Annotated in this window: 56 protein-coding genes, 1 tRNA gene and 1 riboswitch (2 of these 58 only partly in view); of the genes, 27 read left to right on the plus strand and 30 right to left on the minus strand. The window is 71.7% G+C overall.

Annotation, left to right across the window (positions count from 1 at the left end; genetic code table 11):
• From ACIBZJ_RS15290 to ACIBZJ_RS15300, 3 genes are all read left to right on the plus strand, one after another.
• Positions 1–351: the 3' portion of a sigma-70 family RNA polymerase sigma factor gene (locus ACIBZJ_RS15290; protein ID WP_395929739.1), read on the plus strand. 195 nt of this gene lie to the left of the window's left edge; 351 of the gene's 546 nt are visible here — the last part of the coding sequence; its start codon lies off the left edge, out of view; the stop codon is at positions 349–351.
• Positions 352–943: 592 nt separating this feature from the next.
• Positions 944–1,426 (plus strand): MauE/DoxX family redox-associated membrane protein, encoded by a 483-nt coding sequence (locus ACIBZJ_RS15295; protein ID WP_395929741.1) that lies wholly within the window; start codon positions 944–946, stop codon positions 1,424–1,426.
• Complete coding sequence (locus ACIBZJ_RS15300; protein WP_395929744.1) at positions 1,423–2,154, plus strand: DsbA family protein; 732 nt, start codon at positions 1,423–1,425, stop codon at positions 2,152–2,154. The genes ACIBZJ_RS15295 and ACIBZJ_RS15300 overlap by 4 nt, the downstream gene beginning before the upstream one ends.
• Here the strand turns inward: ACIBZJ_RS15300 and ACIBZJ_RS15305 are convergent.
• From ACIBZJ_RS15305 to ACIBZJ_RS15320, 4 genes are read right to left on the minus strand one after another with little or no spacing between them, the layout of a single operon-like run.
• Positions 2,151–2,909 carry an energy-coupling factor ABC transporter ATP-binding protein gene (locus ACIBZJ_RS15305; RefSeq protein ID WP_395929746.1) on the minus strand — a complete coding sequence of 253 codons (759 nt, stop codon included), beginning with the start codon at positions 2,907–2,909 and terminating at the stop codon, positions 2,151–2,153. The two genes, ACIBZJ_RS15300 and ACIBZJ_RS15305, sit on opposite strands and share 4 nt — an antisense overlap.
• On the minus strand, positions 2,894–3,649 hold the full coding sequence (gene cbiQ / locus ACIBZJ_RS15310) for a cobalt ECF transporter T component CbiQ (protein ID WP_395929748.1): 756 nt from the start codon (positions 3,647–3,649) through the stop codon (positions 2,894–2,896). The genes ACIBZJ_RS15305 and cbiQ overlap by 16 nt, the downstream gene beginning before the upstream one ends.
• On the minus strand, positions 3,649–4,014 hold the full coding sequence (locus tag ACIBZJ_RS15315; RefSeq protein ID WP_395929750.1) for a PDGLE domain-containing protein: 366 nt from the start codon (positions 4,012–4,014) through the stop codon (positions 3,649–3,651). The genes cbiQ and ACIBZJ_RS15315 overlap by 1 nt, the downstream gene beginning before the upstream one ends.
• Positions 4,011–4,703 (minus strand): energy-coupling factor ABC transporter permease, encoded by a 693-nt coding sequence (locus ACIBZJ_RS15320; protein WP_395930242.1) that lies wholly within the window; start codon positions 4,701–4,703, stop codon positions 4,011–4,013. Before ACIBZJ_RS15320 ends, ACIBZJ_RS15315 begins: the two co-directional genes overlap by 4 nt.
• 121 nt (positions 4,704–4,824) lie before the next feature.
• Between ACIBZJ_RS15320 and bcp the strand changes: the two genes are divergently transcribed.
• A complete protein-coding gene (gene bcp, locus ACIBZJ_RS15325) occupies positions 4,825–5,301 on the plus strand; it encodes a thioredoxin-dependent thiol peroxidase (protein ID WP_395929753.1) in 477 nt (158 codons plus the stop codon).
• Positions 5,302–5,330: 29 nt separating this feature from the next.
• Positions 5,331–5,414 (plus strand) — tRNA-Leu (locus ACIBZJ_RS15330).
• Positions 5,415–5,417: 3 nt separating this feature from the next.
• Here the strand turns inward: ACIBZJ_RS15330 and ACIBZJ_RS15335 are convergent.
• Complete coding sequence (locus tag ACIBZJ_RS15335; RefSeq protein WP_395929755.1) at positions 5,418–5,615, minus strand: hypothetical protein; 198 nt, start codon at positions 5,613–5,615, stop codon at positions 5,418–5,420.
• Between the two features lie 364 nt (positions 5,616–5,979).
• Positions 5,980–7,614 carry a substrate-binding and VWA domain-containing protein gene (locus ACIBZJ_RS15340; RefSeq protein ID WP_395929757.1) on the minus strand — a complete coding sequence of 545 codons (1,635 nt, stop codon included), beginning with the start codon at positions 7,612–7,614 and terminating at the stop codon, positions 5,980–5,982.
• A gap of 474 nt (positions 7,615–8,088) precedes the next feature.
• Between ACIBZJ_RS15340 and egtA the strand changes: the two genes are divergently transcribed.
• From egtA to ACIBZJ_RS15370, 6 genes are all read left to right on the plus strand, one after another.
• A complete protein-coding gene (gene egtA, locus ACIBZJ_RS15345; protein ID WP_395929759.1) occupies positions 8,089–9,411 on the plus strand; it encodes an ergothioneine biosynthesis glutamate--cysteine ligase EgtA in 1,323 nt (440 codons plus the stop codon).
• Positions 9,408–10,721, plus strand: coding sequence for an ergothioneine biosynthesis protein EgtB (gene egtB / locus ACIBZJ_RS15350; protein ID WP_395929761.1), 1,314 nt, complete (start codon positions 9,408–9,410; stop codon positions 10,719–10,721). The genes egtA and egtB overlap by 4 nt, the downstream gene beginning before the upstream one ends.
• Positions 10,714–11,475, plus strand: a complete 762-nt coding sequence (gene egtC / locus ACIBZJ_RS15355) for an ergothioneine biosynthesis protein EgtC (protein WP_395929763.1) — start codon at positions 10,714–10,716, stop codon at positions 11,473–11,475. The genes egtB and egtC overlap by 8 nt, the downstream gene beginning before the upstream one ends.
• Complete coding sequence (gene egtD, locus ACIBZJ_RS15360; RefSeq protein ID WP_395929765.1) at positions 11,475–12,479, plus strand: L-histidine N(alpha)-methyltransferase; 1,005 nt, start codon at positions 11,475–11,477, stop codon at positions 12,477–12,479. The genes egtC and egtD overlap by 1 nt, the downstream gene beginning before the upstream one ends.
• 106 nt (positions 12,480–12,585) lie before the next feature.
• Complete coding sequence (gene murI, locus ACIBZJ_RS15365; RefSeq protein ID WP_395929767.1) at positions 12,586–13,410, plus strand: glutamate racemase; 825 nt, start codon at positions 12,586–12,588, stop codon at positions 13,408–13,410.
• Complete coding sequence (locus tag ACIBZJ_RS15370) at positions 13,411–14,166, plus strand: MBL fold metallo-hydrolase (protein ID WP_395929769.1); 756 nt, start codon at positions 13,411–13,413, stop codon at positions 14,164–14,166.
• A 20-nt stretch (positions 14,167–14,186) separates the two neighbouring features.
• On the opposite strand, the gene ACIBZJ_RS15375 is transcribed toward ACIBZJ_RS15370, so the two are convergent.
• Positions 14,187–14,894: an MBL fold metallo-hydrolase gene (locus ACIBZJ_RS15375; protein WP_395929771.1), complete on the minus strand. Its 708-nt coding sequence runs from the start codon at positions 14,892–14,894 to the stop codon at positions 14,187–14,189.
• 307 nt (positions 14,895–15,201) lie between these two features.
• Between ACIBZJ_RS15375 and ACIBZJ_RS15380 the strand changes: the two genes are divergently transcribed.
• The 7 genes from ACIBZJ_RS15380 to ACIBZJ_RS15410 all read left to right on the plus strand — a co-directional run bounded on the left by ACIBZJ_RS15380 (position 15,202) and on the right by ACIBZJ_RS15410 (position 21,537).
• A complete protein-coding gene (locus tag ACIBZJ_RS15380; protein WP_395929773.1) occupies positions 15,202–16,341 on the plus strand; it encodes a glycosyltransferase family 4 protein in 1,140 nt (379 codons plus the stop codon).
• Entirely contained in the window at positions 16,338–17,579 is a 1,242-nt protein-coding gene (locus tag ACIBZJ_RS15385; protein WP_395929775.1) for a glycosyltransferase, read from the plus strand. Before ACIBZJ_RS15380 ends, ACIBZJ_RS15385 begins: the two co-directional genes overlap by 4 nt.
• Positions 17,525–18,382: an SGNH/GDSL hydrolase family protein gene (locus ACIBZJ_RS15390; protein ID WP_395929777.1), complete on the plus strand. Its 858-nt coding sequence runs from the start codon at positions 17,525–17,527 to the stop codon at positions 18,380–18,382. Before ACIBZJ_RS15385 ends, ACIBZJ_RS15390 begins: the two co-directional genes overlap by 55 nt.
• Before the next feature lie 10 nt (positions 18,383–18,392).
• On the plus strand, positions 18,393–19,151 hold the full coding sequence (rph, locus tag ACIBZJ_RS15395) for a ribonuclease PH (RefSeq protein ID WP_395929779.1): 759 nt from the start codon (positions 18,393–18,395) through the stop codon (positions 19,149–19,151).
• Complete coding sequence (gene rdgB, locus ACIBZJ_RS15400; RefSeq protein ID WP_395929781.1) at positions 19,148–19,762, plus strand: RdgB/HAM1 family non-canonical purine NTP pyrophosphatase; 615 nt, start codon at positions 19,148–19,150, stop codon at positions 19,760–19,762. Before rph ends, rdgB begins: the two co-directional genes overlap by 4 nt.
• A 56-nt stretch (positions 19,763–19,818) precedes the next feature.
• Entirely contained in the window at positions 19,819–21,087 is a 1,269-nt protein-coding gene (locus tag ACIBZJ_RS15405) for a mechanosensitive ion channel family protein (protein WP_395929783.1), read from the plus strand.
• Positions 21,088–21,321: 234 nt separating this feature from the next.
• Complete coding sequence (locus ACIBZJ_RS15410; RefSeq protein ID WP_395929785.1) at positions 21,322–21,537, plus strand: hypothetical protein; 216 nt, start codon at positions 21,322–21,324, stop codon at positions 21,535–21,537.
• On the opposite strand, the gene ACIBZJ_RS15415 is transcribed toward ACIBZJ_RS15410, so the two are convergent.
• The 3 genes from ACIBZJ_RS15415 to ACIBZJ_RS15425 all read right to left on the minus strand — a co-directional run bounded on the left by ACIBZJ_RS15415 (position 21,522) and on the right by ACIBZJ_RS15425 (position 24,542).
• Positions 21,522–22,790 (minus strand): DNA polymerase III subunit beta, encoded by a 1,269-nt coding sequence (locus ACIBZJ_RS15415; protein WP_395929787.1) that lies wholly within the window; start codon positions 22,788–22,790, stop codon positions 21,522–21,524. The two genes, ACIBZJ_RS15410 and ACIBZJ_RS15415, sit on opposite strands and share 16 nt — an antisense overlap.
• 61 nt (positions 22,791–22,851) lie before the next feature.
• Positions 22,852–23,637 (minus strand): ABC transporter permease, encoded by a 786-nt coding sequence (locus ACIBZJ_RS15420; RefSeq protein WP_395929789.1) that lies wholly within the window; start codon positions 23,635–23,637, stop codon positions 22,852–22,854.
• Positions 23,634–24,542 carry an ABC transporter ATP-binding protein gene (locus ACIBZJ_RS15425; RefSeq protein WP_395929791.1) on the minus strand — a complete coding sequence of 303 codons (909 nt, stop codon included), beginning with the start codon at positions 24,540–24,542 and terminating at the stop codon, positions 23,634–23,636. Before ACIBZJ_RS15425 ends, ACIBZJ_RS15420 begins: the two co-directional genes overlap by 4 nt.
• A gap of 129 nt (positions 24,543–24,671) precedes the next feature.
• Here ACIBZJ_RS15425 and ACIBZJ_RS15430 point away from each other — a divergent pair, with 129 nt between their 5' ends.
• Both ACIBZJ_RS15430 and ACIBZJ_RS15435 read left to right on the plus strand, forming a co-directional pair.
• Positions 24,672–25,913: a sensor histidine kinase gene (locus ACIBZJ_RS15430; protein WP_395929793.1), complete on the plus strand. Its 1,242-nt coding sequence runs from the start codon at positions 24,672–24,674 to the stop codon at positions 25,911–25,913.
• Complete coding sequence (locus ACIBZJ_RS15435; RefSeq protein WP_395929795.1) at positions 25,910–26,557, plus strand: response regulator; 648 nt, start codon at positions 25,910–25,912, stop codon at positions 26,555–26,557. Before ACIBZJ_RS15430 ends, ACIBZJ_RS15435 begins: the two co-directional genes overlap by 4 nt.
• Before the next feature lie 6 nt (positions 26,558–26,563).
• On the opposite strand, the gene thiE is transcribed toward ACIBZJ_RS15435, so the two are convergent.
• The 7 genes from thiE to ACIBZJ_RS15470 all read right to left on the minus strand — a co-directional run bounded on the left by thiE (position 26,564) and on the right by ACIBZJ_RS15470 (position 33,446).
• Positions 26,564–27,196, minus strand: a complete 633-nt coding sequence (thiE, locus tag ACIBZJ_RS15440; RefSeq protein WP_395930244.1) for a thiamine phosphate synthase — start codon at positions 27,194–27,196, stop codon at positions 26,564–26,566.
• On the minus strand, positions 27,196–27,969 hold the full coding sequence (locus ACIBZJ_RS15445) for a thiazole synthase (protein WP_395929797.1): 774 nt from the start codon (positions 27,967–27,969) through the stop codon (positions 27,196–27,198). Before ACIBZJ_RS15445 ends, thiE begins: the two co-directional genes overlap by 1 nt.
• Positions 27,970–27,990: 21 nt before the next feature.
• Entirely contained in the window at positions 27,991–28,203 is a 213-nt protein-coding gene (thiS, locus tag ACIBZJ_RS15450; RefSeq protein ID WP_395929799.1) for a sulfur carrier protein ThiS, read from the minus strand.
• Between the two features lie 29 nt (positions 28,204–28,232).
• Complete coding sequence (gene thiO / locus ACIBZJ_RS15455) at positions 28,233–29,393, minus strand: glycine oxidase ThiO (RefSeq protein WP_395929801.1); 1,161 nt, start codon at positions 29,391–29,393, stop codon at positions 28,233–28,235.
• Positions 29,390–30,343, minus strand: a complete 954-nt coding sequence (thiD, locus tag ACIBZJ_RS15460) for a bifunctional hydroxymethylpyrimidine kinase/phosphomethylpyrimidine kinase (protein ID WP_395929803.1) — start codon at positions 30,341–30,343, stop codon at positions 29,390–29,392. The genes thiO and thiD overlap by 4 nt, the downstream gene beginning before the upstream one ends.
• A complete protein-coding gene (gene thiC / locus ACIBZJ_RS15465; RefSeq protein ID WP_395929806.1) occupies positions 30,340–32,094 on the minus strand; it encodes a phosphomethylpyrimidine synthase ThiC in 1,755 nt (584 codons plus the stop codon). Before thiC ends, thiD begins: the two co-directional genes overlap by 4 nt.
• A riboswitch (TPP riboswitch) is annotated at positions 32,086–32,210 on the minus strand. It overlaps the preceding gene by 9 nt.
• 78 nt (positions 32,211–32,288) lie before the next feature.
• Positions 32,289–33,446, minus strand: a complete 1,158-nt coding sequence (locus ACIBZJ_RS15470) for an MFS transporter (RefSeq protein ID WP_395929809.1) — start codon at positions 33,444–33,446, stop codon at positions 32,289–32,291.
• 56 nt (positions 33,447–33,502) lie between these two features.
• Between ACIBZJ_RS15470 and ACIBZJ_RS15475 the strand changes: the two genes are divergently transcribed.
• On the plus strand, positions 33,503–34,219 hold the full coding sequence (locus ACIBZJ_RS15475; protein WP_395929811.1) for a YqjF family protein: 717 nt from the start codon (positions 33,503–33,505) through the stop codon (positions 34,217–34,219).
• A 350-nt stretch (positions 34,220–34,569) separates the two neighbouring features.
• Here ACIBZJ_RS15475 and ACIBZJ_RS15480 read toward each other — a convergent pair whose 3' ends face one another.
• From ACIBZJ_RS15480 to clpS, 5 genes are all read right to left on the minus strand, one after another.
• Positions 34,570–35,520, minus strand: a complete 951-nt coding sequence (locus ACIBZJ_RS15480) for a PLP-dependent cysteine synthase family protein (RefSeq protein ID WP_395929813.1) — start codon at positions 35,518–35,520, stop codon at positions 34,570–34,572.
• A gap of 49 nt (positions 35,521–35,569) precedes the next feature.
• The gene (locus ACIBZJ_RS15485) at positions 35,570–35,845 is read right to left on the minus strand and encodes a MoaD family protein (protein ID WP_395929815.1); all 276 of its coding nucleotides are present in this window, start codon (positions 35,843–35,845) and stop codon (positions 35,570–35,572) included.
• Between the two features lie 197 nt (positions 35,846–36,042).
• Positions 36,043–36,447 carry a Mov34/MPN/PAD-1 family protein gene (locus ACIBZJ_RS15490; protein ID WP_395929818.1) on the minus strand — a complete coding sequence of 135 codons (405 nt, stop codon included), beginning with the start codon at positions 36,445–36,447 and terminating at the stop codon, positions 36,043–36,045.
• 45 nt (positions 36,448–36,492) lie between these two features.
• Entirely contained in the window at positions 36,493–37,155 is a 663-nt protein-coding gene (locus ACIBZJ_RS15495) for a DUF2017 family protein (protein WP_395929820.1), read from the minus strand.
• Between the two features lies 1 nt (position 37,156).
• Positions 37,157–37,447 (minus strand): ATP-dependent Clp protease adapter ClpS, encoded by a 291-nt coding sequence (clpS, locus tag ACIBZJ_RS15500; protein ID WP_395929822.1) that lies wholly within the window; start codon positions 37,445–37,447, stop codon positions 37,157–37,159.
• A 118-nt stretch (positions 37,448–37,565) separates the two neighbouring features.
• On the opposite strand from clpS, the gene ACIBZJ_RS15505 reads away from it, so the two are divergent.
• Both ACIBZJ_RS15505 and ACIBZJ_RS15510 read left to right on the plus strand, forming a co-directional pair.
• Positions 37,566–38,837 (plus strand): nicotinate phosphoribosyltransferase, encoded by a 1,272-nt coding sequence (locus ACIBZJ_RS15505; protein WP_395929824.1) that lies wholly within the window; start codon positions 37,566–37,568, stop codon positions 38,835–38,837.
• Positions 38,838–38,848: 11 nt separating this feature from the next.
• Positions 38,849–39,427, plus strand: coding sequence for an isochorismatase family protein (locus ACIBZJ_RS15510; RefSeq protein WP_395929826.1), 579 nt, complete (start codon positions 38,849–38,851; stop codon positions 39,425–39,427).
• On the opposite strand, the gene ACIBZJ_RS15515 is transcribed toward ACIBZJ_RS15510, so the two are convergent.
• The 4 genes from ACIBZJ_RS15515 to ACIBZJ_RS15530 all read right to left on the minus strand — a co-directional run bounded on the left by ACIBZJ_RS15515 (position 39,424) and on the right by ACIBZJ_RS15530 (position 44,996).
• The gene (locus ACIBZJ_RS15515) at positions 39,424–39,921 is read right to left on the minus strand and encodes a hypothetical protein (RefSeq protein WP_395929828.1); all 498 of its coding nucleotides are present in this window, start codon (positions 39,919–39,921) and stop codon (positions 39,424–39,426) included. The genes ACIBZJ_RS15510 and ACIBZJ_RS15515 overlap by 4 nt on opposite strands.
• A gap of 121 nt (positions 39,922–40,042) precedes the next feature.
• Positions 40,043–41,236: a phosphoserine phosphatase SerB gene (gene serB / locus ACIBZJ_RS15520; protein ID WP_395929830.1), complete on the minus strand. Its 1,194-nt coding sequence runs from the start codon at positions 41,234–41,236 to the stop codon at positions 40,043–40,045.
• A 259-nt stretch (positions 41,237–41,495) separates the two neighbouring features.
• Positions 41,496–43,202: a cytochrome c oxidase subunit I gene (ctaD, locus tag ACIBZJ_RS15525; protein ID WP_395929832.1), complete on the minus strand. Its 1,707-nt coding sequence runs from the start codon at positions 43,200–43,202 to the stop codon at positions 41,496–41,498.
• 126 nt (positions 43,203–43,328) lie between these two features.
• Positions 43,329–44,996: a bis-aminopropyl spermidine synthase family protein gene (locus ACIBZJ_RS15530; protein WP_395929834.1), complete on the minus strand. Its 1,668-nt coding sequence runs from the start codon at positions 44,994–44,996 to the stop codon at positions 43,329–43,331.
• Between the two features lie 78 nt (positions 44,997–45,074).
• Here ACIBZJ_RS15530 and ACIBZJ_RS15535 point away from each other — a divergent pair, with 78 nt between their 5' ends.
• Complete coding sequence (locus ACIBZJ_RS15535; protein ID WP_395929836.1) at positions 45,075–47,423, plus strand: PAS domain S-box protein; 2,349 nt, start codon at positions 45,075–45,077, stop codon at positions 47,421–47,423.
• On the opposite strand, the gene ACIBZJ_RS15540 is transcribed toward ACIBZJ_RS15535, so the two are convergent.
• From ACIBZJ_RS15540 to ACIBZJ_RS15555, 4 genes are all read right to left on the minus strand, one after another.
• Entirely contained in the window at positions 47,420–48,640 is a 1,221-nt protein-coding gene (locus ACIBZJ_RS15540) for a helix-turn-helix domain-containing protein (RefSeq protein WP_395929838.1), read from the minus strand. The two genes, ACIBZJ_RS15535 and ACIBZJ_RS15540, sit on opposite strands and share 4 nt — an antisense overlap.
• 551 nt (positions 48,641–49,191) lie before the next feature.
• On the minus strand, positions 49,192–51,471 hold the full coding sequence (gene fxsT, locus ACIBZJ_RS15545) for an FxSxx-COOH system tetratricopeptide repeat protein (protein WP_395929840.1): 2,280 nt from the start codon (positions 51,469–51,471) through the stop codon (positions 49,192–49,194).
• Between the two features lie 163 nt (positions 51,472–51,634).
• Complete coding sequence (gene fgd / locus ACIBZJ_RS15550; protein WP_395929842.1) at positions 51,635–52,633, minus strand: glucose-6-phosphate dehydrogenase (coenzyme-F420); 999 nt, start codon at positions 52,631–52,633, stop codon at positions 51,635–51,637.
• Positions 52,634–52,666: 33 nt separating this feature from the next.
• Positions 52,667–53,161: a MarR family winged helix-turn-helix transcriptional regulator gene (locus tag ACIBZJ_RS15555; protein WP_395929844.1), complete on the minus strand. Its 495-nt coding sequence runs from the start codon at positions 53,159–53,161 to the stop codon at positions 52,667–52,669.
• A gap of 93 nt (positions 53,162–53,254) precedes the next feature.
• Between ACIBZJ_RS15555 and ACIBZJ_RS15560 the strand changes: the two genes are divergently transcribed.
• The 3 genes in view from ACIBZJ_RS15560 to ACIBZJ_RS15570 are tightly spaced (at most 42 nt apart) and all read left to right on the plus strand, a layout consistent with a single transcriptional unit that may run on beyond the window.
• Positions 53,255–53,815 (plus strand): YceI family protein, encoded by a 561-nt coding sequence (locus ACIBZJ_RS15560; protein ID WP_395929846.1) that lies wholly within the window; start codon positions 53,255–53,257, stop codon positions 53,813–53,815.
• 42 nt (positions 53,816–53,857) lie between these two features.
• A complete protein-coding gene (locus ACIBZJ_RS15565) occupies positions 53,858–54,580 on the plus strand; it encodes a pirin family protein (RefSeq protein ID WP_395929848.1) in 723 nt (240 codons plus the stop codon).
• 10 nt (positions 54,581–54,590) lie between these two features.
• Positions 54,591–54,970 carry the 5' portion of a VOC family protein gene (locus ACIBZJ_RS15570; protein WP_395929850.1) on the plus strand. The gene runs 115 nt beyond the window's last position, so the window shows 380 of its 495 coding nt (coding positions 1–380); it begins with the start codon at positions 54,591–54,593; its stop codon lies off the right edge, out of view.

Consider the following 54,970-nt stretch of genomic DNA (forward strand, 5'->3'; position numbering starts at 1 on the left):
CTGCCCGGATTCGCCGCGCGGGCCAGCGTCCGGACCTGGTTGTTGGGGATCGCGCGGCGCACCTGCGCCGACCACCTCCGCACGGTGGTGCGGCGCCGGCGCTTGGACGAGGTGCTGCGCGCACGCCTGCCCGGCGGCGGAGCCGCCCCCGACCCGTCCGGCGCGTCGGCCGCCACCGACCTCCTGGACCGTCTACCCGCAGAACGCCGGGCCGCCTTCGTACTGACCCAACTGGCCGGACTCTCCTACCAGGAAGCCGCCACGGTCGAAAACGTCCCGATCGGCACCATCCGCAGCCGAGTAGCCCGAGCAAGAGAAGACCTAATAACGGCCCTCAGCCAAGCCCGCTAACCCGGGCCCGCCACGAAGCCGCACCCAACCTCCGAGGGCCCCTAGGCGCGAGCGCTGACCAGGAGCCCGCCCAGGGCGCGCTGACAGTCGAGCCCACCAACGCCGCAGCCCACCCGGTTCCCCCACAAAAGAAGCCGCACCCAACCTTCAAGCGTCGCCACCCGCGACCCGTTCCGACCCGGAGCCCGCCCACAAAGATGAAAGGCAAGCCTGGAGGAGGGGCGTCCTCCAGGCTTGCCCTGGACCGGCGGCCACGCGCGAACGCCGGTCGCTTCGGAGGCGCGGTGCCCCTCGAGCCGACGCAGGGCGACTCGAGGTGGTGCCGCGACCCGGGTCCCTGTTCTCTCCCACCCGGGCCACGACCACCCACCGCTCCGCCCGCCTGCCCTGGCCGCCCACCTCCGACGACCGGGACCGCGCTGCGGTGAACCCAGTTCACCCCAGCCGCGACCGATCGGCCACTGATCCAGGCACCATTACGCACCACTTAATGGCGGCTTGAGAGATCTCACCAAACGTGTCCCACCAGCCACTTCGACGTGGCGTACCGCACACTGGGAACCGATCAGCCCGCGCGAACGACCAATGAACGATGCCGACGACACGAACCGACCTACTCCGATGGCTGCCGCTCGCGGCCCGCCTCGTGCTCGGCGTCGTCTGGCTCTGGGCCGGTGGCGCCAAGGCCACCGACCTGGCCGCTTCGGTGCGGGCCGTACGGGCCTACCAGCTGCTGCCCGACGGCGTCGCGACCGTCGTGGGCGCGGGTCTTCCCTGGCTCGAGATCGTGCTCGGCCTCCTGCTGATCGCGGGCGCCGCCGTCCGATTCGGAGCGCTGTTCTCCGCGGTGCTGCTGATGGTCTTCCTGATCGGCATCATCTCCGCGGCGGCCCGCGGGCTCCGGATCGACTGCGGCTGCTTCGGCAGCGGCGGCCAACTCGACCCCGATCAGAGCACCGCCTACACCCTCGAAATCCTCCGCGACAGCGCGCTGCTCCTCGTGGCCCTGGCGCTCGCGAGGTGGCCGCGCGGCCGGCTGGCCGTCGACAACTGGATCTCCGGAGACCTGACATGAGTGGGAAAGCATCGAACCGGGCCCGCCGGATCGCCGCCGAGCGGCTCGCCGCCCAGCGCGCTGCCGAGAAACGGCGCCGGGCGATCCTCGTCTCGGTCATCGCGCTGGCCGTGCTCGTGGTCGCCGCCGGGATCGGCGTCGTCGTCTACCGCAGCGGCCAGCCCGAGAACGTCGTGCTGCCGAAGAGCGCCACCCGAACCGGCGTCACCGTCGGCAAGGCGTCCGCGCCGGTCACCGTCGACGTCTACCTCGACTTCCAGTGCCCGATCTGCAAGCAGTTCGAGGCCCAGAGCGGCCCGACGCTGCAGAAGTACGTCGACGAGGGCACGGTCAAGATCGACTACCACCCGGTCGCCTACCTGGACCGGTTCTCGTCCGGTACCAAGTACTCCAGCCGGTCGTCGGCGGCTTCCGGCTGCGCGTCGGACGCCGGGCAGTTCCCCGCGTTCCTCACCGCGCTCTACGACAACCAGCCGGAGGAGAACGGCACCGGCCTCACGAACAGCAAGATGATCTCGCTGGCACAGAGCGCGGGCCTCACCGGCGACTCGTTCGCGAAGTGCGTCAACGACCAGGACTACGCCAACTGGACGAAATCGGTCACCGACGAAGCGTCCAAAGCCGGGGTGAACGGAACGCCGACGGTCAAGGTCAACGGGACCGCCCTGCAGAACCCCACCACTGCCGCTCTGACCTCGGCGATCGATTCGGCGAAGCTGAAGAGCTAGCGGAGAGCGACCGACGGGTCGAAGCCGTACGGGAGCTCGAGGCGGTGCTCGCGCATCAGGTCGGCGTCCATCAGGAGCTGGGGCGTCGGAGCGTCGGCCACCACCACCCCACCGTCGAGCAGCACCGCCCGCGGGCACAGCTCCAGTGCGTAGGGCAGGTCGTGGGTGACCATCAGCAGCGTCACGTCCAGTCCGAGCAGGATGTCGGCCAGCTCCCGGCGGCTGGCCGGGTCGAGGTTGCTCGACGGCTCGTCGAGCACCAGGATCTCCGGCCGCATGGCCAGTACGGTGGCGACGGCGACCCGGCGGCGCTGGCCGAAACTCAGGTGGTGCGGGGCCCGGTCGGCGAAGTCCTGCATGCCGACGGCTTCCAGCGCCTCGGTGACCCGGTCGCGCAACTCCTGCCCACGCAGGCCGAGATTCGCCGGCCCGAACGCCACGTCCTCGGCGACCGTCGGCATGAACAGCTGGTCGTCGGGGTCTTGGAAGACGATCCCGACCCGCCGTCGGATCTCTTGCACGTTGTTCTTGGCGACGGCCAGACCCGCGATCCGGACGCTGCCCGCACCTGCGGTGTGGATCCCGTTGAGATGCAGCACCAGCGTGGTCTTCCCGGCGCCGTTCGGGCCGAGCAGGGCGACCCGCTCCCCTCTCTGCACGGTCAGGTTGACGCCGAACAGCGCCTGCCGCCCGTCGGGGTACGCGAAGGCGAGGCCCTCGACGTCGAGTGAAGGGTCGGTTATGCGGTCAGCCACGCCGCAACGCTAACCGCAGCGGCGGCGGCCGGGATGCTCAAGGCGGTGGCCCACTGCCTCGGGGCCGGTCGTTCGGCGACTCCGCCCGGCAGCGACCCGTTGTAGCCGCGGGAGAGCATCGCCACGTAGACCCGCTCCCCACGCTCGTACGAACGCAGGAAAAGGCTGCCGATCGACGTCGCGAAAGCCCGGACCTGCCAGAGGAACCGCGGGTCGTGGCAGCGCGAGAGGCGCGCGACGCGCATCGCGCGCGCGTTGCCGGTGATCACGTCGAGGTAGCGGAGCATGAACGTCGCGATCTGGACGATCGGCGCGGGCGTCCGCAGACGTTGCAGACCGAGCAGCAGGTCGCGGCCGGACGTGGTCGCGGCCAGCAGCAGGCTGGCGAAGACGCCGAGCGTTCCCTTGGCGACGATGTTCCAGCCGGCCCAGAGGCCGGTTTCGCTGAGTCCCAAGAAGGTCGTCGGACCGCCCTCGATGAACGGGAGAAGCACGGCGAGCACCACGAACGGCGCCTCGATCAGGCCGCGGGAGGCCAGCCAGCCGGCCGGGATGCGCGCGGTGGCGGCGACCGCCGACAGGAGGAGCGCGTAGAGGCCGAACGCCCAGATCGCCTCCCGGGGCGTCGCGACGACGCTGAGGACGAAGGCGAGCGCCGCGACGATCTTGATCTGGGCCGGGAGGCGGTGCACCGCGCTGGCGCCGGGCCGGTGGAGAGGATGCGCGTGGCCGGCGCCCATCAGATGTCGCTCGGGGTGGGCTCGCGGTCGCTCGGCGTTCGGCGGCGGATCACCCAGAACAGGCCGCCGCCGATCGCGCCGACCACCAGAACGCCGACGACGCCGGACAAGCCGGTGGAGAGCGCGCTGTTGTGGATGCCGCGAATGCCGTAGTTGGCCAGCGGCGAGTCCTTCGCGTCGTGCTCCTTGGCCGACTTGGCCAGACAGTTGCCGCCGGTGATGTGGTCGTTGGCGTCGAACGTGCAGCCTTCGCGCGCGGTGGCGTCGAGCCCGTCCGGCTTCGAACTGGCCGCGGTGCTCACGAGGCCGGCCAGGATCAGCGCGACCAGCAGCCCGAGTCCGAGGAAAATTCCGGTCCGCTTCACGCGTTGCTCCCCACCGGGCTCGTGATCAGGAGCGGCTTCTCGCGGTAGCGGCGCAGCGCGTAGACGAGGTCGGGACGCACGGCGGCGACCGTGGCCACCGTGGTCGCGGTGATCAGCCCCTCGCCGAGGCCGATCAGCAGGTGAACGCCGGCCATCGTCGCGGAGATCGGGCCGAGGGCCTTGTCGACCTCACCGCCGAGCGCGTACTCCAGGACGAAGCCCTGGGACGCCACCACGACCGAGATCGTCGCGGCCAGGAACGAGGCGACGACGATGCCGAGGCGGCTCTTCGGGAGCACTCTCAGCAGCAGGCTCACCACGCCGAACGCCACGAGCGTCGTGATGATCGCCATGTTCGTGATGTTCAGCCCCAGTGCCGAGAGACCGCCGTCAGCGAACAGCAGGCCCTGGACGAGCAGCACGGTCGCGACGCAGAGCGCGCCCACCCACGGACCGACCAGGATCACCGCGAGCGCCCCACCCAGCAGGTGCCCGCTGACGCCCGGCAGCACCGGGAAGTTGAGCATCTGCACGGCGAAGATGAACGCCGCTACCAGCCCGGCCATCGGCGCGAGCCGGTCGTCCAGATCGTGTCGGGCCTTGACCAGGCACAACGCGATCCAGGCGACGGCGAGGGCGCCGAAGACCGCCGAGACCGGCAGATTGACGATGCCGTCGGAGATGTGCATCGCCACGGGTGTCGGTTCCACCGCGCCTCCTTTGTGATGGCCTCACGCATCATCCCTGCTATTGCAAGCAACCTGCAATAGGGGAGATCTGGCGGCACCGCTCCCGCGCTAGGCTCCCGGCATGACTGCCGCACCTCGTCTCACTCCCGGTGACCCCGCTCCCGACTTCGAGCTGTCGGACGACGCAGGCAACACCGTGCACCTGGCCGACCTGCGCGGCCAGCGCGTCATCCTGTACGCGTACCCGTCGGCGATGACCCCGGGCTGCACGAAGCAGGCCTGCGACTTCCGCGACTCGCTGGACGCGCTGCACGCGGCGGGCCTGACCGTCATCGGCATCTCGCCGGACAAGCCGGAGAAGCTCGCGAAGTTCCGCGACAAGGAGTCGCTGACGTTCCCGCTCGTCTCCGACCCGGATCGCAGCGTGCTGTCGGCCTACGGCGCCTTCGGCGAGAAGACGATGTACGGAAAGACCGTCACCGGCGTGATCCGGTCGACGTTCGTGATCGGGGCGGACGGCAACGTCGAGAAGGCCCAGTACAACGTGAAGGCCACCGGGCACGTCGCGAAACTGCGTCGTGACCTCGGCATCGACTGATCGTTCCGGGTGCGTACGATGTCAGCCGAGCGGGAGTGGCGGAAAGGCTAGACGCGCCGGGTTTAGGTCCCGGTGTCCGAAAGGACATGTGGGTTCGACTCCCACCTCCCGCACCGCTACGGCGCGGCGCCGACGAGTTCGTCCTCGACGAACGCGGGCCTGGCCAACGTGGTCGCCGGGATCGCCGCCGCCAGGGCGACAGCGAGCAGAAACAGCAGCGGCAGGGTCCACCCGCCGCTCACGTCGTGCAACAGCCCGACCAGCAGCGGGCCGAGCGCGCAGGCCGAGGTAGCCGACCACGAAGCTCGCGACACCGGCCGCGATCAGCCAGCCGACGTTGCGCACCCGTGCGACGAGCAGGGCCGCGCGTGACCGCCACAGGCGCGTGACGAGGGCGGGGGGTGGGGACTCGACCGGCACGGCGTCCGAGGGCCGCCGGCGGCGCTCCCGCGCGAGGAGGACGAGCCACGGGACGAGCGCGACCACCGAGCTCACCGACCAGATGCCGAGCGAGAACCGCCAGCCGACCCGCTCGGAGACCGGAGCGGCGAGCGCGGCGGGCGCGGCCGTGCTCACACCCACGACGCAGACGTAGACGGCGGTCATCCGCAGCAGCGCGGCCACGCGTCCCGCCCACAGCGGGAGGCGGCGGAGCTCGGACATCCCCCCGCGAGCGATCTAGCCTTCGCCTCCGATGAGGGTGGCCAGGAACACCTTCTCGATGTCGGCACCCGTCTTCGCCGGGTACGCGTTCCCGCCAACCGCCTGCGTGATCGTCTTCAGCTCGTTCAGGTCCGTATCCGGCCCGTACCCGATGATGACCACCTGCACCGGCTTGTCCGGGTCGGCCGTCGCCTTCAGCTGCTGGATCAGCTGCTGCTGCGTGATGCCGTCCGAGTCCTCGTTCTTCCCGTCGGTCATCATCACGACCATGTTGAGCCGGTTGTCACCCAGCCAGTGCGCCTGCATGAACTTGTACGCGGCCAGCATGGTGTCGTAGAGCCCGGTCGAGCCCTCCGGCACCAGGTTGTTGTAGATCGTCGCGTCCAAGGCCTGCTTGCGCGTGGTGCCGTCCGGGAGCTTCGCCGCCACCGGACCGATCGGCACCATCTCCTCGTAGTCCTTGTCGCCGTCCAGCTTGGTGGAGAAGCGCCAGCTCCCGACGTGCGTGTCCGGGTTGAACAGGGCGTCGGCCCGCAGACAGGCCTGCTGGACGACCTGCATGCGCGTGCCGGTGCCGTCCGGCGCCGGCTCGCCCATCGAGCCCGAGCTGTCGATGACCGCGAGGATGTTCGCCTTGCGCTGCAGCGCGGTCCAGAATCCGACCGTCTGGTCGACCGACTTGATGTCGGGCAACTGCCGGGCTTCGGACGTCGACTGGCTGCCCGTGCCCAGGTCGGTGTCGAGCCCGACCGCGTACTGCGTGGACATCTGCGGGTCACGGAAACCGGCCTGGCCGTACGCCTTCTGCGCGTCCTCGCCCTGCAGGTACTTCAGGAACTCGCCGGCGACCTGCTTGCGCACCGAGTCGACCCAGTCGGCCTTCAGCACGAGGTACTGGTAGTCGGCGTAGACGGTGCCCTCGTCCGGGTTGATCGCGACCAGCGGCACCTTGGGCTTCGAGTTGTCGTACGCCGCCACCTGCGCCTCGGTCGCCGGGAACGGCCCGGCGTTGGCGAGACCGGCCTCGGCGTTCGTGACCTTCTTCATGTTCGCGAAGAAGGTGTCGCTGGTGACCGCGTCGACCGTCGACGCACGCGCGAGCAGCAGCGCGTTGCCGAGCTCGGTCTCGGTCACCGAGTTGTCGCCGTCGGCGTCGGCGACCGAGAGCAGCGTGCCCAGCGCCGGGAAGGACGCCCTCGGGTCACCGATGCCCATCTTGATCGGGCCCCAGACCGAGTGCTGGTACTTCGTCCAGGTGGTGCCGGCCACCCGGGCCTGCGCCAGTTCGGCCCAGGAGAGCGCCTTGTCGGGCCAGCCGAGCGCCTCGGCCATCGGCCGCGGCAGCGTCATGACGACCGGAGAGGTCGCGACGCGCGTCGGCTCGCCGGAGACCATCTGGGCGACGTCCGGCCGGGCGCCGGTGCGCTCGATCCAGACCGGCGAGTCGGGCATCCAGACGTCGACCCGCGGGTCGCCCGAGGTTTCCTTCCAGTTCGGCGTGAGCGAACTGGCGACCTCGGCCGACTGGACCGCCCGCACGGAGATCTCGGCGCAGCGGCCGTCGATCTCCGGGGCGTCCTTCTGCCATTTCGCCGCGAGGGACTGCACTACCGGAGCCTGGTCGGGCGAGGCCGCGATCGACAGTTGCACCGGGGTTCCGCCACAACTGGCCGTCACCCATAAGTAACCAAAAGTAGTGCCGCTGACCACGGTCGCCAGTACGATCGCTACGACCACCCAGGGGGCGATCGCCCGCTTCCGCCGGGCTACCGCGCCGGAGGCGCCGACCCGGTCGGCTGCGGATCGTCGGCTAACTTGCAAACTGCGGTGTCGACCGCGAGCCATCATTGCTCCGCGTTAGGCGTTGACACCCGTCAGCGTCAACAACGTCCATCACTTCGGTCACGTACGGCGGAGCATACGCAGCGCGGGGGGCGCACCGCGGGCCGCCGGCAGAACCAGTGGGATTCCACCTTTTTGTCGAATCCTCTGGGGGCCGAACGGCCCGCCTCACTCATCTTTTTGTCACGAACTGTGTGCCTGCACGACACCACGTCCGCGTGCGGGTCGGAAAAAACCGAGGCAGCATGGCCCGAGGCAGCACGGTGACTCGGAGGTGGACACGTGTCCGAAACCACGGTGACGCCGACCCGGACGATCTCGGCCCGACCGGCGGAAGACCCGCTCGTCGAGCCGATTCGTACCCGGGCCGACGCTGAGGCATTCATCGCGAAGATCTGTTTCAAGATCGGACCACCGCGGCTCGCGGGAATCGAGCTGGAACGGCTGATCTACGACTCGACCGACCCTTTGGCAGTACTGACCCCGGAACGGCTCGCGTCCGCGTTGGGACGCTGGAGCCCACCGATTCTCACCACCCCTTCCGCCGATCCCACGGCGCTCGGCCGGCCTCTGCCGGCCGGTTCGACGGTCACCGTCGAGCCCGGCGGCCAGGTCGAACTCTCGACCCAGGCCTGGGGAACGTTCGCCGATTGCCTGGCGGCGGCCGACACCGACGCGGACGCGGTGCGCGCCGCGCTCGCCCGCTCCGGCCTCGCCGTCGGCCACTCCGGCATCGACGCCCACCGCCCGGCCGGCCGCATCGTCGAGAAGGCGCGGTACGCGGCGATGGAACGGTACTTCGACCGCGACGGGAACGACGCCGGCCGGCTCATGATGGGCTCGACGGCGTCCGTGCAGCTCTCGGTCGACGCCGGCACCGAGACCGGTGAGCACGCGTTCGCCGAACGGTGGCGGACCCTGCACGCGGCCGGGCCGGCTCTGGTCGCCGCGTTCGCGAACTCGCCGATCTACGCGGGCGCGCCGACCGGGTGGTACTCCACCCGTCAGCGCGTCTGGCTCCGGCTCGACCCGGGCCGCACGAGCGCGGCCGACACCTCCGGCGACCCCCGTGCGGCCTACGCGCGGGCCGCGCTCGACGCGCGGCTCCTCTGCCTGCCGAACGACTCCGACCGCTGGGACGCCCCGGCCGGCGTCACGTTCGGCGACTGGCTGGACGGTGCGCTGGACCGGCCGGCCACCTACGCCGACCTCGAATACCACCTGAGCACGCTGTTCCCGCCGGTCCGGGCGAAGGGCTTCCTGGAAATCCGGTACCTCGACGCTCAGATCGGCGACGACTGGCGGGTGCCGCCGGCCGTGCTCTGGACGCTCCTGACCTCACGGCAGACCCGCGACGCCGCCCTGGCCGCCGTCGAGCCGCTCGGCCCCCCGGACTGGCCCGGCGCCTGGGCCCGTGCGGCCCGCCTGGGCCTCACCGACCCGGACCTCGCCCGGGCCGCGTCCGCGCTGCTGGCGATCGCGATCGAGGGCGCGGACGCGGCCGGTCTCCCCCGTGCCGTCGCCCGCCAGATCACCGGGTTCGCCGAGCGCTACACGTTCCGCGGCCGTACCCCCGCCGACGACCAGCTGGAGGAGAACCGATGACGATCGACGCGCTCCGGCACTCCCCCGAGCAGCTGCGCACCCGGATCGCGGACGAACTGAGGCGCGCCCGCGACCGCAGTACCGTCCTCACCGACGCCGTCGACCAGGACGACCTGGTCCGCCAGCACTCCCCCCTGATGTCGCCGCTGGTCTGGGACTACGCACACATCGGCAGCCAGGAGGAGCTCTGGCTGGTCCGGGACGTCGGCGGCCGCGACCCGCTACGCCCGGACATCGACCGGATCTACGACGCGTTCCAGACCAAACGCGCCGACCGCCCGTCGCTGCCGATGCTCAGCCCGGACGAAGCCCGCGCCTACGTGGCCGAGGTGCGCAACAAGGCCCTCGACGTCCTCGAGCACACCCCGTTCGACGGTCGCCGCCTGGTCGAGGCCGGTTTCGCGTTCGGGATGATCGTCCAGCACGAGCAGCAGCACATCGAGACGATGCTGGCCACGCACCAGCTCCGGGAAGGCGCCCCGGTGCTCGACGCGCCCGCCCCGCCGGCCGGTTGCGCCCCGGCGCGCGACGAGATCTACGTCCCCGGCGGCATGTTCCTCATGGGCACCGACCTCGAACCGTGGGCACTGGACAACGAACGCCCGGCCCACGCGGTGGGCGTCGAGCCGTTCTGGATCGACACCGACCCGGTCACCAACGCCCGGTACACGGCCTTCATCGACGCCGGGGGGTACGAGGACGAGCGGTGGTGGACGCCGGAAGGCTGGGCCCACCGCCACGCCGCGGGCCTCCGGGCACCGCAGTTCTGGCACCGGAACGGCGACACCTGGTGGCGCACCCGCTTCGGCCACGTCGAGCCCGTCCCGGCGGACGAGCCCGTGCAGCACGTCTGCTGGTACGAGGCCGACGCCTACGCCCGCTGGGCCGGCAAGCGCCTGCCCACCGAGGCCGAGTGGGAGAAGGCCGCCCGCTACGACCCGGAGTCCGGCCGCAGCCTGCGTTATCCCTGGGGCGACGAGGACCCCGCGCCGGAGAACGCGAACCTGGGCGGGACGTATCTCCGGCCCGCCCCGGTCGGTGCCTATCCGGCGGGCACGTCCCCGCTCGGGGTCAGAGGACTCGTCGGAGACGTCTGGGAGTGGACGTCGTCCGATTTCCGCCCCTACCCGGGCTTCGCGATGTTCCCGTACCCGGAGTACTCCGAGGTGTTCTTCGGGCCGGAGTACAAGATCCTGCGCGGCGGCTCCTGGGCCGCCGACCAGAGCGCGGTCCGGGCCACGTTCCGCAACTGGGACTACCCGATCCGCCGCCAGATCTTCAGCGGCTTCCGGTGCGCACGGGATGTGTAGGCACCTCGCGTACCTGGGCCCCGCCGTCACCCTGCACGAACTGCTGGTCGAACCCGAGCACGGCCTATACCGGCAGTCCTGGGAGCCCCGGCGCCAGCGGCACGGCACGGTCAACGCCGACGGCTTCGGCGTCGGCTGGTACGCACCCGGCGACCTGGTGCCGGCCCGCTACCGGCGGGACCGGCCGATCTGGGGCGATCCCAACCTGCTCGACCTGGCCCGGGTGATCCGGTCCGGCGCCGTGCTCGCCGCCGTCCGCTCCGGCACCGAGGGGATGGGTTTCGCGGAGGCGGCGGCCGCTCCCTTCGCGTCCGGACGGTGGCTTTTCAGCCACAACGGCGCCGTACCCGGCTGGCCGGGGTCGCTGCACGGCCTGGCGGCGGCCCTGCCGCCGGAGACCCTCACCCGCCTGGAGGCGCCGACCGACTCGGCGCTGCTCTGGGCTCACGCCCGGCATCGGCTGGCCGCAGGCGTCCCGCTGCCGGTCGCGTTGTCCGAGACCGTCGCCAAAGCTCTGGCGGACGCCCCGGGAGCACGGCTGAACCTGCTCGCGACCGACGGCACCACGATCGTGGCCACGGTCCGGGGCGACACGCTCAGCTGGCGCCGGGCCACGCCGGCCGGTGTCGTCGTCGCCTCCGAGCCCACCGACGACGGTCCGGGCTGGCACGACGTCCCCGACGACTCACTACTCGTAGCCACCGCCGACGGAGTCACCGTCACCTCGCTCGCCCTCACTGCGGAGGTCTCTTGATGCCCGCCACGATCGCCAGCACCCTTGTCGTCGAGAACCACCTGCCTGCCGACTTCATCGCCCGCGCGCTGCGCCAGGACGTGATCACCGGGCTCACCGCACCGGACAAGTGGCTGCCGCCGCGCTGGTTCTACGACGACCGGGGCAGCGAGCTGTTCGATGAGATCACCCGGCTGCCCGAGTACTACCCGACCCGCGCCGAGCGCTCGATCCTGCGGGCCAGGGCGGCCGAGATCGCCGAGGTCTCGGCCGCGACCAGCCTGGTCGAGCTCGGCGCGGGCTCGGCCGAGAAGACCCACCTGCTCGTCGACGCGCTGCGCGCCACCGGCAGCCTGCGCACGTACGTCCCGGTCGACGTGTCGGACGCCGCGCTGCGCGGCGCCGCGGCCGGGCTGCTTTGGGAAGCCGCACTGCACGAGGAGTACGGCGGCCTGGCCGTGCACGCGGTCGTGGCCGACTTCGAGCGTCACCTGGATCGGCTGCCGGTGGACGGGCACCGGATGGTCGCGCTCCTCGGCGGGACGATCGGCAACCTGGCGCCGCCCGACCGGGCCCGGTTCCTGCACGACGTGCGGGCCGCTCTGCGACCCGGCGAGACGCTGCTGCTCGGCACCGACCTGGTGAAGTCCCCGGACGTCCTGGTCCCCGCCTACGACGACGCGGCCGGCGTCACCGCGCAATTCAACCGGAACGTACTGAACGTTCTGAATCGCGAGCTCGGCGCGGACTTCGAGCTCGACGCGTTCGATCACGTCGCCGTCTGGGACGCCCGGCAGGAGTGGATCGAGATGCGGCTGCGCGCCCGGCACGCGATGCAGGTGCGGATCCCGGCCGTCGAGCTCACCGTCGACCTCGAGCGCGGCGAGGAGATCCGCACCGAGATCTCGGCCAAGTTCCGCCGCGAGGGCGTGGCCGCCGAACTGTCGGCGGCCGGATTCGGGCTGACCCGCTGGTGGACGGATGACGAAGGGCGCTTCGGAGTGAGTCTGGCCACCGCCGGGTGACGGCGTCGTGACCCCCGTCGCCCGATTCCGGTGACGGTCACGACACTGCTCGCCGAGTTAGCTTCCGGACAGACAGACCACTACCCCTGCCGCGTACGCTCGCGGCGTGATGGACGCGCCAATCGGCATTTTCGACTCCGGAGTCGGCGGGCTCACGGTGGCGCGTGCCGTACTTGACCAGCTACCGAACGAGCAACTGAGCTACGTCGGCGACACCGCGCACGTGCCCTACGGGCCGCGCCCGATCGCCGAGGTACGCCGGTTCGCGCTGGCGGTGCTCGACCACCTCGTCGAGCAGGACGTGAAGATGTTGGTCATCGCGTGCAACAGCGCGTCCGCGGCCTGCCTGCGCGACGCCCGGGAGCGCTACGACGTGCCGGTCGTCGAGGTCGTGCTGCCGGCCGTGCGGCGGGCGGCCGCGGCGACCCGCAACGGCCGGGTCGGGGTGATCGGCACCAGGGCGACGATCACCAGCGGCGCGTACGAGGACATGTTCGCGGCCGCGCCCGGCGTGACCGTGACCGGTGTGGCGTGCCCGGAGTTCGTCCCGTTCGTCGAGCGGGGGGTGACGAGCGGCCGCCAGCTGCTCGGGCTCGCCCAGGCGTATCTGGAGCCGTTGCAGCGCGCCGAGGTCGACACGTTGGTACTGGGGTGCACACACTATCCCCTGCTGGCCGGAGTGATCAGCCTGGTGATGGGGGACGGTGTCACGCTGGTGTCGAGCGCCGACGAGACCGCCAAGGACGTCTACCGCGAGCTCACCGCGCGCGATCTGCTGCGCGGTGACGACACGGGGCCGCCGCGGCATCGATTCTTGGCGACCGGTGATCCGGAGCCGTTCGCGCGGCTCGGACGCCGCTTTCTCGGGCCGGAGGCCGCCGTGGTGGGTTCCCTTACGCTGCCTAGAACCACGCAGGTGGAGGTCGCCTGAATGAAGCTTTCCGTCCTGGGTTGTGCCGGCAGCTTCCCCGGCCCCGACTCCCCTTGCTCCGCGTACCTGCTCGAGGCAGAGGGGTTCCGGCTGCTGATGGATTTCGGCAACGGAGCGATGGGCGCACTCCAGCGCCACCCGGCCGGGCTCCAGGGCATCGACGCGATCGTGCTCTCGCACCTGCACTGCGACCACGTCGTGGACGCCTGCGTATACATGGTGGTCCGCCGGTACGACCCGGCGGGCAAACACCCTCCGATGCCCCTGTACGGCCCGGTCGGCGCGGGTGAGCGGCTCGCGCAGATCTACGGCCCGGAAGAGGGCGTCCGCGGCGTCGACGACGTGTACGACGTGAAGACCCTGCAGTCGGGACGCTTCGCGATCGGCCCGTTCACGGTCGAAGCGGCCCGGGTCAACCACCCGGTCGAGACGTACGGCCTGCGCGTCGAGCACGGCGACTCGGCGATCGCGTACTCGGCCGACACCGGCCGGAGCGAGGCGCTCGTCGATCTGGCGCGCGACGTGGACCTGTTCCTCTGCGAGGCGTCCTATTTAGAAGACAAGCCGCACCCGCCGGATCTGCACCTGACCGGCCGGGAGGCCGGCGAGTACGCGACCAGGGCGGGCGCACGCAGCCTGGTGCTCACCCACCTGGTGCAGGCCTGGGGCGATCCGCGGAAGACGCTCGCGGAAGCGGTCGGCGCCTTCAAGGGCCCGGTCGAGCTGGCCTACGCGGGCGCGGAGTACGTGATCTGACTCCGCGCCCGGTGGGGCACTTACGCCACCGTGTTGGGACAGCGTGCCATCGCGGTGGTGCGGAACGAGTCTTCGCTGGCGCTCTCCACCAGCACGACGCCCTCGTCCAGATGGCACGGTGCCAGCAGCACTCCACGCTCGGCCGCGACCGACAGCAACCGCCGCCGGGTCTTCGCCGCGTCTTCCGTGCTCTCTTCGTACCGGTAGGCGAGCCCGGCAGACGTCATCTGACCGCGGTGCACGAACGCGTCACCGGTGATCAGCAGCGGCCGGTCGGGAGCGTCGACCAGCAGGCACTGGTGACCGGGCGTGTGCCCGGGCGCCAGCACCAGGTCGAGCCGTTCGTCGAGCGTCGCCGCGCCGGTGACCTCGACCAGCAGCTGCGCCTCCATCAGCGGCTTGATGTGGGAGTCGTACAGCTCCTCGTACTCTTCGCCGGATTCGCGCAGCCATTTTAGCTCCGCGGTCTGCACCACGTGCCGCGCGTTGGCGAAGTACGGCTTGGGGGCGTCCTCGTCGGCCACCACCCAGCCGATGTGATCAGGGTGCAGGTGGGTGAGGATCACGTCGGTGATCTCGTCCGGCTCGACGCCGAGCGCGGCCAGTTCCTCGGGCAGCCGCCCCGGGCGCCCGAACCACTCCCCGGCCGGCGCCCATTCGGGGCCGATACCGGCATCCACCAGCACTGTCCTGGTCGGCGTCCGGACCAGGTGGCAATGCACATGCATGGGCCACCGGCCGCTGTTCCCGGCATCGGGGAACGCGTCCTCGAGAGGTTCGGGGAACGAGCCGGCGGCGTCACACAAGGTTGTCACCGTCAGGTCGGCACCCAACCTGAGCGTGTCGGTTGGCACGTCACCTCCGCTAGCCGGGCGATCACAGTGATGACCCGGTGGAGCCATCCTGCCTCTTTGCCGGACGCGGCGCACAGAAGGTAGCCGAGTTCGCCGGACGCGGACACCATTGGCCGGTAGTTCCCCTTCCGGCCATCCGGTAGTGACCAGGGGAAAAGCCACGATCGCGACGCTGCTCTGTATGCGTGTCGCGATCATCACGGAGTCGTACTCGCCGGACGTCAACGGGGTGGCCCACTCGGTGCTGCGGACCGTCGAGCATCTGCTCGCCCGCGGGCACGAGCCACTGGTGGTGGCGCCGGAAAGCACGGCGGTACCCCGGGGGGTCCTGCCGGACATCCCCGTGGTTCGGGTACCCAGCGTGGGGCTGCCCGGCTACGCGAGCTTCCGCGTCGGGCTGCCGACGCGTCGCGTGGCCGCCGCCCTCCGCCGGTTCCGGCCCGACGTCGTCCACCTCGCCTCACCGTTCGCGCTGGCCGCCCAGGGCGCGTTCGTCGCCGCCCGCCTCGAACTGCCCGCGGTGGCGATCTACCAGACCGACGTCCCCGGTTTCGCGGGCTTCTACAAGCTCGGCGCCGGACGCGCGGCGGCGTGGCGGTGGCTCAAGCGCGTGCACGGGCTCACCGCGCGGACGCTGGCGCCGTCCAGTGCCACCGCGACCGAGCTGAGCGCACACGGCATCGGGCCGGTGCACCTGTGGCCCCGGGGCGTCGACGCGGTGCGGTTCGACCCGTCCAAACGATCGGACGCGCTCCGGACGCGGATCGGCGCGTCGCCGGACGACGTCCTGGTCGGCTACATCGGGCGGCTCGCGCCGGAGAAGCGCGTCGACCTGCTCGGGCCGGCCAGCGAGTCGGACGGCGTCCAGGTCGTGATCATCGGCGACGGACCGGCCGCGCCCGGGCTGAAGAAGCACCTGCCGAAGGCGCACTTCCTCGGTGAGATCGTCGGTGACGAGCTCGCCACCACGTTCGCCAGCCTCGACGTCTTCGTCCACACCGGGGCCCACGAGACGTTCTGCCAGACCGTGCAGGAGGCGATGGCGTCCGGGGTGCCGGTCGTGGCACCGGCGGCGGGTGGTCCGGTCGACCTCGTCCGCACCGGCCGCACCGGCTACCTGGTGACGCCGGAGGACGCCTCCGCGGTCACGGTCGCGGTGCGGGCCCTGGCCGGGGACGCCGCACTGCGGCACGAGTTCGGCGCGGCCGGGCGGGCCGCGGTCGCGGGACGCAGCTGGACCGCGGTCGGCGACGCGCTGATCGGCCACTACACCGACGTGATCGGCGGAGCAGCGACCCACCCGGTGGAGCGGGCCGCGTGAGCGATCCCGGGACCGGTCGGCTCACCGGCGAACCGGCCGCGCGGCCGGCCACGATCGTGCGGCTGGCGAATTTCGTCGGGCCGCGCTCCGGCGGTCTGCGTACCGCGTTGCAGGAGCTGGGCCGCGGCTACCTGGCCGCCGGGCACCACCCGGTGCTGGTGACGCCGGGCCCGCGCTTCGGCGACGAGGAGACCCCGCACGGCCGGGTGATCACGCTGCCCGGCCCGATCGTGCCGTGGATGGGCGGCTACCGGGTCGTGCTCGGCCGTCGCCGGCTGACCGCACTGCTGGACGAGTTGCGCCCGGACCGGCTCGAGGTGTCCGACCGGACGACGCTGCGCTGGACCGGCACCTGGGCGCGACGGCGCGACGTGCCGTCGATCATGGTGTCGCACGAGAACGTCACCGCGCTCCTGACGATGGCGCTGCCGCGCTGGGCTCCGGCCCGGCGGATCGCCGACGGGCTCAACCAGCGGACCGCCGGCCGCTACGACCAGATCGTCGCCACCACCGAGTTCGCCGCGGCGGAGTTCCGCCGGCTCGGGGCCACCGGGCTGGTGAAGGTGCCGCTCGGCGTCGACCTGGAGCGTTTCACCCCGGCGCTGCACGATCCGGCGCTCCGGGCCGAGCTGGCCCGGCCCGGCGAGTTGCTGCTGGTCCACTGTGGGCGGCTCTCGCCCGAGAAGCGGGTGGATCGGTCGGTGGACGCGCTGGCGGCGCTCCGCGCCCGGGGCGTCCCCGCGGTGCTCGTCGTCGTGGGCGACGGGCCGCGCAGACCCGCGCTCGAACGCCGGGCGCGCGGGTTGCCGGTGCAGTTCCTCGGATTCGTGCCCGATCGGGTGCACGTGGCCCGCCTGCTGGCGACCGCGGACGCGGTACTGGCGCCGGGTCCGGCGGAGACGTTCGGCCTGGCCGCGCTGGAGGCGATGGCGTGCGGAACACCGGTCGTGGCGGCCGGGGACGGCGCGCTGGGCGAGGTGATCGGTGACGCGGGCGTGGCGGTCGCCGGAAACCAGGGGGTCCGCTTCGCCGAGGCCGTACTGGAGCTGGCGGCCCGGCCGGAGGCCGACCGGCGGGCGGCGGCCCGTCGTCGCGCGCAGCGATACGACTGGCCGAGCGCGGTGAACGGCATGCTCGCCGCGCACGGCCTGGACCCGTTCCGGACGTTCGAGGAGGTGGCGTCGTGGCCGAGAGCGACCGTGCGGGCATCCGCTTCGCGGCGCTCGGTGATTCGGTGACCGAGGGGCTCGGGGATCCGCTGCCCGGCGGTGGCTGGCGCGGCTGGGCCGCGTTGCTCGCCGAGAGCTTCGGCGGGCCCGCGTTCGTCAATCTCGCGACCAGCGGCGCGACGACGCTGCGGGTGCTCGACGAACAGTTGCCGTCGGCGCTGCGGTTCGCGCCGACGATGGCGAGCGTCGTCGTGGGCGTGAACGACGTGCTGCGGCCCGGCTTCGATCCGTCGGCCATCGAGGATCGGCTGGACTCGGTGGTGGGCGCGCTGTGCGCGTCCGGCGCCGTCGTGCTGACCGCGCGGATGCCCGACGCCGGCGGGATGCTGCGGCTGCCCGGCGCGCTCCGGCGTCCGCTGAGCCGGCGTACCGAGTCCCTCAACGAGGCGGTCCGCAACGTCGCGCAGCGGCACCGGACCGTGCACGTCGACCTGGCCGACCACCCCGCGGTGGTCGATCGGGCCGCCTGGCACGTCGACCGGCTGCACCCGAACGAACGCGGGCACCGGGTGGTCGCCCGGGAGTTCGCCGGTGCGCTGGAGCTGCGGGGGATTCCGGTCCCGAGGTTCCCGTCCGCGGAGCCGGGCGGCGGGGCGAGGACGCGGCCGTTCGAACACGCCTGGTGGCTGGCGACCAAGGGCACCGGCTGGATGATCGACCGCGGTACCGACCTGGTGCCGTATCTGATGGGACTGGCGGCGCGGGAGGTCTGGGCGGCGATCCGTCCGTCGCGCCGGAGGCGTCCGGGGAGATCCGGCGGCACCCCGGAGGGGGCACGGCCGGGTGCCCGGGCGAGCGCCGGCGAGAGATAGGCTGCGCGCCATGACGGACTCCTCCACCGTGCTCTCGATCGGCCACCGCCCGGACGGCCGTCAGGCTGATGCGCTTCGCCCGGTCTCGTTCGAACGTGGCTGGTCAGACCATGCCGAGGGCTCGGTTCTGGTCGAGTTCGGCCGTACCCGGGTGCTCTGCACCGCGAGCGTCGTCGAGGGCGTGCCGCGCTGGCGCAAGGGCAGCGGCCTGGGCTGGGTCACCGCCGAATACGCGATGCTGCCGCGAGCCACCCACACCCGGGGCGACCGCGAGTCGGTCAAGGGACGCATCGGCGGGCGCACCCACGAGATCTCCCGGCTGATCGGGCGCAGCCTCCGCGCCTGCCTCGACCTCAAGGCGCTCGGCGAGAACACGATCACGCTGGACTGCGACGTCCTGCAGGCCGACGGCGGCACCCGCACCGCGGCGATCACCGGCTCTTACGTCGCGCTGGCCGACGCCGTGCAGTGGCTGGCGTCCCGGCACGCGCTCGCGGCGTCCCCGAAGAAGGCGCTGAAGAACTCGGTCGCCGCGATCAGCGTCGGTGTCATCGACGGTGAGCCCCGGCTCGACCTCAACTACGACGAGGACGTCAAGGCCGGCGTCGACATGAACGTGGTCTGCACCGGGGCGGGCGAGTTCGTCGAGGTGCAGGGCACCGGCGAGGCGATCACGTTCGGCCGCTCGACGCTGGACGCGCTGCTCGACCTGGCCGTCGCCGGCTGCGCGGAGCTGACTTCGCTGCAGGCGAAGGCCCTGGAGTCGTGAGCCTCACGCGGGTCGTTCTCGCGAGCCGGAACGCGAAGAAGATCGCCGAACTGCGGCGGATCCTGGCCGTGGCGGTGCCGCAGATCGAGGTCGTGGGTCTCGACGAGGTGCCGCCGTATCCCGAGACCGTCGAAGACGGGGCCACGTTCGAAGAGAACGCGCTGCTCAAGGCGCGCGAGGCCACGCAGGTGTCCGGGTTGCCGGCGATCGCCGACGACTCCGGCATCGCGGTGGACGCGCTGAACGGCATGCCGGGCGTGCTCTCGGCGCGCTGGGCCGGGCGTCCCAAGGACGACGAGCGCAACCTGCGGCTGGTGCTGGAGCAGGTCGGCGACGTGCCCGACACCCGCCTCGGCGCGGCGTTCGTGTGCGCGGCGGCGCTGGTGCTGCCGAGCGGCGAGGAGCACGTCGTCGAGGGCCGGATGGAGGGCTCGCTGGTGCGTGAGCCGCGGGGGACGAACGGGTTCGGGTACGACCCGATCTTCCTGCCGTCCGGATCCGGGCTGACCTCGGCCGAGATGTCCGCGGCCGACAAGGACGCGATCAGCCATCGCGGGAAGGCGTTCCGCGCGCTGGCCGATGTGTTGGCGGCCACTTTCACTACTGCCTGACGGAATCGGGGTACTCAGGGGATTGCGCAGTCCCCGACCCCGATGGGAGTCCGCTCGTGTTCGACGAGCTGCCCGATGTCGTCAAGACGCTGGCGACAACGGCGTTGAGCGTGATTTTCGCGCTCGTCCTGGTTCAGATCGTGCACCTCGCGGTACGCCGGATCGGTCGGCGTGCGCCGCTGTTCGACCAGCTGGCCACCCGTCTGCACCGGCCCGTGCAGGCGCTGGCCGGGATGCTGGCCGTGCAGGGAGCCCTACACGCCACGACTGCCGCCGGTGACTGGCGGGGACCGTTGCTGCACGGGATCTCCGTGCTGGTGATCTTCGCCTCCGCCTGGGTGGTCGGAGCGATCCTGATCGTCCTGGAGGACGCCGCGCTGTCGCGGTTCCGCACCGACGTGGAGGACAACAAGCGCAACCGGCGCGTGCACACCCAGATCATGGTCGTGCGCCGGGTCACGGTCGCGGTCGTCGTCGTGGTGGCGGTGGGAGCGGTGCTGGTGACGTTCCCGACCGCGCGGGCGGCCGGAGCCTCGCTGCTGGCGTCCGCCGGTATCGCGGGCGTGGTGGCCGCGCTGGCCGCCCAGTCGGTGCTCGGCAACGTGTTCGCCGGCGTCCAGCTCGCGTTCAGCGACGAGCTGCGCCTGGACGACGTGGTGGTCGTCGAGGAGGAGTGGGGCCGGGTCGAGGACATCACGCTGAGCTACGTCGTGCTGCACCTCTGGGACGACCGCCGGCTGACGCTCCCGACGTCGTACTTCACCACCAAGCCGTTCCAGAACTGGACGCGCAACGAGTCGGCGCTGCTCGGCGCGGTCGAGATCGACGTCGATTGGGCGGTGCCGACCGAGGACATGCGCCGCGAGCTGCGGCACATCTGCGAGGGCACCGACCTCTGGGACGGGCGGGCCTGCGTGTTCCAGGTGACCGACGCCGTCGGTGGCGTCGTCCGGGTGCGGGCGCTGGTGACCGCCACCGACGCCGGGACCCTGTTCGACCTGCGGTGTCACGTGCGCGAGCGGTTGGTGCAGTGGTTGCGGGAGAACCATCCGGAAGCGCTGCCGCGGTCGCGGTCCGACGTCACCGGGATACCGGGGCTGCGGATCGACAAGGTCGAGGGACTGAGCCGGGGCCCGGACGGTTCGCCGGGCGCGGGTTCAGACCGGTCGGACCGGTCGGACCGGCTTCTGGGGGCCGGGCGGGCGGTGCCGCTCGACGACGTGCCAGACGCCGGGCGGGATGCCCGGGTGTTCAGCGGGTCCGCCGACGGCCGCGAGCGGAACGCCGCGTTCTCGGGACCGACGGACGACAACAGCCGCGCTTGACCCGGCCGCCCTCGACCCGGCCGCGCTCGACCCGGCCGCGCTCGACCCCGCCGCGCTCGACCCCGCCGCGCTCGACCCCGCCGCGCTCGACCGGCCGCCCTCGACCCGTCGGGGGTCGACCCGTCGGGGGTCGGTCGCCTCCTGGGCCGGGCTCCGCGGAGCGCGGCGGGAGGCCGGGCGCGTCCGGGTGGCACGGGCCGGACAGAATGACGATCGCCTGCGGAGGAGGAACGGATGTCGGACGGCCTGCGGACGGTGCTGTACTGGCTCAGCGCGATCTTCGGCGTGCTGGGGGTGGTGCTGCTGCTGGTCTCGCTCCTGCAGACCACGGTGCGCAAGCGCCTGCAGGAGACGACGCCGATCCGCACCCTGGCGGTCGCGATCGTGCTGCTGGCCGGCGCCGCGATCGTGGTGGCCATCGCCCTCATCTGGCCTCACCCGCCGGAGTAGTCCACCCGGACCGGCTGGAGGACGTACGCGGCCTCGGCCCCGCCGGCGGGGCTGAGCATCACCGGCTTGAGCGGATCGTCGAACGACAGCGTGACGCGCGAGGCACCGACGGCCCGCAACCCGTCGAGCAGGTAGGCCTCGTTGAACGCGAGCGTGACCGGTGCGCCGGTGAACTCGGCGTCGATCGCCTCGCTGGCCTCCGCGTCCTGGGCACCCCGCGCCTCGACGGTCACCGAGCCGGACGCCGAACCCTTGACCGAACCGGCCGCTGACCCGCGTGCCGAACCGGGTGCTGACCCGAGTGCTGAACCGGCCGCTGACCCGGGTGCCAGCCGGAGCAGCACCGGGGACGTGCGGTCGGCGAAGAGTGCCACCCGTTTCACGACCTCGGTCAGCTCGGCCACCGGCATCGTCGCGACGGTCGGGCGCGGTGCGTCGAACAGGCGGCCCATCGGCGGGAACGTGCCCTCGAGCAACCGGGTGGTCAGTTGCCGTCCGGCCGCCGTGAACCCGATCGTGCCGCCGTCGAACACGCCCTCGTCGACGACGACCGCCAGCGTGTCGGGCACCGGGGCGAAGGCCCTGGCCGCGTCGAGCAGCGGCCGGGCCGGGACGAGGAACTCGCCTTCGCGTTTCGGATCGACCGGCTGCCAGGTCAGCTCACGTCGGGCGGCCCGGTAGCGGTCGGAGGCCAGCAGCGACATCCGGTCTCCCCCGACCGCGACCCGGACGCTGGTGAGGATCGGCAGCGACTCCTCGCGCGACGCAGCGGCGGCGACCTGGGCCACCGCGGCACCGAACAGCGTGGCATCGACGGTGCCGGTCGGTGCCGAGAGCACGGGTGGGCGCGCGTAGTCCTCCACCGGCATCGTCGGCAGCCCGAAGCGTCCGCCGCCGCAGCGCAGCCGCAGCACCCCGCCGGTGAGCTCGACGTCGATCGCCTGATCGGGCAGCGCCTTCGTGATCTCGACGAGGAGCCGGGCCGACACCAGCGCGCAGCCGGCCGCGCCGGACTCGCCGCCGGCCGTCCCGGCGCCGGCCGTCCCGGCATCGGCCGTCCCGGCATCGGCCGTCTCGACGGGGACGACGACGCGGGCGGACGACTCGCCGTCGAAGCTCGTGACGGTGAGCTCACCGCCCGCGAGTTCCAGCAGCGCCCCGCCGAGGTGCGGCCGCGCGGGGTGCACGGCGGCGCACCGGGTGCCCCACGTGACCGCCTCCGCGAGCGACTCGCGCTTGACCCAGAACCTCATGGCTGGCCGCCTCCCTAGTGCTCAGCGAACATTGTGAACCCCGGGTCGGACAGTTCCGCGCCTACTTGACCTCGTGGCGCAGGACCCGGACGGTTCCCGCGGCCAGCGGCACGGCGACCCAGACCGCTACCGACGTGGCCAGGCGGCCCCAGCTTCCCCCCGTCATCGAGTCCGTGAGCAGCGGATTGGTCGTCACGCTGAGGTCGAGCCACCCGGCCGCGTCCCGCAGCGCCGACACCGCCTCCCCGAGAATCGACCACGCCGTCGGGATCACGAAATACAGCACGATCGCCAGCCCCGACGCCAGCAGCAGCGCCCCGAACGCGATCCCCATCAGCATGTTGATGGTCTGGTACACAATCCCGTAGGCCACATCGGCGACGCCGAGGTCCCAGCCCCCGCCGCGCCCGAGCAGATCCGCCGCGACGTTCCCGAGCACGGCCACCGCCACCGCCACGGCCACCGATGCCAGTGCGATCGCGACCGCGGCCAGGACCTTGGCGAGGAGCACCCGCTCGCGTTTCGGCACCAGCGTGAACGTCACCAGCGACGTCCGCTGGTTCCACTCGCTGGTCACCGCGAGGATCCCCAGCACCGGCAGCAGCAACCCCGAACCGGCCAGCGCGAAGGCGAAGAACTCGTCCGCGGTCCGGGTGTCGGACGACCCGGCGAACAGCCGGATCAGCACCAGCCCCATCGTCACCAGCCCGACGCTGGCGAGCAGCCAGCGCCCGGCCCGGGTGTCGGCCATCTTGCGCAGCTCCACGAGCGTGAGCCGCCCCAGCGACGGCCTCTTCCCGGCCGTCACGTCGTGCGTACGGGTCTCCGGTTCCGCGATCGCGGTCATGCTGCAGCCTTTCCCGTGGTTGTCGCTGCCGTGAGCTGGAGGAACATCTCTTCCAGACCGCTTCCGTCCACCGGCCGGAGCTCGGTGAGCACGACCCCGCCGAGCGAGGCCGCCCGTCCGACCGCCTCGGCCTCGGCGTCCACGTCGAAGCTCCCGTCGGGATGCTCGGTCACGGTCAGGGCGGCGGTCTCCAGCGCCGCCCGGAGGGCCGTCGCGTCGGTGGCCCGCACCCGGACCCCCGCGGCCCGGAGCAGGTCGGCCTTGGTGCCCTGGGCGACGACCCGGCCGCTGCCGATCACGACGAGGTGATCGGCGATGACCTCGATCTCGCGCAGCAGGTGCGAGGAGAGCAGCACCGTGCCGCCGCGGTCGGCGAACTCGCGCAGCAGGCCGCGCATCCAGTAGATGCCCTCGGGGTCGAGGCCGTTCGCCGGCTCGTCGAGTATCAGCACGGTCGGGTCGCCGAGCAGGGCGTTCGCCAGGCCGAGGCGCTGCCGCATCCCGAGGGAGTACGCGCCCACCCGGCGGCTCGCCGCGACCCGCGGTAGCCCGACCCGCTCGAGCAGTTCGCCGACGCGCTTTCCGTCCACGCCGAGGACGCGGGCCGAGACGGCCAGCGTCTCGTGCCCGCTCCGGCCGGCGTGCTGCGCGGACGCGTCGAGCAGCACTCCGACCTCCCGGCCGGGGTTCGGCAGTTCCCGGTAGGGCAGACCGCCGATCGTCGCGCTCCCGGACGTCGGCGGTGTGAGGCCGCAGATCATGCGCAGCGTCGTCGACTTGCCGGCCCCGTTGGGCCCGAGGAAGCCGGTGACGCTACCGGGTTCGCAGCGGAACGAGATGTCGTCCACCGCTTTGAAGGCTCCGCGTGAGCCGTACGTCTTCGTGAGTCGATCCACCGTGATCATGCGGGAAAGCGTCGCGCCCGGCGACGTCCTCGGGCGTCGCCCGGAAGGCTACGGCGGATAGCCGAAGTCGCAGACCGGATGAACTTTGGTCGGTATCGGGCCCGACGCCCGCGGTCGTAGCCTGCCCCTATGGGGTCGGCGAGCAATCCGAACGCGGACGCCGCCCTCGCGAGCACCGAGGCGATGCTCCGGTCGCTCGCCGCCGACCGGCCCGAGTTCGTCCCGGCGGGCCGGGAACGCGCGATCGACGTCGTCTGCGTGCTCGCGGCGGCGGCGTTCCCGGCCCTGTTCTGGGTGCTGCTCGCCACCGGTCGCGCCCCGCAGGACGAGCTCCTCCAGCGCGCCGACCTCGTGCTGGCGTCGCTCGGGGCGGTGCTGATCTGGTGGCGGCGCCGCTGGGCGATCGAGATCTCGGTGCTGATCTCGGTGCTGAGCACGGTCTCCCAGCTGATCAGCATCGCGCAGGGCATCGCGTTGCTGACCGTGGCGGTCCGGTGCCGGCCGCGGGTCGTCGCGCTGGCCGCCGGGGTCTTCGTCGTGTCCGGCGCGCTCTTCGGCGTGATCCGCCCGGCGCCGAATCTGCCGTACTGGGTGACGCTGACGATCGTCGTGCTGCTGGCCGGCGGGCTGGTCGCCTGGGGCAGCTTCATCCGGGCCCGCCGCGCGCTGATCGCCTCGCTGCGCGGACGCGCCCGCCGGGCCGAGGAGGAGCAGAGCCGCCGGATCGAGCAGGCCCGCCAGCTCGAACGCACCCGGATCGCGCGCGAGATGCACGACGTCCTCGCCCACCGGATCTCGCTGCTCAGCCTGCACGCCGGCGCGCTGGAATTCCGTCCGGACGCTCCGCCCGACGAGATCGCCGGCGCCGCCGGGGTGATCCGCACCAGCGCCCACCAGGCCCTGCAGGAACTCCGGGACGTCATCGGCGTCCTCCGCGACGGCAGCTCCGACGTCGAGCACGACCGCCCGCAGCCGACGCTGGGCGACGTGCCCGCGCTGGTCACCGAGGCCCGCCGGGCCGGCACCACGATCGACCTCGACGTCCGGGTGGACGACCCGGACGCGGTGCCCGCGGTGATCGGGCGGACCGCCTACCGGGTCATCCAGGAAGGACTGACGAACGCACGGAAGCACGCGCTCGGCGCCGCGGTGCGGGTCACGGTGAGCGGCGACCGAATCGACGGCCTGTCGGTCGAGGTGCGGAACTGGCTGCCGCTGCGTCCGGCCGAGACCGCGATCCCCGGCGCCGGAACCGGCATCATCGGGTTGGGCGAGCGCGTCGGGCTCGTCGGCGGGCGGCTCGAGCACGGTCCGTCGACCGGCGGCGACTTCCGGCTGACTGCCTGGCTGCCCTGGAGCGGAGGACAATGACCCGGGTGCTGATCGTGGACGACGATCCGCTGGTGCGGGCCGGACTGACGATGATCCTGGCGGGGACCGACGACCTGCAGGTCGTCGGCGAGGCCTCCGACGGCGTCGAGGTCCCCGCCGCGGTCCGGAGCGTCCGGCCGGACGTCGTCCTGATGGACATCCGGATGCCCCGGCAAGACGGGCTGGCCGCCACCGAAGCACTACGCCGGACGCCCGACGCGCCCGAGGTCATCGTCCTGACGACGTTCGACGCGGACGAGTACGTGCTGCGCGCGCTGCGCTCCGGAGCCGGCGGGTTCCTGCTCAAAGACACCGCGCCGGCCGAGATCGTGCGGGCGATCCGGGCGGTCGCGGCCGGGGAGCCGATGCTCTCCCCCACCGTTACGCGTCAGCTGATCGCGCACGTCGCCGAGTCCGGGGTCGACGCGCGGAAGACGTCCGCGCTGCGGGCGCTGGAGCAGCTCAGCCCGCGGGAGCGGGAGGTCGCTGCGGCGGTGGGGCGGGGTGCGTCGAACGCGGAGATCGGCACCGAGCTGTTCATGAGCATCGCCACGGTGAAGGCGCACGTGTCGCGGATCCTCACCCGGCTGGGGCTGAACAACCGCGTGCAGCTGGCGCTGCTCGCCCACGACGCCGGCGTCTGATCCGCACTACTCCGCGGTCAGCGCACCGCGGAGACGCTGGGCCGCGGCTTTCGGCTCGTCGGCTCCGGTGAGCGCACGGACGACGACGATTCTCGTCGCGCCGGCGGCTTTCACCTCGGCCACTCGGGGCTCGTCGATGCCGCCGATCGCGAACCAGGGGCGTTCGGGTGCGGCGGCCGCGGTCTCCCGGACCAGGCCCAGGCCGGCGGCGGGGCGACCGGGCTTGGTGGGGGTCTCCCAGCAGGGGCCGGTGCAGAAGTAGTCGACGCCGGGTTCCCGGGCGGCCTCCCGGGCCTGCCGGGCCGAGTGGGTCGAGCGTCCGATCAGGACGTCGTCACCGAGGATCCGGCGGGCGACCGGGACCGGGAGGTCGTCCTGGCCGAGGTGGAGGACGTCGGCTCCGGCGGCCGCGGCGACGTCGGCGCGGTCGTTGACGGCGAGCAGGGCGCCGTGCCGGTCACAGAGCTCACGCAGCAGCGCGAGCCGCCGGAGCTCGGTGCGGGCCTCGATGTCCTTCTCGCGCAGCTGCACGACGTCGACGCCGCCCGCGAGGGCGGCGTCGACGAATTCGGCCAGGTCGGGCCGGTCGGCCGTGCAGAGGTACAACCGCGCGCCCGCCAGCCGTTCCCGTCGGTCGATCACGGCACCGGAGGCGAGGAGGCCTGGGCGTACCAGCGGCGGGGAGCCCGGCCGGCCCGGTAGGCCAGACGGCCGGCCTCGACCGCGAGGCGCATCGCGGTGGCCATCGCGACCGGGTCGCGGGCGCCGGTGACCGCGGTCGCGAGCAGGACGCCGTCGCAGCCGAGCTCCATCGCCTGGGCGGCGTCGCTCGCGGTGCCGATCCCGGCGTCGAGAATGACCGGAACCGTCGCCTCCTCGACGATCAGCGCGAGGTTGTGCGGGTTACGGATGCCGAGCCCGGACCCGATCGGCGACCCGAGCGGCATGACCGCCGAACACCCGACGTCGGCGAGCCGGCGGGCCAGGATCGGATCGTCGTTCGTGTACGGCAGGACGGTGAACCCGTCCGCGACCAGCTGTTCGGCGGCGACGAGCAGCTCCACCGGGTCCGGGAGCAGCGTCCGGTCGTCGGCGACCACCTCGAGCTTCACCCAGTCGGTCTCCAGCGCGTCCCGTCCGAGCTGCGCGGTGAGCACGGCCTCGGGGGCCGTGCGGCACCCCGCGGTGTTCGGCAGCGGCTCGATGCCGTACTCCCGGAGCAGCGGAGACACGCCCAGCCCGGACGCCGGGTCGACCCGGCGCATCGAGACCGTGGTGAGGACCGTGCCGGAGGCGCGTAACGCCTCGCCGAGCGTCGCGAGGCTGATCGAGCCGCCTCCGGTTCCCATGATGAGCCGGGATGCGAGTGGCTTCCCGGCGATGACCAACGTATCGGTAACCGAGACCGTCATCTGTCCCCTCCTTCGTTGCCGTCATCCACCTTGCACAGCGGTGATCACCTCGACGGTGTCGCCGTCGGCGAGCCGGACCCGGGCCCAGCCGCCGCGCGGCACCACCTCGCCGTTGACCGCCACCGCGACGCCCTGGGCGAATCCCGCCGGGCGCTGCGTCACGTGCTGGACGACCGCCGCGACGGTCGGATCGCTCACGTCGACCTCTCGGCCGTTCACCCGTAACGTCGTCATCGGCTGTACCCCGTCCGGTCCTGAATGGATCATCGAATTCCGGCGGACGCGAATCGCGAGGGTGCGAAAGCCGCGGCGACCAGCGGGTCGGGGGCCGGGCCGGCACCGGCCACCAGGTACGCGACCAGGGCCGCGGTGAGCGGGGCGAACAGGATCCCGTTGCGGCCGTGCCCGGTCGCGACGAAGCCGTCGCCGAGGCGTCCGACGATCGGAGCGCCGTCGGTGCTCACCGGCCGCAGCCCGGCCGACGTTTCGACGAGCGCGTACTCGTCGACGGCAGGCAGGACCCGGCGGGCGTCGGCGAGCAGCCGGTGGACACCGCCCGCGGTGACCGTGCGATCGAAGCCGACCTCGTCCTGGGTCGCGCCGATCACGAGCTCACCGGTCGCCCGGGGCACCAGGTAGACGCCACGCCCGTCGACGAGTGCGCGGATCGTGCGGGTCAGCGTCGGGGTGGTGCGCGTGGCGGCGAGCCGCAGGATCTCGCCGCGAACCGGGCGGACCGCGCCGTCGAACGCGGGCAGGAGCCGAGGCGTCCAGGCCCCGGCGGCGGTCACGGTGACGCGGTCGGGGTCGCGCGCGTCGGTCGCGGCCCCGGGTGCGGCGCCGCCGCCGGCCTCGGCGGGCGGGGCCGTGCGGGCGGCCGGGGTGGTCCGGAAGGTGACGCCGGCGGCGTCGGTGGCGGCGCGGAGCGCGCGCAGGAGCGCGCGGTTGTCGACGCTGTGGTCGCCGGGGACGTCCAGGGCTCCGCGGACGCCAGGGGCCAGTGCGGGCTCGGCCCGGCGCGCCTCCGTGCCGGTCAGCCGCTCGACGTCGACGCCCAGGCCGGCCAGGCGGGCGGCCAGGTCGTCGAGCGCGTCGAGGTCGCCGGCGGTGTACCCCACGACGAGCGTGCCGGTCGTCCGGTAGCCGGGGTCGACGCCGGTCGCGGCGAGTGCCTCGGCGAACTCGGGCCACGCTTCGACGGCCAGCCGTCCCGCCGCGAGGAGCGCCGGTTCGGTCGGGTGAGCCTCGGCGATCGGCGCGAGCATCCCGGCGGCGACCGGACTCGCGCCCTGCGAAGGGTCGGGGTCGATCACCGTGACCGCGGCCCCGGCCCGGGCCAGCGCCCACGCACTGGACAGCCCGATGACCCCCGCCCCGACGACGGTGACCCGAGGCCCATCCCCGCGGGCCGGACCTCCCGTCACGGGCCCGCCTCGACCCGCGCGCCCGCCCCCGCCGCGCCGGATGCCGCCCCGCCACCAGAGGCCGCCGAACCACCACCGGAGACCGCCCCGCCACCGGAGACCGCCGCACCACTCAGGAACGCCGGGCCGCCGGGGGCTGCCGGGTCGGAGGGGGGCGTCGACTCGTGGGCCGGGGGGTGGCCTACCGGGCCGTGGCCGGCTCCGACCGAGTAGCCGGCCGCGACGGCTCGGGTCACGTAGCGCTTGGCGGTCTCGACCGCGACGGTGAGGGAATCACCCAGCGCCAGGCGGGCGGTGATCGCGGCCGCGAGCGTGTCGCCGCTGCCGTGGGTGTTGCCGGTCTCGATCCGGGCGGCGTCCAGCCAGAGCTCGGTGGACCCGTCGGTCAGCAGGTCACGGCTACGCGGCCCGGTGCCGTGCCCGCCCTTCACCAGCGCGTATCGCGGCCCGAGCGCCAGCAACGCCCGGGCTGCGGCCGGCTGGTCGCGCGTTCCCACCAGCAGCTCGGTCTCGTCGAGGTTCGGCGTGACGACCGTCGCCAGCGCGAACATGTCCCGCAGGGCGGCGAGCGCGTCCGGGCGCAGCAGCGCGTGGCCGTGCATCGACGCGCACACCGGATCGAGCACCAGCGGGATCGTCCCGTCACGCCCGATGCCGTGCCGGCGGAACGCGGCTCCGATCGCGAGGATGATCGGCGCGGACGCCAGCATCCCGGTCTTGACCGCGGTCGGGCGAAGGTCCTCGACGACCACCCGGATCTGCTCGGCGACGATCGCCGGCGGGATCTCGTGGACGCCGCTCACTCCGACGGTGTTCTGCACGGTCACCGCCGTGACCGCGGTGGTGCCGTGCACCCCGAACGCGGCGAACGTGTGCAGGTCGGCCTGCATCCCGGCCCCGCCCCCGGAGTCCGACCCCGCGACCGTCATCGCCACCGCCGGCCGGCTCACCCCTCACCCCGCGGCCCGACCGACCCCTCGGCCCGCGGCTCGGGCGAATCGCCTGTCCGCGGCTCGAGAGGGAGGTAGATCCGGCTGCCCGCGGCCCGGAACTCCGCCGACATCGCGGCCATTCCCGCCTCGGCGTACGCCACCTCCGCGCTGGTGGCGCCCGGCACGGCGTCCGGCTGAGCGCCTGGCACGGCATCCGGCTGGGCGCCCGGCACGGCGTCCGTTCGGGGCGCGAGCGCTCCGGCGGCGCGCCGGATCTCGTCCGCATAGGTCGTTCGCAGGTCGTGGGAGATGCGCATCGAGCAGAACTTCGGACCGCACATCGAACAGAAATGCGCGGTCTTGGCCGGCGCGGCCGGCAGCGTTTCGTCGTGGAACGACTGCGCGGTCTCGGGGTCGAGCGCCAGCGCGAACTGATCGGCCCAGCGGAACTCGAAGCGCGCGTCGGAGAGCTGATCGTCGTGCGCCCGCGCACCGGGGTGGCCCTTGGCTACGTCGGCCGCGTGCGCCGCGATCTTGTACGCGATCACCCCGGCCTTGACGTCGTCCCGGTCCGGCAGCCCGAGATGCTCCTTCGGCGTGACGTAACAGAGCATCGCGGTGCCGTGCCAGGCGATCATCGCCGCGCCGATCGCCGACGTGATGTGGTCGTACCCCGGCGCGACGTCGGTCGCGAGCGGACCGAGCGTGTAGAACGGCGCCTCGTCGCACCACTCCTGCTGCAGCCGGACGTTCTCGGCGATCTTGTCCATCGGCACGTGCCCGGGGCCTTCGATCATCGTCTGCACGCCGTGCTGTTTCGCGACCTTCGTCAGCTCTCCCAGCGTGCGCAGTTCGGCGAGTTGAGCGTCGTCGTTGGCGTCGTGGACCGAACCCGGACGCAGGCCGTCGCCCAGCGAGAACGTCACGTCGTACGCACGGAGGATCTCGCAGAGCGCATCGAAGTGCGTGTACAGGAAGTTCTCCCGGTGGTGCGCCAGACACCACGCGGCGAGGATCGACCCGCCGCGGGAGACGATGCCGGTCTTGCGACCGACGGTCAGCGGGACGTACTCCATCCGGACGCCCGCGTGCACGGTCATGTAGTCGACGCCCTGCTCGCACTGCTCCACGACGACGTCCCGGTAGACGTCCCAGGTCAGCGCAGTGGGATCACCGTTGACCCGCTCCAGCGCCTGGTAGATCGGGACGGTGCCGATCGGGACCGGCGAGTTGCGGAGGATCCACTCGCGGGTCTCGTGGATCCGCGGTCCGGTCGACAGGTCCATCACGGTGTCAGCGCCCCAGCGCGTCGCCCAGACCATCTTCTCGACTTCTTCGGCCGGGGACGACGTGACCGCGGACGTGCCGATGTTGGCGTTCACCTTCACCAGGAACCGTTTACCGATGATCATCGGCTCGGACTCGGGGTGGTTCACGTTGGCGGGAATCACCGCGCGGCCGGCGGCGACCTCGTCGCGGACCAGTTCGGCCGGCAGGTGCTCGCGGGCGGCGACGTACGCCATCTCGGTGGTGATCTCCCCCGCGCGGGCGGCGAGGAGCTGGGTCGGGTGGTTGCGGGACCGGACCGGCGCGGGCAGGCCACGGACGAGATCGGGGACGTAGCCGAGCTCGGTGTACGGACCGGAGGTGTCGTAGCGCTCGACGACCTCACCGGTGGTCAGTTCGATTTCACGGACGGGTACGTGCAGGTCACCGCGGTAGGACTTGCGGCTGCCCGGCAGCGGACCCGTGGACAGAATGCGGCTCATCTGAGCGCTCCCTACGCCGGCATTACCCGGTCAGGTTCGAGCGGTCGGTGGCACCGTCCGGATCGGACAGCCACCCTCTCAGCCCGCTTTCGGCGCGAGCTCCCGCGTACAAGGACGCGGTCACCATAACCCTCGCCCGCGGCGAGCGGAACCTCGCCGAGGGTGACCGTAGAGTTCCCGGACGCCGACGACGGTCAGCGGGCGGGCGCCGACAACCGGGGCACCGCGAGGACCGCCAGCACCGCGGCGCAGGCGGCGGCGGTGAACGCGGGCGGGTAGCCGGCGTGGGTGACGACGGCGCCGAGGATCGGGGCGGTGAGCGCGGCGACGGCGTTCTGGCCGGTGTTGTGGATGCCCAGCGCGCGCCCGGCCCAGCCGGGTCCGGCGTACTCGGCCACCGCCGTGAACGACAGACCGTTCGTGGAGACCGACACCACCGCGGCCGCGACCAGCGCGACCACCGTGACGCCGGGAACGCCACCGGCACCCAGCGCCAGCACCGCGAGGACGCCGGCCGTGGCCCCGGCCAGGAGGCGCATCGGCCCGGTACGGCTACCGGCGCGGTCCGACCACCACCCGGCGAACAGCCGGGCCGCCGCTCCCCCGAAGGCCGCGACCGCGAGCAGGCGCCCGGCCGGTGCGGCGTCCCAGTGCTGGGTGTCGACGAGGAACACCAGGCCGAACGTGGCCACCGCGAACTGCGGGAACACCAGCAGCGCACCGGCGCCGTGCAGACGCCAAAGCACCGGGGCGCGGTAGGGGTTGCCGTTCGTCGTGGCCGCGGCCTCGGCCGACCGCGCCGGATCGCGGACCACGACCGCGATCAGCACCGCGGTGGCCAGGCAGAAGACGGCCAGGAACAGCAGCGCGGGGTTGCGCCCGGTGGAGCTCAGCACCGGAATCGTCACCGCGGCCACCGCGACGCCGAGCGGCTGGGCCATCTGCCGGATGCCCATCGCCAGGCCCCGCTCGGCCGGACCGAACCAGCCCAGGATCAGGCGTCCGCTGGCCGCGTTCACCGATCCGGCGGCGGCGCCCGCGACGACGAGCACGGCGCCGAGGACGACCGGCCCGCGCGCGGCCGACGCGGCGAGCAACCCGGCACCGGCGCCGGCCAGACCCAGCGCGATGACGCCCCGCTCGCCGTAGCGGTCGGCCAGCGCACCCCAGACGACCAGCGTCGCGAGCAGGCCGAACGTCGGACAGGCGACGAGGATCGCGGCCTGGGTCAGCGAGAGGCCGTCGGCGCGCAGACGCGGGAGGAGGTACGGCAGCCCGTAGAGGAACGCGCACCCGGCCGTCATCCCGGCCACGCCCGCCGCCAGCACCACCCAACGTCGTCCAGATTCCATATAACGAGACTATCTTCCCAATATATGGGAAGGCGCGAGGGGTTACGCTGGGAGCCGTGGAGATCGCGGAGCCGGTGACGCCGACCGCGCCGCGGCCGATCGGCCGGGCGGTGCTGACGCAGTGGTGGCGCGAGTTGGCGTTCCTGCACTGGCCGGTGGATCCGGCCGTGGTGGCGCCGCTGCTTCCGGCCGGCACCCGGCCCGACACGCTCGACGGCGTGACGTACGTCGGGTTGATCGGCTTCCGGATGGACCGGGTCGGGCTCGGGGCCGGCGTCCCGTACTTCGGGCGGTTCGCGGAGACGAACGTCCGCCTGTACTCGGTGGACGACGCCGGGCGCCGCGGGGTGGTGTTCCGTTCCTTGGACGCCGCGCGGCTACTGCCCGTGGTGGTCGGGCGGGTCGCGCTGGGGCTGAACTACGTGTGGTCGAAGATGTCGGTCGAGCGCTCCGGCGACGGCGCGTACACGTACCGGAGCCGTCGGCGCTGGCCCGACGCCGGACCGAGGGCCGCGTTCACGGTGGTACCGGGAGGTCCGGCGCCGAAGGACCCGCTCAACGACTTCCTCACCGCGCGCTGGGGGCTGCACACCAGCCGGCGCGGCACGACGATCTACCTGCCGAACGAACACCCCGCCTGGCCGCTACGCACGGCGACGCTCGAACACCTCGACGAGACCGTGCTCAGCGCCGCCGGCCTTGCCGTCGAGGGTCCGCCACCGTCAGTTCTCTTCAGCGACGGCGTCCCGGTGAAGTTCGGCCCTCCGGCCTAGTACGGCAACGACAGTAGGCCGCGGCCCGATGCCCCGGTCCAGCGGAAATGGTTATCGATGGAAAGTTGCTGGTGCTCTCGCGTGGGTGATGTTCCATCGATCTCGGCGTTCCCCGAATGATTCACCCATGACCAGCCACACAGCCCGGGCTTGGTGCGGGAATCAGACGGGTCGTCCCAGTCGACGAGACGGAGTCCAGATCATGGGACCCCGTGACACGACCTGGATGCCGGACCGGCCGGTCCCGTGCCGAATGCCGTTGCAGTACTAAGGCCGCCTTTCAAAGGTTCAGGTCGCCGTGGGCGTGGGCCAGGCGGCGACCGGCGGGCTGCTGGCCTTTGAGACGCGGCCTAAGCCCACAGCTGACCCTCGAGGGCGGCTTCGGCTTCGGCCAGGGTGCCGGCGTAGGCGCCGGTCGACAGGTACTTCCAGCCGCCGTCCGCGACGATGAACACGATGTCGGCGTGCTGGCCGGCCTTCTGCGCCTTGTGCGCGGTCGCCAGCGCCGCGTGCAGGATCGCCCCGGTCGAGATACCGGCGAAGATGCCCTCGACCTCGATCAGCTGCCGGGTGCGCAGCAGCGCGTCGCGCGGACCGACCGAGAACCGGGTCGTCAGCACGCTGGCGTCGTACAGCTCCGGCACGAAGCCCTCGTCGATGTTGCGGAGCCCGTAGACGAGCTCGCCGTAACGCGGCTCGGCCGCGATGATCTGGACGTCCGGCACCTTCTCGCGCAGGTACCGCCCGGTTCCCATCAAGGTGCCGGTCGTTCCCAGCCCCGCCACGAAGTGGGTGATGGACGGACAGTCGCGCAGGATCTCCGGACCGGTCGTCTCGTAGTGCGCGCGCGCGTTCGCCGGGTTGCCGTACTGGTAGAGCATCTTCCAGTCGGGGTGTTCCTCGGCCAGCTGCTTGGCCATCGCCACGGCCTGGTTCGACCCGCCCGCGGCCGGCGACGAGATGATCTCGGCCCCGTACATGCCGAGCAGCTGCCTGCGCTCGATCGAGGTGTTCTCGGGCATCACGCAGATCAGCCGGTAGCCCTTGAGCTTGGCCGCCATCGCCAGCGAGATGCCGGTGTTGCCGCTCGTCGGCTCGAGGATCGTGTCTCCCGGCCGGAGCAGACCCTCCTGCTCGGCCTGGTTGACCATGTACAGCGCCGGGCGGTCCTTGACCGAACCGGTCGGGTTACGGTCTTCGAGCTTCGCCCACAGGCGGACGTCATCGCTCGGCGAGAGCCGCGGCAGACCGACGAGTGGTGTTTCACCGAGCGCATCGAGCAGCGATTCGTACCTGGCCATGACTTCCCTCCCGAGAAGAAGCGGGGGCCCGAAGGCCCCCGCGACGACGTCAGCCCCCGGCCACCGCGGGCAGCACGGTCACCGAGTCGCCGTCCTTCAGGCCGGTGTCGAGCGCACCGGTGAACCGCACGTCCTCGTCGTTGACGTAGACGTTCACGAAGCGGTGCAGCGTGCCGGTGTCGGTCACCAGACGGCCGCGCAGGCCCGGGTACTTGCCGTCGAGGTCGGCGATGAGCGCCTGAAGCGTCGCGCCATCACCCTGGACGGTCTTCTCGCCACCGGTGTAGGTGCGCAGAATGGTCGGAATTCGAACTTCGATCGCCATTGAATCTCCTGGAAGTGACTGGATGACAGCCGGCGGGGGCCCGGCAGACACGACCCGTGAACGACGACACTCCGGGCGGTGATTCCCCGCGCGCCGGACCGCACACGTAGCGGCCGGCACGGGTAGGTCTCAGCGGCAGCGACAGTCGTAGACGACTTCGACCGGTGTGTGCGCGAACAGGTACGACTGCGTGGGCGTCATCCGATCTCCACCGGCTCCTCGGTCACCACACCGTCGACGATGCGGTAGGAGCGGAATTCGACGTCCACGTCATCCCGGGTAGAAACCAGGACGTAGTGCGCACCCGGCTCGTTGGCGTACGAGATGTCCGTGCGGGACGGGTACGCCTCGGTCGCGGTGTGCGAGTGATAGATGACGACGGGCTCTTCGTCCCGGTCGTCCAAATCCCGGTACAGCTTGAGCAGGTCGGTCGAGTCGAACTCGTAGAACGTCGGCGACCGCGCGGCGTTCAACATCGGGATGAACCGGGCAGGCCGGTCACTGCCGGCCGGGCCCGCCACCACGCCGCACGCCTCATCGGGGTGGTCACGACGGGCATGCGCCACGATGGCGTCGTACAGAGCCCGGTCCAGAGTCAACACGGCCACCAGCGTACCTAGCGCACCCATCCTCAGACAGGACGTGCATCACTCCGGGTTGATGGCATCCACCAGGCTGGCCTGGAGACCGGTGAGAAACTGGTAGAGCGAAAGCCCCAAAACCCGCGCACCGGTCGGATCGGCGCCCGCGGCGGCGTCCAACTCGGCCACCGGGTCGGTCTCGGCCTCGATCTCCAGCGCGGTTCCCAGCATCAGCCGGGCGTCGTTCAGCGCCAGCAACCAGGCTTCGGCCCGCTCCGGTTCGAGGCGGATCTCGCCGCCTTCGAACGGCAGGTCGTCGAGGATCACGCCCGCGTTGCCGATCTTCTGCTCCCGCAGCGACGATTCGGTCAGGCTGCGCAGCTCGGCCGCCGCGTCGGGGTCGTTGCGATATCCGTCCGGGAAGAGGCGGGCCAGCACCGGATCGGCACCGGCGTCGGTCCCGGGGTCGTCGTCCGGGGTCTGCTCCACCGCGTCGAAGTCGTCGAAGACGTCGCCCGGAACCGGACCGCTGAAGTCGAACGGATCGCGTCCGAGCGGCTCGGACCGGCCGAGCGACGACGGCCCGAGCTCCAGGCTCATGACGCCGCGCCGGTCTCCGGCCTGGATCAGGCCCGCGACCTGCGCGACGACGAGCCCGACCGCCTGCGCCTCCTCGGCGCTGAGCCGGAGCGTGAATGCGTTCTGCGAACGTATGAAGCCGTAGGTCATCTCAGTCCTGCTGCAGCGTGGCCCAGAGGCCGTGGGAGTGCAGGCGGGCGACGTCGTGTTCCATCCGCTCCCGCGTGCCGGACGACACCACCGCACGGCCCTTGTGGTGGACGTCGAGCATCAGCTGGGTGGCTCTGGGCTTGTCGTAGCCGAAGAGCTTCTGGAACACGTACGTCACGTACGACATCAAATTGACCGGGTCGTCCCAGACGACAGTGACCCACGGCTTCTGCTGCTCGGGCCTTTCTACGGTGCTCGGGGCCTCCGCCGGAGCGACCAGGGGAGCGGTCATGGAGTCCATCGTGCCATCGCCTGAGGTTCGCGCAACAACCACCGGCAACACGGTTCTCCACCCGAGGGTGGAGCAGGCACGATGAACCCCATTCCGACCCTGCTCGTAGGCTGACCGTATGGGGACAGCACTGCTGACCGATCACTACGAGCTCACGATGCTGGCCTCCGCGCTGCGCGACGGTTCGGCCCACCGCGAGTGCGTGTTCGAGGTCTTCGCCCGGCGGTTGCCGAAGGAGCGGCGCTACGGCGTCGTCGCGGGCACCGGCCGGCTGCTCGACGCTCTGGCCGACTTCCGGTTCCACGAGCAGGATCTCGAATTCCTGCGCAGCGCGGGCGCGGTCGACGACGAGACCGCGACCTGGCTCGAGAGCTACCGCTTCAGCGGTGACATCGACGGCTACGCCGAGGGAGAGCTGTACTTCCCCGGTTCGCCGATCCTCACCGTGCGCGGCACGTTCGCCGAGGCCGTTCTCCTGGAGACGCTCGCGCTCTCGATCCTCAACCACGACTCCGCGATCGCCACCGCGGCGGCGCGGATGGTCATCGCGGCCAGCGACCGCCCGCTGATCGAGATGGGCTCCCGGCGCACGCACGAGGAGGCGGCGGTGGCGTCGGCGCGGGCGGCCTATCTGGCCGGCTTCACCGCGACGTCGAACCTCGAAGCGGGCCGCCGCTACGGCATCCCGACCACCGGCACCAGCGCGCACGCGTTCACGCTGCTGCACGACACCGAGAAGGACGCGTTCGCCGGCCAGCTCGCCGCGCTCGGCCCCGGCACCACGATGCTCGTCGACACCTACGACATCACCGCCGGGATCCGCACCGCGATCGAGGTCGCCGGCCCGCGGCTCGGCGCGGTCCGCATCGACTCCGGCGATCTGGGCGTCCTCGCGGTCCAGGCCCGCCAGCAGCTCGATTCGCTCGGCGCCACGGACACCCGGATCGTCGTCTCCGGCGACCTGGACGAGTTCGCGATCGCCGCGCTCGCGGTCGCTCCCGTCGACGCCTACGGCGCCGGTACGGCGGTCGTCACCGGCTCCGGCGCTCCGACCGCGGGCATGGTCTACAAGCTGGTCGAGGTCGACGGACGCCCGGTCGCGAAGCGCAGCGAGAACAAGGCGTCGCGTGGCGGCCGGAAGACCGCGGTCCGGCGGCACAAGTCCACCGGCACCGCGGTCGAGGAAGTCATCTACCTCGGCACACCGGAATACTCGGAGCACGACCGTCCGTTGCAGATCCCGCTGGTGCGCAGCGGCATCCGGGCCGCCGGGGTCCCGTCGCTGCCGGAGTCCCGCGACCACCTGGAGAAGACGCTGGTGAGCATTCCGTGGGACGGTCTCAAGCTGTCGGCCGGCGATCCGGCCATCCCGGTCGTGTTCGAGAGCTGAGGGGAAGACCGATGACCCGCGCGTTGATCGTCGTCGACGTCCAGAACGACTTCTGTGAGGGCGGCTCGCTGGCCGTCACCGGTGGCGCCGGTGTCGCCGCAGGCATCTCGGCCGCGCTCGCCGCCGACGCCCGCAGCTGGGACCGCGTCGTCGCCACCCGCGATCACCACGTCGATCCCGGTCACCACTTCTCCGACCACCCCGACTTCGTCGACACCTGGCCGCCGCACACGGTGGTCGGCACCGGCGGCGTCGAGCTGCACCCGAACTTCGAGACCGGCCGCGTCGAGTCGATCTTCGACAAGGGTGAGTACAAAGCCGCATATTCGGGATTCGAAGGCCGTAACGCTGACGGACTTGATCTCGTCGGGTGGCTGCGGGCCCACGACGTGACCGAAGTGGACGTCGTCGGCATCGCCACCGACCACTGCGTCCGGGCCACCGCGCTGGACGCGGCCGCCAACGGGTTCGCGACCACCGTGCTGCTCGACCTGACCGCCGGCGTCGCCGCCCCGACCACCCAACGTGCTCTGCTGGAGCTGGAGCAGGCCGGGGTGACCCTGGTCGGCGAACCGGTCGTCGCGAGCTAGTCCAACACTTTCGCGTCGTTGGGAAAGACCGTGTAGGTCAGAGCCACGACGCCCCAGAAGATCACGACCTTCGGCAGGACGCCGAGGGTGCCGCTCAGCGTCGCGGTGCGCTCGGCGTCGTCGACCGGGCGGATCGCGGCGAACAGCAGCGCCGCGGAGATCGCGCTCGCCACCACCGCGCGCAGCCACAGCGTCCACTCGTAGCGGGCCCGTGCCGCGCCGTACTTCGGCGGTGCCACCGGCGGCGGCCCGCCGGCGAAGCGATGCGCGAACCGCTGGTCGGCCCACCGCACCAGCAGCGGACCGAACGCCACCGAGAACCCGGTGTAGAGCGCGGCCAGCCCGTGCGACCAGTCCGCCGTCGCGCCCCGCCGCAGGTCGATCACTGCGGCCACCAGCGCCGCGAGGTCGACCACCGCCGTGCCGACCAGCAGCGCCGCGCCCAGGCGGCGCCTGCGCGGCGGGTATCTGGCCGCGAGCCCGCTGCCGAGCACGACCCAGAACCCGGGCCGGGAACCGGGCGCCGCGGCCGGGCCGGAAACTGGGCGCCACAGCCCGGCCGACGAGCCCACCGGGTGCCCGGCCGGATCGGACCGGACGAGCCGGAGGCGTGCCCTAGACGGTCTCGGCCTCTTCGATCTCCTCACGGGAGACGCCGAGGAAGAACAGGATCGCGTCGAGATAGGGCTGGTTGAGGGCGGTGTCGGCGACCTCGCGGAGCGCGGGCTTGGCGTTGAACGCGATGCCGAGGCCCGCGGCGGCGATCATGTCGATGTCGTTGGCACCGTCGCCGACCGCGACGGTCTGTGCCATCGAGACACCGGCCGCGTCGGCGAACCGTCTGAGGGCGGTCGCCTTGCCCGGCCGGTCGACGATCTCGCCGATCACCCGGCCGGTGAGGACGCCGTCGACGACCTCGAGCGTGTTGGCGGCCGCGAAGTCCAGCCCCAGCAGGTCGACCAGGTGGTCGGTGACCTGGGTGAATCCGCCGGAGACGATCCCGCAGCGGTAGCCCAGGTGCTTGAGCGTCCGGACCAGCGTGCGGGCGCCGGGCGTCAGCGTGACCTCGGCCCGGACCTTCTCGAAGACCAGGGCGTCCAGGCCCTCGAGCGCCGCGACGCGATGCCGCAGCGAGTCGGCGAAGTCCAGTTCCCCCCGCATCGCCGCCGCGGTGACCGCCGCGACCTCGGCTTCGCGCCCGGCGTGCGCGGCGAGCATCTCGATCACCTCGCCGGTGATCAGCGTGGAGTCGACGTCGAATACGACCAGGCGCTTGGCCCTCCGGGCCAGCCCGCTGCGTTCCACCGCGATGTCGATGAGGTGATCGATCGACAGCGCCGAGAGCGTCGTGCGCAGCGGGGCGCTCTCGACGCCGGAGACGCGGAGCTCGAGGCAGGTGACCGGGTACTTGGAGAGCCGGGTGATTGCGTCGATGTTGCCGCCCAGCGCACTGATGCCGGACGCGATCGCCGCGACCGCGGACGCGGTGAGCGGGCGGCCCAGCACCGTCACGTGGTGCGGCTTCTCGCCGCGGCGGGTCATCGCCTGGTCGCCGGAGGGAGCGAGCGCGACCTCTATCCAGACGCCGAGCGCGCGGCCGAGGTCGGACACCTTCTCGCGGACGTCCGCGAGGTCGTCGGCCGAGCGGAGTTCGACGCTGACGCCGAGCAGGAGCTGTCCGCGGATCACGACCTGTTCGACGTCCCGGACCTCGAGGTCGAGCGTCGCCAGCGCGGAGAAGAGAGCGGCCGTGACGCCGGGCCTGTCGGTGCCGGTCACGGTGAGCAGGGCGCGCGTGCTGTGGGTCATCGCTCCGGTTCCGCGGCTCGATCGGTGACGTTCACCCACCGTAGAGCGAGCCCGCGAGCCCCCGAGCCCCCGCCCGCCCCCATGTGAGCCACCCCACGCACCACGCGCAGCCGCGTGCGATGGGCCGTTGCGTTGTCGTTGCCCGAAACCCGGAGCCCGCCCAGGGCGACGCTGACATCCGCGCCACACGACGCCGCGTACCCGTCGTACTCAAGTCGTGTGGCGCGGCTGTCAGCGTCGTTCTGGGCGGGCCGCCCACTCAAGAAGAGATGGAGGGTTGTTTGTTGTGTTCGACCTCGGTGGCCCAAGGGGCCAGGTGCGGGAACTTCACGTCGAAGGCCGGGCGCTCGGAGCGGATCCGGGGCAGCTCGAGGAAGTTGTGCCGCGGCGGCGGGCACGAGGTGGCCCACTCCAGCGACCCGCCGTAACCCCACGGGTCGTCGACGTTCACGACCCGGCCGAGCTTGTACGACTTCCAGATGTTCCACAGGATCGGCAGCGTCGAGATGCCGAGGATGAACGCGCCGATCGTCGAGATCGTGTTCAGCGTGGTGAAGCCGTCACTCGGGAGGTAGTCGGCGTACCGGCGGGGCATGCCCTCGTTGCCGAGCCAGTGCTGCACCAGGAACGTCGTGTGGAACCCGATGAACGTCAGCCAGAAGTGCAGCTTGCCCAGGCGTTCGTCGAGCATCCGCCCGGTCATCTTCGGGAACCAGAAGTAGATCCCGCCGAACGCGGCGAACACGATCGTGCCGAACAGCACGTAGTGGAAGTGCGCCACCACGAAATAACTGTCGGAGACGTGGAAGTCGACCGGCGGGCTGGCCAGCAGAACACCGGTCAGGCCACCGAACAGGAACGTCACCAGGAAGCCGATCGCGAACAGCATCGGCGTCTCGAACGTGATCTGGCCTCGCCACATCGTGCCGATCCAGTTGAAGAACTTCATGCCGGTCGGCACCGCGATCAGGTACGACAAGAAGCTGAAGAACGGCAGCAGCACCGCGCCGGTGACGAACATGTGGTGGGCCCACACGGTCATCGACAGCGCCGCGATCGAGATCGTCGCGCCGACCAGACCCTTGTAGCCGAACAGCGGCTTGCGGCTGAACACCGGGATGATCTCGGTGATGATGCCGAAGAACGGTAGGGCGAGGATGTAGACCTCTGGATGCCCGAAGAACCAGAACAGGTGCTGCCAGAGGATCGGCCCGCCGGTATCGGCGTCGTACACGTGCGCCCCGAGGTGCCGGTCGGCCAGCAGGCCGAAGAACGCGGCGGTGAGGATCGGGAAGACCATCAGCACCAGGAGGCTGGTGACCAGCATGTTCCAGGTGAAGATCGGCATCCGGAACATCGTCATGCCGGGTGCGCGCATCGTGAGGATCGTCGTGATGATGTTGACCGCGCCGAGGATCGTGCCGAGACCGGCGAGCGCGAAACCGACGATCCAGAGGTCGGCACCGGCGCCGGGCGAGTTGATCTCGGAGTTCAGCGGCGCGTAGGCGAACCAGCCGAAGTCGGCTGCGCCGCCCGGCGTCAGGAAGCCGGAGAGCACCATCAGGCCGCCGAACGCGAACGCCCAGTACGCGAACGCGTTCAGCCGCGGGAAGCTCACGTCGGGCGCGCCGATCTGCAGTGGCACCAGGAAGTTCGCGAACGCGAAGCCCAGCGGAGTACCGAACAGCAGCAGCATCACCGAGCCGTGCATGGTGAAGAGCTGGTTGTACTGCTCGTTGCTCAGGAACTGCAGGCCCGGCCGGGCGAGTTCGGCCCGCATGAGCAGCGCCATGATGCCGGCCGCGGCGAAGAAGAAGAACGACGTGATGAGGTACATGATGCCGATTTGCTTCGCGTCGGTCGTCCGGATGATCCGGGCCAACGCGTTGCCCTTGACCGACTCGCGGACCGGCCAGGGCCGGCTCACGATCGGTTCGGGTTCGATGCGCTCGGCTTCGATGGTCACAGCCGGACCCTCCTGGCAGATCGGCGACGCTGAGCCTTGTGCGGGCCCGCGGCTGGCAAGCCTCGCGAGCAGAATAGTCGGTCTCCCCGGTTCAAATCGGCGGGGGTCTACCTAGCGTCGTCGTGTCTAATTAATCCCCTTCTCGGCAGTCGACTCCGAAACGGCGGTGAACAGGGGTTCGAGGCGGTGCCGGGGGATCTCCAGGAGGGTGCCGTCGGGGGCGTTCACGCGAGCGGCGGCGTCGGGCTTCGGGAGGCCGGTGAGCGTGGCGAGGCCGTCGCGCCAGACGTTGGCGACGCGGCCGTGGGCGCGGTCCAGGAGATAGCGCACGAGCGGTTCGGCCGGTTGTTCGACGGCCACGGCCTCGACGACGGCGGACGACGGGTTCGGGGTGCTGCGACGGAACCGGAGCTGCCATTTCGGCGCCACCAGGGCGGCCAGCGCGTGCTGACTCGCCGCGTCGGTGAGGTCGGGGTGGTTGTTGGCGACCGCGACGGCGAGCCGCCTGGCGTCCACCGCCAGCAGGATGCGGAGCAGCCAGGCCCCCGGGTCGGCGGTCGCGTCGACCGCCACGGCGCCGTTCCTGGCCGGCCCGGGGACTCCCCCGGTCCACAGGGCACCCAGCGCCCGCTCCCCCGACAGCGCCCCCGCCCCATGACCCCCGCCGGCGGGCGCGGCGGCTGCGGCGGCGGCCAGGGCGGCCGGGTCGGGGGCCACGCCCAGTACGGGGAGGCCGTCGGGGCCGGCCGCGGCGGCGACCAGCGCCGCCGCCACCTCGGGCGTCGCGCCGGACGTGCCTTCGGACGACTGCTCCCCGTGGGTATAGATCGTGGGACGGGCCCGGGCACTCTTGCGTCGGGCCTTGGACGTGGGCTGGAGCACGTAGAGGTCGGACGCGCTGCCGACGGCCTGGGCCCCGAGGTACCGCGAGAACGACGGCAGTTGCGCCTCCACCGCGAGCTCGAGCTCACTGAACGTGCGCTGCACCGCGAGCCCGAGCGCGGGCGTCCGCTCGGAAAACCCGTACGCGAGCAGGATCCGCCCCGGCCCGGTCAGTCCCTCGATCGAACGTTCGAGGAACAACCGCACTCCGTCCGGCGTGTACGGCGGGTCGGTGAACGCCAGCCCGGCGACACCGGCCGCCGACGCCGGCAGCCCGAACCGCAGGTCGCCGAACACGCACCGCACCGAGAGGCCGGCCGCCACCGCCGCGCCGTCGATGAACGCCAGCAGTCTCTCGTCCACATCGACGACCGTCGCCGTCAACGACGGACGCAGCAGGCAGGCGGTCAGCGCGGTGAGGTCGTGGTCGCCGACGCAGAGCAGGTGCGCGCCGTCGAGGTCGAACGAGGCGTCGAGCCAGAGCGCACGCCGGACCGCGGTCTCCGGGGTCGCGGCGACGTGGTCGAGCGACCGCCGCGGCGGTGGCGCCGACGCCCGCCACCGGCCGACCGCGGCCACCAACTCCCCCGCCTCGGCCAGCACGGGCCCCAGCGGGTCCGCCAACGCGGTGGCCCGCAGCTGGGCCGCACCGAACCGCGACCGGTACTCCGCCGCGCGGTCGGCCCGGACCCGCAGATCCACGGCCGCCCCCGGAGCCCCGTCGGCCCCGGTGGTGAGATCGTCGCCGACCGCGGCCAGGACCTCCTCCACGGTCCGGCGCGGCACCGCGAACTCGCGGACCAGCTCCACCAGCGCCCAGGACCGCTCGGCCAGCGCCACGGCCACTTCCCGGACGACCCGACCCCGAACGCCGTACTCCGCTACCAGCTTCTCCACGGCGTCTGCACTCACGCCGGCAAGGCTCGCACAGCGACGATCGGCGCGGCAAAAGCTACTATTAGGCAGTAAAGGTACAAACGAGGGGGCGGCGTGACCGACCAACTGGTGCCCCCGGTGGCCGATGTGCCCCCGGAGCTGCCCGAGGCGATCGTGGCGATCGACCCGCGCGGCCGGATCACGCAGGCCAACTCCGGCGCCGAGGACCTGTTCGGCTACAGCTGGGACGAGCTCGCTCAGCGCCCGCTGGACGACCTGCTGCGGGAGCCGGGCGAGCTCGCCGACCTGGCCGAGTTCAGCGCTCAGCACCTGCACGCCGGCCTGGAGATGGCCTGCCGCCGCAAGGACGGCACCGAGTTCCACGCCGAGCTGTCGGTCACCCCGATGGACACGCCCGACGGCAGGCTGGTCTCGGTCGCGTTCCGCGACCTCGGCCAGCGCAACCGGACGGTCGAGCGGCTCCGCTGGCTCTCCGCGATCGTCGAGCACGCCCACACGCCGATCGTCAGCGCGTCGGTCGACGGTTCGATCACGTCCTGGAACACCGCGGCCGAGCGCGTCTACGGCTGGAAGGCCTCCGACATGATCGGACGCCCGATCGGCACCGTCGTCGAGCCGCTGCAGGCCGAGCTCGTGACCGAGGCGCTCGCGAAGGTCCGCGAGGGTGACACCGTCCGGATCTCCGAGGGTCAGATCGTCCGGGCCGACGGCAGGCGGGTCGCGGTCAGCGTCACCGCCTCGCCGATCGTCGGGCCGGCCGGCGCGGTCGTCGGGATCGCCTACGCGGCCCGCGACCTGACCGAGCGCGAGCGGGCCGAGGCCCAGTTCCGCTGGCTGCTCAACGCGACCCCGCTGGCGATCATCGGCGTCGACGCCGCCGGGGTGATCCGGATGGCGAACACCGAGGCCGAACGCGAGTTCGGCTACCGGACCGAGGAACTGACCGGCCGCCCGATCGAGGCGGTCCTGCCCGGCGCGGGCCCGGCCGTCCTCGCCGAATCCGGCACCCCCAGCCCCGGCGCCGCCAGGCCGCCCGCCGAAACCGCGACCGAAACCGAAACCGGAGCCGGAGCCGGCACGGCGGCCGGCAGCGGCGCGCGTGCGCCGGAAGGGATACCGCTCGCCGGCCGCCGCAAGGACGGGTCGGAATTCCCGGCCGAGATCCTGCTCTCCTCGCTGCTCACCGAAGACGGGCTGCTGGTCGCGGTCACCGTGCACGACATCACCGCGCGCCTGCAGAGCGACGCCGAACGCGCCCGGCTGGAGAACGAGCTGCAACGGGCACAGCGCCTCGACAGCCTCGGCCAGCTCGCCGGCGGCGTCGCCCACGACTTCAACAACGTGCTCGCGATCATCCTGAGCCACGCCTCGATCGCCGACGAGGATCTGGCCGGGCTCGAGTCCGGCCCCGACGACCAGGGCCGGCTCGCCGGCGCCCGCCGGGCCGTCGAGCAGATGCAGCAGGCCGCCGAGCGCGGTTCCCGCCTCACCAAACAACTGCTCGCGTTCGGCCGCCGCGAGATCGTGCGGCCCCAGGTCTTCCTGCTCAGCGAAGTCATGGCGGACGTCGTCCGGCTGCTTTCGGGCACGCTGGGCACCGACGTCCGCACGTCGACGACCAGCGACGCCGACCTCTGGCCGGTGACCGCCGACCCGGGCCGGATCGAACAGGTGCTGGTCAACCTCGCGATGAACGCGAGGGACGCGATGCCCAAGGGCGGCACGCTGCAGATCGACGCGGTGAACCTGGCGCTCGACTCCGCCCAGGCCGCGCGGTACGGGCTGACCGACGGCCGGTACGTGCAACTCCGCGTGACCGACACCGGCACCGGCATGCCGCCGGAGGTCGCCGAGCGCGCGTTCGAGCCGTTCTACACGACCAAACCCGAAGGTCAGGGCACCGGACTCGGGCTCGCGTCGGTGTACGGGATCGTCTCCCAGGCGGCCGGCACCGTGTACCTGCGCTCGCGGCCGGGCTGGGGCACGTCGGTGACCGTGCTGCTCCCCGCGTCCGACGGAGCACCACTGGCCCGGCCCGACGTCCCCCGGGCCGCGGCACCGGAGAAGAAGCCCGACCGCACGGTACTCGTGGTCGACGACGAGCCCGATCTGCGGAAGTCGATCGAAATCATCCTCGGCCGGGGCGGCTACGCGGTCCTCACGGCCGGTTCCGGCGACGAGGCCGCGCAACTGGCCGGCGCCTACGAGGGGACGATCGACCTGCTGCTCACCGACGTCACGATGCCCGGCCTGTCGGGGCAGGAGGTGGCGAAGCGGCTCCGGCTCGAGCGCCCGTCGATGCGGGTGCTGTACATGTCGGGTTTCGCGCAGCCGCTGCTGACCTCAAAAGGCACGATCGAGCCGGACGTGACGCTGGTGGAGAAACCGTTCACCCGGCGCAGTCTGCTCGCGAAGGTCGCGGAAGTGCTCGCACCAGCCTAGGTCTGCGTCCCGGCCGGGTGAAGCGTGGCGACGGCCCGGAGCGCCGATTCGAGTTCGAAGCGGGCGTCCGGGTCGTGCAGCCGCTCGCCGAACAGCGCTTCGAGCTGCCGCAGGCGGTACCGCACGGTCTGCGGGTGCACCTGTAGCCGGGACGCGACCTCGGGCGCGCCGCCGCGCGTCTCCAGCCAGGCGAGCAGCGTCTCGCTCAGCCGCGCCTGCTGCTTGACCGTGAGCTGACGCAGCGGCGCCAGCCGCCGCTCCGCGAACAACTCGACCAGCGGCGCGTCGGCCAGCAGCATCAATGTGGACAGATGATCGGCGCACCGGACGACCCGCACCGAGCTCAACGCGCCGCGACGCAGCAGTGCCAGCGCGCGGCGGGCCCACTCCAGCGAGCGCCTGGCGTCCGGTACCGGCACCGGCAGGCCGACCGCTGCCCGGGACGAGTGCAGCACCGTGCGCAGCGCGCCCTCGGTGCGCTCCAGTTGCGACTCGGGGACCAGCAGGCACGGCTCCGCGCCCTCCAGGTCGACCAGGACGGCCGGCCCGAGGTCGGGCAGCGTCAGGTCACGATCGTCGCCGCGCGGCTCCAGCGCCACCGCGATCAGCCGGTCGGGCACCGTCCAGCGGGCCGACTTGCCGAGGTCGGCGACCGCGGCCGCGGACGGCGGCGGATCGGACAACAGCGTCTGCATGAGCTGGCGGCGACGCCGTTCGCGGGCACCGGCCGCGTGGGCCTGCGCTTCGGCGTACCCCTCGACCGACAGCCCGGCGAGCTGATCGACGTAGGCGATCACGGCCTCGCCCAGCGTGAACAGCACCGGGGCCGGAATGTCGAGCCGCAGCCCGGCGTCGGCCAGCCGCCGCCAGGCGACCCGGGCGCCCAGCCGGTACGCGGCCTGGAGCGCGTCGAGGCTGCGACCCTGCTGGAATTCGCCGTACCCGAGCTTGCGGTGGACGGCGTCCCAGTCGTCGGGGGTGAGGTTGGTTTCGCCGACTTTGTCGGCGAACTGCGTGAGCGCCCGTTCGACACCCACCCGGATGACGTACTCGTACGTCTCGCCCATCGAGCGGCCGAACTCGGGGATCGTGGACCGGATCGCCTCGACGATCTCTTCGGCGAGCGTGCCGAATTCCGGCTTGATCAGCTCCGCCAGTTCGGGCGGCAACCCGCCCCAGGGTTCGAAAGAACCGGGGCGTACGGCTAACTGCGACATCGCGCCACCTCCAGCCACCCGAAGCCACAGGCAGTAATGCGAATCTAACCGGGTGAGAATATTAACGAGCCGTTGCGATTGTCAACCGGCGAAGAACCTCGGCATTGTGCCGAGAATCGCTGGTACCCCGAATTTACAAAGCTTGCGACGTGAAGGATAAATACGCTCGGTAGGCGCTTTATCGATCCGGTAAACCGGACCGCGACACGAAATTAGTGCACTGAGCGATATTCGGCGCCGGCGCATTTATCACCTCGCTCGACGACACGGTGGTCGACGTGTGCACCGCGACCGCGGCGAGGGGGCAAGCCCGCCGACCGAGGCAGCTCCGGATGCTGGCGAGGCGTCCGAGCTGCCGGCCGACTCGTCGGTGGCTCCACGAACCGACGAGTCGGCAGTTCACGGGCCGGCGGGCTCGCCCCCTTACTGACGGACGCAGTCCGATCAACGTTCAGCGGTGCCGCGAGTCCACTCGCGACCTGCGGAATCGTGGGAGAACGCCCAGATCGGCGTCGGCGGTAGGCGACCTCGCCCGGAGCGAGTCGGCACGGCTAGCTGACGTCGCGGTCGGAGACCCAGCGTCGCAACTCGGCCGCCCGTTTCGCGTCGCCGAGGGCCGCCAGATCGCGCGCCAGCCGCAATGCGGAGTCCAGCGCCTGCGGGTGCGACTCGCCGAAGACCCGCTGACGCCGGGCCAGCACGTCCTCGTCCAGTGCCCGTGCCATCCGGACGTCGCCGAGCGCGTAGGCGTCGTCGGCCAGGTCGGCCGCGGCGGCCAGGCTGTCGGTGTGATCCTCGCCGAGCTTCTCCCGGCGGCGTCGCAGCAGATCGGCGTCCAGTTCCTGGGCGGCGTCGAAGCGACCGAGCGTCCGCAGGGTCTGGGCCAGGCAGCGGGCGGCGCGCAGCGTGTCTTCGGAGTCCGGGCCGAGCCGGTCGAGCCAGCGCCGGTGCAGCTGGTCGGCGAGGTCACGGGCCGATCGGACGTCGCCCCGCGCGAGCAGCACGCGGGCGGCGGAGACCGCAGTCGCGCGCAGCGCGGCACTCCCGGAGTGGGCCGGGTCGGCGGCGTAGACGTGCGGCAGCAGCAACGTCCAGCTGCTCCACCGGTTCGGATCGGCCGGCTCGCCCGGGTCGGCGGCAGCGATCAACGCGTCGACGTGGGCCCGGAGCGCGTCCTGACGGTCGGAGCCGAGTTGGTCGCGCAGGCCGAGCTGGTCCCGGAAGATCGCGGCGACCAGCCGGTGCATGCTCACCACGCCGTTGCTGCCGTTGAGCGGGTCACCCACCCGGACGCCGAACCGGGTCGCGCGCTCGACCTGGACGATGCCCAGCCGCTGCAGCCGGCCGATCGCCCGCTGCAGTAGCGCGGTGCCGTCGGAGATGCCCTCGAGCGCGGCCAGCGGATGCAGGTTCGAGCCGGTTCCGGGCCGCGTCGGTACCCGCGGCCGCGTCGTCGGCCCGCGATCGACCGGCTCGGGCAGCTCGGGGTCGAGCAGACCGAGCAGACCGACCGGGATCGGCGCCGGCGCCAGGAACGCGCAGACCCGGGCCAACGCGAGCGCGACCGGGTCGCGCGTCGCGAGCCAGCCGGTCGCGGTCGCGATCGCCCCGGCCAGCGCGTGCGGGTAGTTGACCGAGCGGTGCTCGTCGAGCACGTCGGTCACGTGCTGGGCCAGTTCGGTGAGGTAGTCCTCGGCCCGGGTACCGGTCTCGGCCAGGAACCCGACCGCGAGGACGACCGACAACGGCAGATCACCGAGCACCGCCGCCAGCCGCCCGGCCTCGACGACGGTCAGCGTCGGGTCACGGCGACGCAGCAGCAGGATCGACTCGGCCCGGCTGAGCAGGTCGACCTCGAGCCGGGTCGCCACGGCCGCCCACCCCGACGTCCGGGACGTGACGATCGTGTGCCCGTCGCCGCCGGGCAGCCAGGGCGTCAGGGCCTCGGGCGACTCGGCGTTGTCGAACACGATCAGCCAGTTCGCGTGCCGCCGCAGGTAGGTGCGGGCGACGGTGGCCGCGGTGCCGGTGTCGGTCTCCGGCCCGACCAGCCGGAGCCGTACGGCCAGCGCGGCGAACTGGTCGCCGATCAGCACCGGACGATCGGCCGGGATCCACCACACCAGGTCGTAATCGGACCCGAAGCGGTGCACGTACTCACAGGCGAGCCGGGTCTTGCCCACCCCGCCCATGCCGAACCGGCCCTCGACCGCCACCCGCCCGCCGCCGCGCAGCGCGGTCCGCAGCGCGATCAGCGCCTCGTCGCGGCCGACGAAGATGTCGTCGCGGGCCGGGGCGCTCCACTGGTCGGGACGATGGCCCGGCAACCGCGGCCGGGGCGCCACCAGCGCCGGACCGTCGCCGCCCGTCCGGGCCAGCCGCTCCGCCGCCCGGCCCGCGGCGGCGGTGCCGAGCACCGCGGCGACCAGACGATCGGCCGCCTCGATCGGCGGCGCGTCGTGCAGTGTCGGCCCGGACGCGCCGGACCAGGGCTCGGGCAGCCCGACCGGCTCGACCCGCACCGGCACGACCTTGCCAAGCAGCGCCAGATCCGGACGCAACGCGCCCCGCTGCTCGACGACGTACTCGTGGGCCTCGAGCAGCGCCTCCGAGAACACCAGAACGATGCGATCGACGCCGCCCTCGGCCTCGAAAGTCGCGTTCTCGAGTGCCGTGACCAGCGGAATCCCGGTGTCCCAGCGCCAGCTGACCAGCTGGATGTCGAGGCTGTCGGGTTCACCGGCGTCAGCGAGCCGGGCCGCGATCCACTCCGCCCACGGCCGATCACGGCCGACGTGCGAGATCACGAAACGCCGACGAACGCCGCTCACGCCCCTCACCTCGATCAGATGCGACCCCTGGCGCCACATTGAGTGCCACTCCGACGTCTGAATGTAACCGCCAGAGGCGTGTTCACACGTAAGGACGGCGCATCACGTCGAGACGTTGCACGGCGGCCGGCCTCCGCCGACCGCCGTGCACTGTGGAGCCGAGTCAGCCCTGCTTGCGCAGCAGCGGCAGGATCTGTTCGCCGTAGAGCGAGAGGAACCGGGACTGATCGGGCCCCGGCGCGTGGAAAACGAGGTGGGTGAAGCCCAGGTCGATGTACCGCTTGATCGCGGCGACGTGCTCCTCCGGATCGGTGGAGACGATGAACCGGGACGCGGTGCGCTCGGTCGGCAGCGCGTCGGCCAGGCGCTGCATCTCGATCGGGTCGTCGACGTCGCTCTTCTCCTCCTGGGAGAGAGCGAGCGCACCCCAGTAGCGGGTGGCCTCCAGCGCCTTCTCGCGGTCGGGGTCGAACGAGACCTTGACCTCCATCATCAGGTCGAGGTCCGAGAGCGAGCGGCCGGCCTTCTCGGCGCCCTCGGCGAGCGCGGGCATCAGCTTGTCGCTGTAGAGCTCGGGCGCCTTGCCGCTGGTGGTGATGTAGCCGTCGCCGATCCGGCCGGCCATCCTGGTCGCCGACGGGCCGGAGCCGGCCACGTACAGCGGGACCGGCTTCTCGGGCTTGTCGTAGATCGTCGCCTTGTCGAGCGTCCAGAACCGGCCTTCGTGGTCGACGCGGTCTTCGCTCCACAGGAGCTTGATGATCTCGATCGCCTCTTTGAGGCGGGCGAACCGTTCCTTGCCGTCGGGCCACTCGACCCCGAGCGGAACCTCGTTCATCGATTCACCCGAGCCGACACCGAGGATCACCCGATCCGGGTACAGCAGGCCGAGCGTCGCGAAGACCTGGGCCACCAGGCCCGGGTGGTAGCGGAACGTCGGGGTCAGCACGCTGGTGCCCATCTGGACCCGCTCGGTGCTCGCACCCAGTGCGCCGAGCCAGGCCAGCGCGTTCGGTGCGTGACCCCCGTCGTGGCGCCAGGGCTGGAGGTGGTCGGAAACCCAGACCGAATCGAAGCCGTTCTGCTCGGCCTGAACGGCGTAGTCGAGAAGCTCCCGAGGGCCGAATTGCTCCGCGGACGCCTTATACCCGAACTTCAGCACCAGCCGCTCCTATCGTCGCGTCTACTCAGCCCATCATGCCCCGCGGGTCCGGGCTTCCAGCTCACCGGCCGCGTCCCGCTCGATGCGTTCGAGGACCACGTCGGCGATCGCGGCCAGGGCGTCCACCTGCTCGGGGGTCAGACCGTCGAACATCAGCCGCCGCACGGCCTCCACGTGCCCCGGCGCGGCGGCTTCGATCGCCGAGCGCCCCGCGGGCGTGAGCACGACGAACGCGCCGCGGGCGTCGCTGGGGCAGTTCTCCCGGACGACGAGCCCGCGCTTCTCCATCCGCGCGAAATGATGGGAGAGTCGGCTCTTCTCCCATTGGAGGGCGTTGGCCAGCTCGGTCACCCGCAGCCGTCCCTCGGGGACGTCGGTCAGGTTGACGAGGACTTCGAAGTCGGCGAGCGAAAGCTCAGATTCGGTCTGGAGCTGCCGAGACAAGCGGGCAGTGAGCTCGGACTGCATCCGCAGGTACCGGCGCCACGCCCGCTGCTCGTCCGCATCGAGCCACCGAGGGTCTGTCATAGGTACCACTGTACCTGGGAATAGTTGACACATCATCCAAGTTCGGCCTAAGGTACTTGAAGCATCAACAAGTTCTCCCCAAGGAGCCATGACATGACTGCCCCCGCCTTCACACTCTCAGACCTCACCGGCGAGTACACGCTCGACCCGACCCACACGCGCATCGGGTTCGTCGCCCGCCACGCGATGGTCACGAAGGTCCGCGGCTCGTTCAACGAGTTCGAGGGCTCCGCTGTCGTCGACGGTGACAACCCGGAGAAGTCGTCGGCGAAGATCGTCATCAAGGCCGCCAGCATCGACACCCGCAACGAGCAGCGCGACGGCCACCTGCGGACGAACGACTTCCTCGACCCGGAGACCTACCCGGAGATCACCTGGGCCTCCACCGCGGTCAAGGCGGTCGACGGCGACAACTACGAGGTGACCGGCGACCTCACGATCAAGGGCGTCACCAAGTCGATCACGATCCCGTTCGCGTTCGAAGGCGCGGCGAAGGACCCCTTCGGCAACGTCCGGATCGGCTTCGAGGGCTCGGTCACGATCAACCGCCAGGACTTCGGCATCACCTGGAACGCCGCCCTGGAGACCGGTGGCGTGCTGGTCAGCGACAAGATCACGCTGGAGTTCGAGGTCTCGGCGATCAAGAACGCCTGAGCCGACCTTCCCGGCTTCCGCAGCGGAGGGGAGGATGTCGACATGAAGTCTTCGGTCGACGTCCGCCCCTCCGCTGCGCGTGACCGTACGAAGATCGCCTGGCTCGACTCGAAGCACTCGTTCTCGTTCGGGACGCACTACGACCCGGCCAACACGCACCACGGGTTGCTGCTGGTCAGCAACGACGACATCGTCCTGCCGGGCACCGGCTTCGAGACGCACCCGCACCGCGACATGGAGATCGTGACGTGGGTGCTGCAGGGCTCGCTGGTGCACCAGGATTCGATCGGCAACTCCGGGGTCATCTACCCCGGCCTGGCCCAGCGAATGAGCGCGGGCCGCGGGATCCTGCACTCGGAGAAGAACGACGGCGCGGTCGAGCCCGTGCACTTCGTCCAGATGTGGGTCGTACCGGACGAGCCGGGCCTCACTCCCGGGTACGAGCAACTCGAGATCGCAGACGAGTTGCTGCGCGGCGGGCTGGTGCCGGTGGCGTCCGGGAGGCCGGAGCACTCCGCCATCCGGATCCGCAACCGGCACGCCGCGCTGTACGTGGCGCGCCTGGGTTCCGGGGCTTCGGTGCAACTGCCGGACGCCCCGTTCCTGCACGTCTTCGTCGCCAGGGGCGCGGTGGTACTGGAAGGATCCGGGCCGTTGGCCGAGGGTGACGCGGCCCGGCTGACCGGCGTCGGCGGGCCGCGGGTGACCGCGAGCGAGCCGGCCGAGGTGCTCGTCTGGGAAATGCACGCGACCATTGCTGCGTGAGGAGGCCACGATGACCGTCGATCTCGCCGCCATCGAGAAGCAGCGCGGGCTGCTTCGTGACACGTACCTTCAGCCGGACGGAGTCCGCCCGGCTTCGTCGGCGCGGGGACTGCACCACACCGCGCTGATCAGCAGCAGCGTCGAACGCACGATCTGGTTCTACCAGGACCTGCTGGAGTTTCCGCTCACCGAGCTGATCGAGAACCGGGACTACCCGGGCTCGTCGCACTTCTTCTTCGACATCGGGAACGGCAACCTGCTGGCGTTCTTCGACTTCCCCGGGCTGGACGTCGGCCCGTACGCCGAGGTGCTGGGTGGGTTGCACCACGTGGCGATCTCGGTGGAGCCGGAGAAGTGGGAGTACCTCGTCCGCAAGCTCGTCGACTCGGG

This window comes from Cryptosporangium sp. NPDC051539, assembly GCF_044454545.1.
Classification (GTDB): Bacteria; Actinomycetota; Actinomycetes; order Mycobacteriales; family Cryptosporangiaceae; genus Cryptosporangium.

Bases quoted from the DNA above. Each gene is read 5' to 3' on its own strand.
- ACIBZJ_RS15380 (WP_395929773.1), top strand. From the start codon at position 15,202: ATGCGTGTCGCGATCATCACGGAGTCGTACTCGCCGGACGTCAACGGG.
- egtD (WP_395929765.1), top strand. From the start codon at position 11,475: ATGCCCGCCACGATCGCCAGCACCCTTGTCGTCGAGAACCACCTGCCT.
- cbiQ (WP_395929748.1), bottom strand. From the start codon at position 3,649: ATGGGCGCCGGCCACGCGCATCCTCTCCACCGGCCCGGCGCCAGCGCG.
- ACIBZJ_RS15560 (WP_395929846.1), top strand. From the start codon at position 53,255: ATGACTGCCCCCGCCTTCACACTCTCAGACCTCACCGGCGAGTACACG.
- ACIBZJ_RS15420 (WP_395929789.1), bottom strand. From the start codon at position 23,637: ATGACCGCGATCGCGGAACCGGAGACCCGTACGCACGACGTGACGGCC.
- ACIBZJ_RS15430 (WP_395929793.1), top strand. From the start codon at position 24,672: ATGGGGTCGGCGAGCAATCCGAACGCGGACGCCGCCCTCGCGAGCACC.
- ACIBZJ_RS15415 (WP_395929787.1), bottom strand. From the start codon at position 22,790: ATGAGGTTCTGGGTCAAGCGCGAGTCGCTCGCGGAGGCGGTCACGTGG.
- ACIBZJ_RS15470 (WP_395929809.1), bottom strand. From the start codon at position 33,446: ATGGAATCTGGACGACGTTGGGTGGTGCTGGCGGCGGGCGTGGCCGGG.
- ACIBZJ_RS15445 (WP_395929797.1), bottom strand. From the start codon at position 27,969: ATGACGGTCTCGGTTACCGATACGTTGGTCATCGCCGGGAAGCCACTC.
- ACIBZJ_RS15495 (WP_395929820.1), bottom strand. From the start codon at position 37,155: ATGACCTACGGCTTCATACGTTCGCAGAACGCATTCACGCTCCGGCTC.
- clpS (WP_395929822.1), bottom strand. From the start codon at position 37,447: ATGACCGCTCCCCTGGTCGCTCCGGCGGAGGCCCCGAGCACCGTAGAA.
- ACIBZJ_RS15425 (WP_395929791.1), bottom strand. From the start codon at position 24,542: ATGATCACGGTGGATCGACTCACGAAGACGTACGGCTCACGCGGAGCC.
- thiC (WP_395929806.1), bottom strand. From the start codon at position 32,094: ATGAGCCGCATTCTGTCCACGGGTCCGCTGCCGGGCAGCCGCAAGTCC.
- serB (WP_395929830.1), bottom strand. From the start codon at position 41,236: ATGACCCACAGCACGCGCGCCCTGCTCACCGTGACCGGCACCGACAGG.
- ACIBZJ_RS15320 (WP_395930242.1), bottom strand. From the start codon at position 4,703: ATGCACATCTCCGACGGCATCGTCAATCTGCCGGTCTCGGCGGTCTTC.
- ACIBZJ_RS15300 (WP_395929744.1), top strand. From the start codon at position 1,423: ATGAGTGGGAAAGCATCGAACCGGGCCCGCCGGATCGCCGCCGAGCGG.
- egtB (WP_395929761.1), top strand. From the start codon at position 9,408: ATGACGATCGACGCGCTCCGGCACTCCCCCGAGCAGCTGCGCACCCGG.
- ACIBZJ_RS15410 (WP_395929785.1), top strand. From the start codon at position 21,322: ATGTCGGACGGCCTGCGGACGGTGCTGTACTGGCTCAGCGCGATCTTC.
- ACIBZJ_RS15375 (WP_395929771.1), bottom strand. From the start codon at position 14,894: ATGCATGTGCATTGCCACCTGGTCCGGACGCCGACCAGGACAGTGCTG.
- ACIBZJ_RS15510 (WP_395929826.1), top strand. From the start codon at position 38,849: ATGACCCGCGCGTTGATCGTCGTCGACGTCCAGAACGACTTCTGTGAG.
- ACIBZJ_RS15480 (WP_395929813.1), bottom strand. From the start codon at position 35,520: ATGGCCAGGTACGAATCGCTGCTCGATGCGCTCGGTGAAACACCACTC.
- ACIBZJ_RS15485 (WP_395929815.1), bottom strand. From the start codon at position 35,845: ATGGCGATCGAAGTTCGAATTCCGACCATTCTGCGCACCTACACCGGT.
- ACIBZJ_RS15505 (WP_395929824.1), top strand. From the start codon at position 37,566: ATGGGGACAGCACTGCTGACCGATCACTACGAGCTCACGATGCTGGCC.
- ACIBZJ_RS15540 (WP_395929838.1), bottom strand. From the start codon at position 48,640: ATGTCGCAGTTAGCCGTACGCCCCGGTTCTTTCGAACCCTGGGGCGGG.
- ACIBZJ_RS15435 (WP_395929795.1), top strand. From the start codon at position 25,910: ATGACCCGGGTGCTGATCGTGGACGACGATCCGCTGGTGCGGGCCGGA.
- rph (WP_395929779.1), top strand. From the start codon at position 18,393: ATGACGGACTCCTCCACCGTGCTCTCGATCGGCCACCGCCCGGACGGC.
- ACIBZJ_RS15370 (WP_395929769.1), top strand. From the start codon at position 13,411: ATGAAGCTTTCCGTCCTGGGTTGTGCCGGCAGCTTCCCCGGCCCCGAC.
- bcp (WP_395929753.1), top strand. From the start codon at position 4,825: ATGACTGCCGCACCTCGTCTCACTCCCGGTGACCCCGCTCCCGACTTC.
- ACIBZJ_RS15295 (WP_395929741.1), top strand. From the start codon at position 944: ATGCCGACGACACGAACCGACCTACTCCGATGGCTGCCGCTCGCGGCC.
- ACIBZJ_RS15555 (WP_395929844.1), bottom strand. From the start codon at position 53,161: ATGACAGACCCTCGGTGGCTCGATGCGGACGAGCAGCGGGCGTGGCGC.
- egtC (WP_395929763.1), top strand. From the start codon at position 10,714: ATGTGTAGGCACCTCGCGTACCTGGGCCCCGCCGTCACCCTGCACGAA.
- thiS (WP_395929799.1), bottom strand. From the start codon at position 28,203: ATGACGACGTTACGGGTGAACGGCCGAGAGGTCGACGTGAGCGATCCG.
- ACIBZJ_RS15565 (WP_395929848.1), top strand. From the start codon at position 53,858: ATGAAGTCTTCGGTCGACGTCCGCCCCTCCGCTGCGCGTGACCGTACG.